Here is a 53,087-nt window from a genome sequence, read left to right as displayed (position 1 = left end):
GCTCGCTCCCACAGAGGAACCGCATTCCAATGTGGGAGCGAGCCTGGTCGCGAAGGCCGCGCCACGATGTACCGGCAAAATCAGCTCTGCTTGTAACCGCGCACCTCGTCCACGCCACGGTTAGCCAACTGGTCAGCCCGCTCGTTACCGTGATGCCCGATGTGCCCACGCACCCATTTCCAGGTGACTTTGTGGCGGTTGACCTGCTCGTCCAGTTCTTTCCACAGATCAGCGTTTTTCACCGGCTCCTTCGCTGCGGTTTTCCAGCCGCGCTTCTTCCAGTTGGCCATCCACTCGTTGATGCCCTTCATCACGTATTGCGAGTCGGTCACCAGCAGTACTTCACACGGCCGCTTCAAAGCTTCGAGGCCACGGATGGCGCCGAGCAGTTCCATGCGGTTGTTGGTGGTGTTGGCTTCGCCGCCCCACAGCTCCTTTTCGACGCCCTTGCACACCAGTAAGGCGCCCCAGCCGCCAGGGCCGGGGTTACCCTTGCAGGCACCGTCAGTAAACAGCTCTACGGTGTCGACGCTTTCAACGCTTTCGCTCATGCCACTCTATCCAGAAAAATGCCTGTCCTGCCGATCACGGACCGACAATGACCGAGGCCGGGACAGACCCGGCCACAAATAAAAGAAGGTTTACGGTTCGATGCGGCGGCGGTTGACCTTGGCCATCGGCAGCGGAATCAGCTTGCCCATCGGCTCGCGGCGCTCCTGACGCAACGGCCGCAGCCCGACCACGATCTTGCGCGCGACCAGTAAATAGAAGCCGCCACCCGACAGTTGCCAGTCACCGGCCTTGCGTTCCCAGCCGGCCAGACGGGCCTGCCACTTGGGTGACGCGAGCGGCGGACGATAGCACCCGAAGCGACGTTTCTCCAGCGCGAAACCCAGCAGATTGAGCCAGTCAGCGACCCGCGACGGCGAGATGCAGCGCGCCTGACGCAAGGCGTCGTGGGCGAACACATGCCGCAGACCCCAGGTACTCCAAGGGTTGATGCCGATGATCAGCAAATGCCCGCCGGGGCGCACGCTGCTCGCCGCTTCACGCAGCAAACCGTGGGGCGACAGGCAGAAATCCAGACCGTGCTGCATCACCACCACGTCGGCGGCATGCTCGCTCAGCGGCCAGGCCTGCTCCTCGCAGACGATCTCGACCCCGGGCAACGGCGCACCCAAGCGCACATTGCGCTGCACTTGCGGCGCTGCCGGCGGGGTTTCGGCGGAAGGCCCGTAATGCACCAGATAACCGCCGAAGAAACGGCCCAGCTCGTCTTCGAGCATGCGCCGCTCTTCATCGAGCAGAAATTGCCCGAGCGGACCGGACAGCCATTCTCGGGCTGCACCGATCAGGGCCAGCCAGTCAGGATCAGCCTGTGCGAACGCTTTATCACTCATCGCATTCTCCAAAGCGCCAGGAACTACTAAGATGCGCCAATGTTTTCCGCTTGGCGAATTCCGACGATGATACAGATCAGTGCCCTGCCCGCGTTCACCGATAACTACATCTGGTTGTTACAGGATCACCGCACCCAGCGCTGCGCCGTGGTCGACCCGGGCGACGCCGCGCCGGTGCAGGCATGGCTTGAAGCGCATCCGGGCTGGGCATTGAGCGATATCCTGATCACCCACCACCATCATGATCACGTCGGCGGCGTCGAGCGCCTGAAAGCGGCAACCGGCGCCACAGTTTACGGCCCGGCCAGCGAAAGCATCCCGGGACGCGACGTGGCGCTCAAGGACAACGACAGCGTCAGCGTGCTCGGCTGGGACTTCGCAGTCTACGCAGTGCCCGGTCACACCCTTGGACACATTGCCTATTACCACCACGGCCTGCTGTTCTGCGGTGACACCCTGTTCGCAGCCGGCTGCGGTCGACTGTTCGAAGGCACGCCGGAGCAGATGCACCATTCGCTCAGCCGTCTCGCCGCGTTACCCGAAGATACGCTGGTCTACTGCACCCATGAATACACCCTGAGCAATCTGAAGTTTGCCGCCGCCGTCGAGCCGGGCAACCCGGACATCGCCGCCCGTCTGGAAAAAGTCACCCGGCAACGGCAAAACGGCGTCATGACCCTGCCCTCGACCTTGGCCCTGGAAAAGCTCACCAATCCATTTTTGCGCACCACTGAAACATTGGTTACACAAAAAGTGGACGAACGGGCAGGCGCTCAAAACCGGGCGCCGAGTGAGGTATTTGCGGCCCTGCGGGCCTGGAAAGATAAGTTCTAAGTGCCCCGCCACTTGGTACAAAAATTCTGAATGGTTGACCTAGGGGGGTGCGCTTTCTAGAATCGCCCGACATTTTTGCCCGGAACTTACTTCCAGCCAATGTCGTCATCCATACGTAAGTCCGTCAATTCAGACGCATTGACCCGCCTGGCGCAAGCCATCGCGGTGGCTGTGTCCGCCACGCTGGCGGGCTGTTCCAGCCATGCTCCGCAGACTGAAGCGACCCATACGCCGAACATTGCTGCGCGAGCCAAGCAGAAGCCGATCTGGCTGACTGAAAAGCCCAGCCCACAGGTTCCCCAGGACATCTGGGAACGCATGCGTCAGGGCTTTCAGCTGCAGGAAGGTCTTGGCGTAAACCCGCGCATTGAGCAACAGCGCCTGTGGTTCGCCAGCAATCCCTCTTTCCTCGAGAACGCCGGCGAACGCGGCAGTCTCTATATTCACTACATCGTCGAACGCCTCGAAGAACGCAACATGCCGCTGGAACTGGCCCTGTTGCCAGTGATTGAAAGCGCCTACAACCCGATGGCCTATTCCCGGGCCGATGCAGTCGGGCTGTGGCAATTCATTCCGTCCACCGGGCGTTACTTCAACCTGCGTCAGACGCGCTTCTACGATGGCCGTCGCGACATCACCGCCTCGACCACGGCAGCGATGGATTACCTGACCCGCCTGCATGACATGTTCAACGGTGACTGGCTGCTGGCACTGGCGGCTTACAACGCTGGTGAAGGCACCGTCAGCCGTGCGATCGAGCGTAACGAAAAGCTCGGCCTGCCCACCGACTACTGGAACCTGCCGCTGCCGGCCGAAACCCAGGCTTACGTGCCGAAGCTGCTGGCGCTGTCGCAAGTGGTGCTGGCGCCGGAAGCCTACGGCGTGAACCTCAACCCGATCGCCAACGAACCGTACTTCCAGGTCGTCGAAATCAACCAGCGCATGGACCTGTCCAAAGTCGCAGCGGTTGCCAATATCGACGAAGACGAACTGTTCCAGCTCAACCCGGCGTTCAAGCAACGCACCACCATCGATGGCCCTCAGCATCTGCTGGTGCCGACGTCGAAGGCGCAATTGCTGACCGCCAGTTTGCAGACCATGCGTCCGGAAGAGTTGATCAGCCCGCGTTCGCTGAAACCAGTCTTCGAAGGCGCCGATCCGTCGGAAGTGGCGCAGCTCAAGCGTGCCTATCGAGTGAAGCGTGGCGACAACCTCGGCTCCATCGCCAAGGCCAACAAGGTCGAAGTCAAGGATCTGCAACGCTGGAACAAGCTGACCGGCAAGAACCTCAAGGTCGGCCAGACCCTGGTCATGCAGGACACCACCAAGCGCGCTCCGGCTCGCAAGTCCGGGCGCGTCAACACCGTGATTGCGGCCAACAGCAAGAGCAAAGGCAAGGACGACAGCGCGCAGCAAACCCAGTACAAGGTCAAACGCGGCGACACGCTGTACGTCGTGGCGAAGCGCTTCAACGTTGAGATGCAGCATCTCAAGCGCTGGAACCCGGGTGCGGGTAAAGCGTTGAAGCCGGGGCAGATGCTCACGGTTTATCAGCCGCACTGACAAAAGAGCCCCTGAGATTTCAGGGGCTTTTTTTGGTCCGGATTTTGTGGCGTGCTTTAGATCGATCCCCCTCACCCCAGCCCTCTCCCCCACGGGGGGCGAGGGGGAAAGGGAGCCGATCTCCGTGCTGTTGAAAATCCGAGTTCGACTCGGTATCGCAAGTCGGTGCAATTCGTCCAAACACCACGATCAGTCCCCTCTCCCTCCGGGAGAGGGTTAGGGTGAGGGGCTTTTCAAAACGTGAGTTCGACTCGACAGTTCAGGTCGGTGTAGCTCGCAAACACCGCAATCAGCCCCCTCTCCCTCCGGGAGAGGGTTAGGTGAGGGTCTTTTCAAAACGTGAGTTCGACTCGACAGTTCAGGTCGGTGTAGCTCTCGCAAACACCGCAATCAGTCCCCTCTCCCCCTGGGAGAGGGTTAGGGTGAGGGGCTCTTCGCGCAAACGATTAACCGCACATTAACCCGCATCTTTTTCCTGTCCAGACAAGCTGTTACTGTACGGCCCACAAAGCCCAAGCCGCTGGATCGGATCTGACTTGAAGCGTGCCCTCCTCCTGCTCCTGATCAGCCTGGCCTTGAGCTCAACCGCAAGCGCGACGATTACCGAAAGCCACGGTTATGCGCAGTTCGGCACGCTCAAGTACCCGGCCAGATTTACCCACTTCGACTGGGTCAACCCGCAAGCGCCCAAGGGCGGTACGTTGCGGGTGATGGCGTTCGGCACCTTCGATACGGTCAACCCGTACACGTTCAAGGGCACCAGCCCGGTCACCACAGCGAATTTTCTCCAGTACGGCATCAACGAGCTGAACGAGCCGCTGATGGTCGGCACCGGCCAGTATTCGCCGTCCGGTGACGAACCGGCGTCGAGCTATGGCTTGATCGCGCAGTCGGTGGAGTACAGCGAAGATCGCAGCTGGGTGGTGTTCAATCTGCGCCCGGAAGCGCGTTTCCACGATGGCACGCCGATCACCGCCTACGACGTCGCCTTCTCCTACCGCACGCTGCTCAAGGACGGCCACCCGCTGTACCGCACCGCCCTGCAGGAAGTGCTGCGCGTCGACATTCTCAACAAGCAACGCATTCGCTTCGTGCTCAAACGCTCGGGCAACCCGCTGCTGATCCTGCGCCTCGGCGAATTGCCAGTGCTGCCGCAGCATTACTGGAAGGGCCGCGACTTCAAGGCAACCACCTTCGAACCGCCACTGGGCAGCGGCCCGTATCGCATTACTTCGGTGACGCCGGGCCGGCAACTGATCTTCGAGCGGGTCAAGGATTACTGGGGCAAGGACCTGCCGGTCAATCGCGGCAAGTACAACTTCGATCGCATGGAAGTCGAGTTCTACCGTGACAGCGATGTGGCGTTCGAAGCGTTCAAGGCTGGCGAGTTCGACATTTACATCGAGCATCAGGCGAAGAACTGGGTCAACGGCTACAACTTCCCGGCGATACGCCGTGGCGACGTGATCAAGGCGCAGATCCCGCATCAGATCCCGACCCAGAGTCAGGGCCTGTTCATGAACACCCGCCGCGCCACGTTCGCCGACGTGAAAACCCGCGAAGCGCTGGGCCTGATGTTCGACTTCGAATGGACCAATCGCGCGCTGTTCAGCGATGCCTACAAACGCACGACCAGTTACTACCCCAACAGTGAATTCACCACCTCCGGCCTGCCGGTCGGGCATGAATGGCTGATGCTCAAGCCGTACAAGGAGCAACTGCCGGCCAAGCTGTTCACCGAGCCGTTCACCCTGCCGAAAACCGACGGTCGCGGCATCCCCCGGGAAACCATGCGCAAGGCATTGGCATTGCTCGCCGAAGCCGGCTGGAAGCTCAACGGTCAGCGCCTGCAAAACGCTGCCGGCCAACCGCTGCGGTTTGAGCTGCTGCTGGTCAATCCGAACCTGGAGCGCCTCTACCAGCCGTACATCGAGAACCTCAACAGCATCGGCATCGACGCGCGCCTGCGCACCGTGGATCGGGCGCAGTACAAACAGCGCCTTGATCAATTTGATTTCGACATGATCTCGATGACGCTCAACCAGACCCTCAGCCCAGGGCTTGAGCAGTGGCAGTACTTCCACTCCAGCCAGGTGAACGTCAAGGGCAGCAAGAATTACGCGGGTATCGCCAATCCGGTGGTCGATCACCTGCTCGAACAATTGCTTGCCGCGCGCACCCGCGACGAGCAGGTCGCCGCCGGCAAGGCGCTCGACCGCGTGCTGCTCTGGCAGCACTACAGCATTCCCAACTGGTACCTCAATTATCACCGTCTGGCCTACCGCAACCGGTTGGCCCACGTCACCACGCCGCCCTACACCCTGGGCCTGAGCGCATGGTGGCTGAAGTCTTCGGAGAAAGATCAATGAAACCGATCCGCGCCCTGCTCGTCCAGGCCAGCGGCTTGCTGTTCGCCGGGCTGGCCTTGGCCGCCCCGCAACACGCCGTGACCCTGTACAACGAGCCGCCGAAATACCCGGCCGATTTCAAGCATTTCGATTATGTGAACCCCGACGCGCCCAAGGGCGGCATTTTCCGTCAGGCCGGTTTCGGCGGCTTCGACAGCCTCAACCCGTTCATCAGCAAAGGCGTGCCGGCCGATGACGTCGGGCAGATCTACGACACCTTGACCAAACACAGCCTCGACGAACCGTTCACCGAATACGGCCTGATCGCCCGGCAGATCGAAAGAGCGCCGGACAACAGCTGGGTGCGTTTTTACCTGCGCCCTGAAGCACGCTTCCACGACGGCCATCCGGTGCGCGCCGAGGACGTGGTGTTCAGCTTCAATACGCTGACCAAAGAAGGTTCACCGCTGTTTCGCGGCTACTACAGCGACGTTTCTGAAGTGATCGCCGAAGATCCGCTGAAAGTGCTGTTCAAGTTCAAGCACACCAATAACCGCGAACTGCCGCTGATCCTCGGCCAGTTACCGGTGCTGCCCAAACACTGGTGGGCCGACCGCGATTTCACCAAGGGCAACCTGGAAATCCCGCTGGGCAGCGGCCCCTACAAGGTCGCCGAAGTGAAGGCCGGACGCTCGGTGCGTTACGAGCGGGTCAAGGATTACTGGGGCAAGGACCTGCCGGTCAACCGTGGTTTCTACAACTTCGACACGATGACCACCGATTACTACCGCGACAACACCGTCGCCCTCGAAGCGCTGAAGGCCGGGCAGTTCGATTACTGGCTGGAAATGACCGCGAAGAATTGGGCCAATGCCTACAACATCCCGGCGGTCACCGAAGGTCGCTTGATCAAGGAACAGATCGCCAACAGCAACCCAACCGGCATGCAGGGCTTCGTCTTCAATCTGCGCCGCCCGGTGTTTCAGGATGTGCGGGTGCGTCAGGCGCTCGGCCTGCTGTTCGATTTCGAATGGACCAACAAACAGCTGTTCAACAGTGCCTACTTCCGCACCCGCAGCTATTTCGAGAACTCGGAAATGGCCGCCACCGGCCTGCCTGATGCCGATCAGCGGGCGATCCTCGAGCCGTTTCGCAGCAAGCTGCCGGCGCAGGTGTTCAGCGAAGCGTTCGAGAATCCGAAGACCGACGCCAGTGGCATGATCCGCGCGCAGCAGCGCGAGGCTTATCAACTGCTGCAAGAGGCTGGCTGGAAGATCGTCGACGACAAAATGGTCGACGCCACGGGCAAACCGGTGGTGATCGAGTTCCTGCTCGCACAGACCGAGTTCGAACGTGTGCTGCTGCCGTTCAAGCGCAACCTCAGCGACCTTGGCATTGATCTGGTGATCCGCCGCGTCGACGTCTCGCAATACATCAACCGCGTGCGTTCGCGGGATTTCGACATGATGGTCGGCAGCTTCCCGCAGTCCAACTCGCCGGGTAACGAACAGCGCGAATTCTGGATGAGCGCCGCCGCCGACAAACCGAGCAGCCGCAACACCATCGGCCTGAAGGATCCGATCGTCGATCAACTGGTCGAGAACCTGATCAACGCCGACTCGCGTAAAAGCCTGGTGGCCCACGCCCGGGCGCTGGATCGCGTGCTGCAATGGGGTTACTACGTGATCCCTAACTGGCACATCAAGACCTGGCGCGTGGCGTACTGGAACCACATCGGTCACCCGAAAGTTTCGCCCAAGTACGACATCGGGATTAACACCTGGTGGGTCAAGCCCGATGCGAAACCGGCGATAGAAGTCGAAACCAAACTGCAAGCCGACCCTGTGGGCACGGAGTAATCAGATGCTGGCGTATATTTTTCGGCGACTGCTGCTGATCATCCCGACCCTGTTCGGCATTCTGCTGATCAACTTCGTGATCATCCAGGCCGCGCCCGGTGGCCCGGTGGAACAGATGATCGCCAAGCTCGAAGGCTTCGAAGGCGCCACCAGCCGCATTGCCGGCGGCGGGGCCGAGGTGTCGGTGGCCGGCTCGTCCTATCGCGGCGCGCAGGGTCTGGACCCGGCGCTGATCAAGGAAATCGAGCACATGTACGGGTTCGACAAATCGGCCCCGGAACGCCTGTGGATCATGGTCAAGAACTACGCGCAGCTGGATTTCGGCGACAGTTTCTTCCGCGATGCCAAGGTCATCGACCTGATCAAGGAAAAGATGCCGGTGTCGATCTCGCTGGGGCTGTGGAGCACGCTGATCATGTACCTGGTGTCGATCCCGCTGGGGATCGCCAAAGCCACGCGGCACGGCAGCCATTTCGACGTCTGGACCAGTTCGGCGATCATCGTCGGCTATGCGATCCCGGCGTTCCTGTTTGCGATCCTGCTGATTGTGGTGTTTGCCGGCGGCAGTTATCTCGACTGGTTCCCGCTAAGGGGCCTGACCTCAAACAACTTCGATGAACTGAGCTTCGGCGGCAAGATCCTCGATTACTTCTGGCACCTGGCGTTGCCGGTGACTGCATTGGTGATCGGCAACTTCGCGACCATGACCCTGCTGACCAAAAACAGCTTCCTCGACGAGATCAACAAGCAATACGTGGTCACCGCCAAGGCCAAAGGCCTGACGCGCCATCGTGTGTTGTATGGCCACGTGTTCCGCAACGCCATGCTGCTGGTGATTGCCGGGTTCCCGTCGGCGTTCATCGGCATCTTCTTCACCGGCTCACTGCTGGTGGAAGTGATCTTCTCCCTCGACGGCCTCGGTCTGATGAGTTTTGAAGCGGCGATCAACCGCGATTATCCGGTGGTGTTCGGCACCCTGTTCATCTTCACCCTGCTCGGGCTGGTGGTGAAACTGATCGGCGACCTGACCTACACCTTTGTCGATCCGCGCATCGACTTCGAAAGCCGGGAGCATTGAGATGAACCTGTCCCCTCTCAACCGCCGCCGCTTCGAACTGTTCAAGGCCAACAAACGCGGCTGGTGGTCGCTGTGGCTGTTTCTGGTGCTGTTCGGCCTGAGCCTCGGCGCCGAGCTGATCGCCAACGACAAGCCGCTGGTGGTGCATTACGACAACAATTGGTACTTCCCGGCGATCAAGCGTTACCCGGAAACCACCTTCGGCGGCGAATTCCCGCTGGAGGCCAACTACAAGAGCCCGTACATCCGCGAACTGCTCAAGGCCAAGGATGCGTGGGTGTTGTGGGCGCCGATTCCCTACAGCTACCAGAGCATCAACTACGACCTGAAAGTCCCGGCCCCGGCGCCCCCCTCGGCGGACAACCTGCTGGGCACCGACGATCAGGGCCGCGATGTGCTGGCGCGGGTGATCTACGGTTTCCGCATCTCGGTGCTGTTCGCACTGACGCTGACCGTGCTGAGTTCGATCATCGGCGTGATTGCCGGTGCGTTGCAGGGCTTCTATGGCGGCTGGGTCGATCTGGCCGGGCAGCGTTTTCTGGAGATCTGGTCAGGGCTGCCGGTGCTTTATCTGCTGATCATCCTCGCCAGTTTCGTCCAGCCGAATTTCTGGTGGCTGCTGGGGATCATGCTGCTGTTCTCGTGGATGAGCCTGGTCGACGTGGTGCGCGCCGAGTTCCTCCGTGGCCGCAACCTTGAGTACGTGCGCGCGGCGCGGGCGCTGGGCATGCAGAACGGTGCGATCATGTTCCGCCACATCCTGCCCAACGCCATGGTCTCGACCATGACCTTCATGCCGTTCATCCTCACCGGCGCCATCGGCACCCTCACCGCGCTGGACTTCCTCGGTTTCGGCTTGCCGGCCGGCAGTCCGTCGCTGGGTGAGCTGGTCGCCCAGGGCAAATCCAACCTGCAAGCGCCGTGGCTGGGCATGAGTGCCTTTGCCGTGCTGGCGTTGATGCTGAGTTTGCTGGTGTTTATCGGCGAGTCCGCTCGCGATGCCTTCGACCCGAGGAAGTGAAATGAATCAGGACAATCTGATCGAAGTGCGTGACCTCGCCGTCGAGTTCGGTTTCGGCGAGCGCGTGCACCGGGTCGTCGAAGGCGTGAGTTTCGACATCAAGCGCGGCGAAACCCTGGCGCTGGTGGGTGAATCCGGCTCCGGCAAATCGGTGACCGCGCACTCGATCCTGCGCCTGCTGCCCTACCCGATGGCCCGCCATCCGGCCGGCAGCATCAACTACGCCGGGCAAAACCTGCTGGGCCTGAGTGAAAAGACCATCCGTCACATTCGCGGCAACCGCATCGCGATGATCTTTCAGGAGCCGATGACGTCGCTGAATCCGCTGCATTCGATCGAGAAGCAGATCAACGAAGTCCTCGGCATCCACAAGGGTCTGACCGGCAAAGTCGCGACCAAGCGTACGCTGGAGCTGCTGGAGATGGTCGGCATCCCGGAACCGCACAAGCGCCTCAAGGCCCTGCCCCACGAACTTTCCGGCGGTCAGCGCCAACGGGTGATGATCGCCATGGCCCTGGCCAACGAGCCGGAATTGCTGATTGCCGACGAACCGACCACGGCTCTGGACGTGACCGTTCAGCTGAAAATCCTCGATTTGCTCAAGGAATTACAGGCCAGATTGGGCATGTCGCTGTTACTGATCAGTCACGATTTGAACCTGGTGCGAAGAATTGCGCATCGCGTATGTGTCATGCAGCGCGGTTGCATCGTCGAACAGGCATCGTGCGCAGAGCTGTTCCGTTCGCCGCAGCATCCGTACACTCGGGAATTGCTCGGCGCGGAGCCCAGCGGAGGCCCGGCGAGCAATAAAATCGGCGCGCCGCTGCTGGAAGTCGAGGACCTGAAAGTCTGGTTCCCGATCAAGAAAGGCCTGCTCAAGCGCACGGTGGATCACGTCAAGGCAGTGGACGGCATCAATTTCAGCCTGCCTCAGGGCCAGACCCTGGGGATCGTGGGGGAAAGCGGTTCCGGCAAATCCACGCTGGGTCTTGCGATTTTGCGGCTGATTGGCAGCAAAGGCGCGATCCGCTTTGAAGGCAAGCAGCTAGACTGCCTGACGCAGAACGAGGTTCGCCCGTTGCGTCGGGAGATGCAGGTGGTGTTTCAGGACCCGTTTGGCAGCCTGAGCCCGCGCATGTGCGTCAGCGACATCGTCGGCGAAGGCCTGCGGATTCACAAGATGGGTACCGCGGCCGAACAGGAAGCGGCAATTATTGCGGCATTGAAGGAGGTAGGTCTGGATCCGGAAACCCGGCACCGCTACCCCCACGAATTTTCCGGTGGGCAACGGCAGCGAATCGCCATTGCCCGGGCTTTGGTGCTGAAACCGGCGCTGATCCTGCTGGACGAGCCGACTTCGGCGCTCGACCGGACGGTGCAGCGGCAAGTGGTGGAGCTGTTGCGTTCACTGCAAGCCAAGTACAACCTGACGTATTTGTTCATCAGCCATGACCTGGCTGTCGTCAAAGCGCTGAGCCACCAGCTGATGGTGGTCAAGCATGGCCAAGTGGTCGAACAGGGAGACGCGCAAAGTATTTTTGCCGCCCCCCAACATCCGTATACACAGCAGTTGCTGGAAGCCGCTTTTTTGGCACCAGCCACTGCGCAATAACCTGAAAGAGGAGCAACACATGGGTTTTCTCGCCGGTAAGCGCGTACTGATCGTCGGTGTCGCCAGCAAGCTGTCCATCGCATCCGGCATCGCTGCCGCCATGCATCGCGAGGGCGCTGAGCTTGCCTTCACTTATCAGAACGACAAACTGAAAGGTCGTGTTGAAGAATTCGCTCAAGGCTGGGGTTCGAGCCCTGAGCTGTGCTTCCCGTGCGACGTGGCCAGCGATGAAGAAATCGCCAAGGTCTTCGAAGCACTGAGCAAGAAGTGGGACGGCCTGGACTGCATCGTCCACTCCGTTGGCTTCGCCCCGGGCGACCAACTGGACGGCGACTTCACCGAAGCCACCACCCGTGAAGGTTTCCGCATCGCGCACGACATCAGCGCCTACAGCTTCGTGGCCCTGGCCAAGGCTGGCCGCGAAATGATGAAAGGCCGCAACGGCAGCCTGCTGACCCTGTCGTACCTGGGCGCCGAGCGCACCATGCCGAACTACAACGTCATGGGCATGGCCAAGGCTTCGCTGGAAGCTGGCGTGCGTTACCTGGCCGGCTCCCTGGGCCCGGACGGCACCCGTGTCAACTGCGTATCGGCTGGCCCGATCCGTACCCTGGCAGCCTCCGGCATCAAGAACTTCCGCAAGATGCTGGCCGCCAACGAAGCGCAAACCCCGCTGCGTCGCAACGTCACCATCGAAGAAGTCGGCAACGCCGGCGCCTTCCTGTGCTCCGACCTGGCGTCGGGCATCAGCGGTGAAATCATGTACGTGGACGGCGGCTTCAACACCACCGCCATGGGCAACATCGAAGAGTGATCTTCGCCTAGCCGATAAAAAACCCGTCTTTTCAGACGGGTTTTTTATGCCTGCAAGAAATCGCTGCTGCACTACATATGTACCGCCAGCCCCACTGCCCTGCATTCGACAATCGGCGCTCACTGCCTATCAGTTGCCGTAGAGAATGCACATGAACCGGATATCTTCGCCCCCCCGCCCCGAGCGGACGCTGGTCCAGAACCTGATCACCGAATTGACCGCCGTGCCCGTGGTCGACGACACCAATCCACCGCGCACACTGCAAGTCCCTCGTTCGTGCCTGCTGCACGAGTGGATGGAGCTTTACTGGACCGCCCTTGAACGCCCGGAATTTCTCGACTGGGCCAGCACCTTCGACATTGACATCGATACCTTGCGCCTCAAAGGCGACACCCTGGAAGTACAAACCTCGTCAAACGGCACCTCCGGACAACGCACGTTCAAGCTGGAAGACGACTCCGGCTGGTGGCAAATGGCACCCATGCTGTTGATGATTTCCCAGCGTATCGACCCTGCCGGATTCGGCTTGCCGTACATCGGCGGCAAGTCCGCCAATCCGCGCTACCAGTTTCCCCGTGAAGTGGTGCTGGCCTTCTATGGCTACCCGGAACCGCAAAACGCGATTCAGGCTCAAGTGATCGTTGCCGAGTTGAAGCTCAAGGGCCTCGCTGCCTTCGATGAAAACGCTAACACCACCTCGGCCGTGGTCAATGAACGCCATGCGCAGCTCCAGGACTACCAGCGCCTGGCGGCGACAATCGATGACGCGCTGCTGACCAACGAACCAGACGAAAAAAACTTTGACCCATCAAGCCTTGCCGACACCCTCGTGCCGCTCACGTCCGGCTCCTGGCTGGCCACGCTTGGCACCAGCCCCCTCAAGTTCGAGCAGATCATCAGCCGCTACGAACTCCCGCTTCCACACAATATCAAGGATGCCCAGGCGCTCGCTCAGCAGTTGCGAACGCATACCTGGCCGCCGCTGCCGTATGTCAGCGAATATGTGCAAACCAACGAGCACATCTGGCGCTATCGCAAGGGGTTCGCTGAAATCGAGGACTGTCGGCACATCATCCGGCGCCTCGAAGCCCTGAGCTGGAACAAGGCGCCGAGCACTAAAATCGATCTTGAGGAACACAACGATGCCGATCCAGAGTCGCCACTGGGTAAATTGATCGCAGAGGGCCAGACCGAACTGAACACATTCAGGCTCAACCCGGCCTTTCAGGCCATTCTGACCGCACACAAGCTCTCTGCCGAAACCTGGCTACTCGTGACCGAGAGTGGACACACAGGAGCACCTGGCGCCAACGGCTGGGTCACACTGACCGCGGAGGTGGAAAAACACCCGTCCCTGAAAAACCAGCGTGATCGCCTCAAAGCCATGGTGCGCAAAGCCGGCGGCGCGTTGCGCAGCAACGGCAAGGTCAGCCTTGAGCAAATGCTGCGCTTCTACGACATCGCGACGCCGAAAAATGTCGAGGCTGCCCGCACCATCGCACTCAACGAGAAATCACTACTACACATGCGCCCCGGGCATATGAATCATTGGTACTTGCTGGGTCAGCCCGGCAAACAGACCGAGCGTTTCACGGCCGCGCAACGCCAGCTCATCATTGCCACGACCCAAACGTATTTGCCCGCGAACGCGGAGCCGCTAATCGATTATCTCAGTGAAGGTGTCGACACCGATCTACCGCTGACCACCCTCAAGGCAAAGGCCGACTACCTGATCAGCCGGATCCTGATCACTCCGCGCGCCCATGCTTTAGGCAACCAGTTGCTGAAAAAGCTTGCCCCGCCCGCCCAGAACAAGGGACTGCTGGCGAGCAATCGCGAGCGCCTGTTGCTCGCCGCGTTGATACTCGACCTGGACCCGCTGGCGGGCGAACATCTGGACCGGATCATCGGCCAACCCTTGAACGACAGTTTTTTATGGGGGGAACGCTGTGACGAGGCGCGACGGTTCATCGATCATCAATTCGATCTGGCCAGGGTCAGGAGCAAGACCCTGGCGACTCACCTTTTATTGTCAGGCATCGCCCCGGAATTCCTGATCCGTGACATTCCCGCGACCGTCAACTACATGAGTTCCAGCCATTGGGTCAGGCTGAAACAACTCGTTCTTTATATTGAAAACTCAACGCCCGGTGTGGCGCGCCTGATGACCTTCGAGCAACTGCACAGGCTGATGAAAGGACCGCACACAAGCAGTCTTCGCACGTTCCTGCGCAACAACGCTTGCGCTTCAGCCGCCCTCGACTGGGCGGTGGCCAGGGGGGTGATCGCGCGCGATCCCGAACACCCGAGCACGACCTATGATGAGCCTGCGCTGAAACAGGCCAAGGTGGTTTTCCGCAACCACGAGCGACAACTGCGCCGGCTGCAGCGCCGCGCATTTCACGGGCAATTCCCCACGCCCGCCACCGTTGCCCTGGCGGATCTGCGCAAAATCTTTACCGAAGATTTTCACCTGGAGGAAAAGGTTCTATACGATCCCGCCGATCCTTCGAACGGACACTCTACACAGCCTCATCACTCGCTGACCGAGCTGCATTTGTCGGGCCGGTTGTCAGCCGATCTGCACGGCTGGAGTTCGAGCAGCGAGCACGTGAAGCTGGAGTCCATGACAGCGCAATTTGCCAGACTCAACCCTGTCGCGACGTTATTCCAGGCGGCATTGAGCTCCCGCTTGAAGCGCATGAAGGAGGCCTGTGTTTCGATGATCAAAGAGGCCTTCACCCAGTTGCCACTGGCGCAGCGGCTCGACATCGAAGACAACTCGCTGGAATTGCTGGCCCTGCACATCCCGGCTAGCGAAAAAGAAACCGCCAACGACGTCGCCCCTTTCGCCATCATCGCGCTCCTGCGAGGCTCGACGCCCAGAGTATTCGAGATCTTTACCCGCTTGGGCATCGTCACCTTGCGACGCGATATCGACCTGGCACGGCTGACCCCTTCAGCTCCGGGCGAAGCGGCACGATCGCTGCCCTTCGATGCCGAAGCCTACCGCCACGGAACCAGCGCGAAGGCCAGTGCCACGTGCCGCGCCAGGATCAAGCGTCTCGACATTGAAGGCGCGCCGCTGGTGCAAAAGGCGTCTGCGGCCGTTCCCGATACCTTTGCTTCCCACAAGGTCAACGCCATCGCCAGGACCGCTGTCCGGTACCTGTTCGACGCCCATGAATCGCAAGTCCTGCAAGACGCGCTGGTCGCCCCCGAACTCAAGGATGCCGAAGCCAGCCACAAGAAATGGCTGAAATTCTACGCCGACCTGAGTCCTCCCGAGTGACGGACTCGCCATTGCTTGCAGGCCTGCTCCCAAAAGAACTTGTGGTGAGCCGGGATTTTGAGAGCAACCAAGGAACCTGTGGGAGTGAGCCTGCTCGCGATAGCGATGGGTCAGCCGATGACGATGTTGAATGTGCGGACGCCATCGCTGGCAAGCCAGCACCCACAGGTTTCTCGGGTGTTCACAAAGTCCCGGTTCACTGCAGATCCCAGTGGGAGCTGGCTTGCCAGCGATGAGGTCCGAATCAACAACGCTTCAAGGCCTGCTTGTGCACGTACATCGCGCTGTCGGCATCCGCCAGCAGCCGATCCACGGTCTCATGGCGCTCAGCGTCGTATTCGATCTGGCCGACGCTGAAGCGAATCGCGTAGCCACGGTGCAACGTGGCATTGCGCTCTTCGAGAATATCCTTGAGGCGCGCCATGATCGTGGTGGTTTCGACATGGCTGGAGCCGGTCAGCAACGCGACAAACTCATCACCGCCCAAACGCCCGACCACATCACTCTCGCGAAAGGCGATGCGCAGCACGTCGGCAAAGGTCTTCAGCGCGCTGTCGCCCTCGGCATGGCCATACAGGTCGTTGATCTGTTTGAAGTCATTGAGGTCGAAAAACAGCAAGGTCGCCGGCCGCTTTATCCGCGCGCAGGCGTCCAGCGCATGCTGTGCCAGTTGCTTGAAACCACGGCGATTGGACAGCAAGGTCAACTCATCCATGCTCGCGATCTGCACAGCGGCCAGTTCTTGCTCGGCCATTTCCGCCAGATCCCGCAACAACGCGCGCTCTTCCTCGTCGAGGTCGCGGGGCTTGGTGTCGATCAGGCACAGCGTGCCCATTTTGTTGCCATTGGGCACGGTCAGCGGGTAACCGGCATAGAAGCGAATGTTCGGCGCCCCCGTCACCAGCGGGTTGTCATGGAAGCGCACATCCTCGCGGGCGTCCGGCACCAACAGCAGACCATCGTTAAGAATCGCGTGGCCGCAGAACGAGATATCCCTCGACGTTTCATTGATATCAAGCCCCACACACGACTTGAACCACTGCCGATTGCTGTCGACCAGCGTCACCAGTGCAATCGGCACATTGAACAAGCGTTTCGCCAAGCGTGTCAGTCGGTCGAAACGCTCTTCAGGGGCGGAATCGAGCAGTTCGAGACCTTGCAGCGCTTGAACCCGCGCGGTTTCATTCGCAGGTTTTCCTGGAACCAGCATCAGCACACTCCATTGGCAACAATGCTGTTAAGCGTAGCGCTAATTCGCCGAGGGGTTCTCATCAGATCCCCGCCACCGGGCACGGCCCGCCCGCGTCGGCCCAGAGCTTGAATTGCGTGACAAAAATATCGTGCGGCACCGGCACCGGCGCACGCCCTGCCCCGGGATTCCAGCCCCACAGCACCAGTTTGTCTTCGCTGACGTGTTTGATCAGCGCGGCGAAATCGCGATCGCCGTTGCTCGAACGATCCTTGATCATTGCGCAGAGTTTGTCCGGCGGCAGGCCGATCCAGGCCATTTTGTGCGCCGCCGGCGGCAGGCTCCAGTGCGGCGCGCCCGGCGGTGCATTCGGGCCGTAACTGGCCGGCGGATTGTTTTCTGCGTGACAGGTTGCACAGGGCAAACCGGCCGCACCCTTGCCGTCCATGCCGCGCACCACGTTCATCGCATGGGGGATGCCGGCGTCGAACTGCAACGGCGCATCACCGGGAATGTGGCAATTCTGGCAGCGCGGACTCTGGAAGACTTTCTGTACCGTGGTGAAGGCTTTCAAGGCTTCCTGATCATCGGCGAACAGATCCGAGGCATAACCGCCCAGCCCCAGTAGAACCACCGTGCCCAACACTAGATGTCGCTTCATCTCACACCCCCGACAGTTGCAGCGGCAACTCGCGCAGGCGTTGCCCGGTCAGGGCGAACACCGCGTTGGCCACGGCTGGTGCGGTTGGCGGCACACCGGCCTCGCCGATGCCGCCGGGTTTGTCGCTGCTGGGCACGATGTGCACTTCCACCACCGGCATCTCGTTGAGCCGCAGCACCTGATAGTCGTGATAGTTGGACTGCACGACCGCGCCGTCCTTGAGCGTCAGTTTGCTGTGCAGGGCCATGCCCAGGCCGAAGGTGATGCACGACTCCATCTGCGCGGCGATGCTCTGCGGGTTCACCGCGATCCCGCAGTCCACAGCGCAAACGACGCGATGCACGCGAATCGCCAGATTGTCCTGCGACACTTCCGCCACCTGCGCCACATAACTGCCGAACGACTCGTGCACCGCAACGCCCAGCGCATGGCCGTCCGGCAATGGCGCTTTCCAGTTGGCTTTTTCCACCGCCAGATTGAGCACGCCCAAATGCCGAGGATGATCCTTGAGCAAGGTCCGTCGGTACTCCACCGGATCCTTGCCCGCCGCCGTGGCCATTTCATCGATCAGCGATTCCATGACAAAACCGGTATGGCTATGGCCCACCGAGCGCAGCCACAGCACGTTGATTCCGGTCTGCGGCGAATGCAGATCAACCTGGTGGTTGGCCAGGCCTTTGACGTAAGGGCTGTCTGAAACGCCTTCGACCGAAGTCGGGTCGATGCCGTTCTTGACCATCGTCGCCTCCATCAACGTGCCGGTCATGATCGACTGCCCGACCAGCACGTGCTGCCAGCTCGACGGCAAACCATCCGCACCCAGACCGATCTTCGCCTGATGCAGGAACATTGAGCGGTAGTAACCGCCGCGAATGTCATCCTCACGAGACCATACGGTTTTCACCGGCATGGCGGCGGCTTTCGCCACTTGCACCGCTTCGGCGACGAAGTCAGACGTCGGATTTGCCCGGCGCCCAAAACCGCCACCCAGGAATTCGGTGTGAATCTCGACCTGCTCGGGCTTCAGGCCAGTGATCTTGCCCGCGACCATTTGGTCCAGCGTCTGGAATTGTGTGCCGGTCCAGATCTCGCACTTTTCCGCGCTGATTTTCACCGTGCAATTGAGCGGTTCCATCGGCGCGTGGGCCAGATAGGGAACGCTGTACTCAACATCGATCTTCTTCGCCGCTTTGCCGAAACTGCCCTTGGCATCTCCAGCCTGACTGGCCGACGTGCCTTGCGTTGCGGCCAGTTTGCGGAAGCTCGCCAGCAGTTTCTCGCTGCTCAGGTCTGCATGCGGGCCAAGATCCCAATCAACCTTCAGCGCATCCCTCCCCAGTTTCGCCGCCCAGTAATGCTCGGCAATCACTGCGACGCCCGTCGGTACCTGCACCACTTTGTGCACACCGGGCACCGCCAGCGCTTCAGCGCCTTCGAAAGATTTAACAGTGGCACCGAATACCGGTGAGCGCGCGACCATTGCGGTCATCAGGCCTTCAAACTGCACGTCCATGCCGAACTTGGCGCGGCCGGTGATTTTCTCCGGGGTGTCGAGGCGTTTGGTCGGTTTGCCGATGACCTTCCAGTCCTTGGCTTCCTTGAAAGTGATCGACTTCGGATCCGGCACTGGCAGTTGCCCGGCGGCATCCGCCAGCTCGCCGTAAGTCGCCCGTTTATCGCCAGCGATCACCACACCCGATTCGGTGCGAATCGCCGACGGCGCCACTTCAAAGCGTTTCGCCGCCGCCTCCACCAGCATCTGCCGCGCCGTCGCGCCCGCCAGCCGATAACGGTCGAACTCCATCCACGTTGACGTCGAGCCGCCGGTAATCTGCATGCCGCCAAACGCGGGCATGCCGTAATCCGCCGCCGACGCCGGTGAATGTTCAACGCGGATTTTCGACCAATCGGCGTCCAGCTCCTCGGCAATCAACATGGTCAGGCCGGTCCAGATGCCCTGGCCCATCTCCGAATGCCCGAGCAGCACGGTGACGCTGTTGTCCGCCGCAATCCGCAAGAATGCATTCGGCGCAAACACCTTGCCTTCATTCTCCGCCGCATAGGCAAACTTGTGGCCGCCGGGGACGACAAATGCCACCACCAAACCGCCGCCCAACACGGCGCTGCCCTTGAGAAAACCCCGACGCGATACAGGACTGTTCATCGTCTACCTCCCACAAAAGCCATCAGCCGATTTCCGACGCACGCTTCACAGCGGCGCGGATCCGTGGATAGGTGCCGCAACGGCAGATGTTGCCGGAGAGCGCCTGATCGATATCGCTGTCGGTGGGTTTGGGGATTTTCGCCAGGAGCGCCGCCGCAGACATGATCTGCCCCGACTGGCAGTAACCGCACTGCACCACGTCGAGTTCGGCCCAGGCTTGTTGCACCGGGTGCGAGCCGTCGGTGGACAGGCCTTCGATGGTGAGGATTTTCTGCCCATGGGCCACGGCGGTCGCGGGCGTGATGCAGGCGCGCAACGGCGCCCCGTCAACGTGTACGGTGCAGGCCCCGCACTGGGCCATGCCGCAGCCGAATTTGGTACCGGTCAGGTGCGCGACATCGCGCAGAACCCAGAGCAACGGCATGTCCGCGGGGACATCAAGCTCTTGATCCTTGCCATTGATATTCAAGGTCAGCATCGGGGGACTTCCTCAGACTCACGGTGTTCTGAAGGGGCGCCGCTGTGGCCAGCAAAGCCTGTGCGCGCCTCGGCTTATCCCTTTCAGCAAAGCCTAATTTGCGCTTCAAGCCAGACGTTGCGACCACCGGTCATGCAGATGTCGACTTTAATCCTACAGTTGATAACGGCTCTCACCGAGCCATCGCAGTGGAAAACTCGCCATGAATCAAACCGGTCCGCGCTGACTGCGCGGGTTACCCATCACATTGTTCTGGAGTAGCGAACATGGGATTTGTCACCAGCAAAGACGGCGTCGAAATCTTCTACAAGGACTGGGGCCCGAAAGACGCGCCGGTGATTCACTTCCACCACGGCTGGCCGCTCAGTTCGGACGATTGGGATGCGCAGATGCTGTTCTTTCTCGGCAAGGGCTTTCGGGTGGTTGCCCATGATCGGCGTGGGCATGGGCGTTCGAGTCAGGTCTGGGATGGCCACGATATGGATCATTACGCCGACGATACGCTGGCAGTGGTTAATCATCTGGGCCTGAAGAACGTGGTGCATGTCGGCCACTCGACCGGTGGCGGTGAGGTGATTCATTACATCGCCCGGCATGGTCAGGCCAACGTCGCCAAAGGTGTGTTGATCAGTGCCGTGCCACCGTTGATGGTGCAGACCGAGAGCAATCCGGGTGGTCTGCCGAAGTCGGTGTTCGATGATTTTCAGGCGCAACTGGCGGCGAACCGGGCTCAGTTCTATCGCGATATCCCGACAGGGCCGTTTTATGGCTACAACCGGCCGGGGGCCACACCTTCGGAGGGGATCATTGCCAACTGGTGGCGTCAGGGCATGATCGGTGGCGCGAAGGCGCATTACGACGGGATCGTCGCGTTTTCGCAGACGGATTTCACTGAAGACCTGAAGAAGGTCACCGTGCCGGTGCTGGTGATGCATGGCGAGGATGACCAGATTGTGCCGTATGCGAACTCTGGGCCGTTGTCGGCGAAGTTGCTGCCCAATGGCTCGCTGAAGTCGTATCCGGGGTTTCCGCACGGGATGCCGACGACGGAGGCGGAGACGATCAACGCGGATCTGTTAGCCTTTATTCGCGGCTGAACAATGTAGAAGCTGCGGAACGCTGCGATCCTTTGATTTTGCGCCTTGAAAATCAACGTCAAAAGATCGCAGCGTTCCGCAGCTCCTACACAGGCAGATTGTGGGCTGCAATTAATCTTCGGTTCGGCCAGTGTTTTCACGATCACGCTCGTAGTGGTGAGCCAATGGCAGCGCCGGTAGCCACGACTCGCGGCGAATGGTCCAGAGTTCATAAGTGGGTTTGAACAGGTTCGGTTCATCCAGCGAACCGACATTGACTTCGACTTCATCTGCCGAACGTGTGAACACCGGCGAGCCGCAGCGCGGGCAGAAAAAGCGCCCGTTGTAATCACGGGTTTCTCCAGTAACATTCAACGCCTCCTCGGGGAATATTGCCGACGTGCCGAACAGCGCACCGTGGCGTTTGCGACAGTCGAGGCAGTGACAAATGCCGACGCGGTAGGGTTGACCGGTCACTTTGAAACGGACATCGCCGCACAGGCAACCGCCAGTCAATCGATTCATGTAGTACCTCCTCTTCAGGGCTTGAAACTATAGATCCTCCAGATCGGCAGCCCTCACCCTAACTCTCTCCGGGAGGTAGAGGGATTTGGTGGCCCCCTCCGCTACCGCGATTCTGAATCCAGCGACAGCATGCCACGGCGTCCATACTATGGTTTTTCAATACGGCGGACACCGACATGCCCTCCCCCGAATCCACCCTGTTACAGAGCTGGCATCACAACGCTGATGCCTGGATCGAAGTGATCCGCAGCGGCGCCATCGAAAGCCGCCAGCAGGTCACCGATCAGGCCATTCTGTGGGCGATCATGGGCCGTCAGCCGCAACGTGTGCTGGATCTTGGCTGCGGCGAAGGCTGGTTGTTGCGGGCGCTGGCAGATCGGGGGATTGAAGCTGTCGGTGTGGATGGCGATCCGCGGCTGGTCGAAGCGGCGCGTCTGGCGGGGACGGCGCAGGTGCATGTCGCGAGCTATGCAGCACTGGTCGAAGCACTGGTCGACATTGGCTGCGACTACGATGTGATCTGCGCCAATTTCTCATTGCTGCATCAGGACATCATCCCGCTGCTTGCCGCGATGAACGCCATGCTCAATCCGGGCGGTGCATTGGTGATCCAGACACTGCACCCCTGGACCGTGGCGGGGGGCGATTATCAGGATGGTTGGCGGGAGGAAAATTTCGCCGGTTTCACAGGTCAATGGCAACCGATGCCCTGGTATTTTCGAACGCTGTCGAGCTGGCTGAATGCGCTGGACATGGCCGGGTTTCAGCTGACGATTTTGCAAGAGCCACAACACCCACAAAGCCCGGTGCCGCAGTCTCTGCTGATGGTGGCTGAGCGCCGCTAACTGCGGGCATAACATGCACCTTGCAGGAGTGAGCCTGCTCGCGAAAGCAAGCTGTCAGTCAATATCGGCAGACTGACTCACCGCTTTTGACCAGTTCAGTCTCGCTCCCAGTGAGGAATATGATTGTGCTCGCCCACCACAACGCTTCGGTGCCGCCTCCGGGGATATCGCCGATATATCAATGGTGCTCCGTGGTGTTCACGGCAACGGGACAGTGACAGATCCCCACTCAATAAGGCCCCTCTCTTCGAAACGGACATTTCCGCACACCTGTCGGAGACAGGATCAATGTGCCTATTTATCATCAATTTCAATGAAATCAAGGCAAAAGAAAGTTCTTTGTGTCTGATCACTGTGCTTCCATCGTTTTTACGTTTCCAGATAAAGCTTTGAATCGATCCTCGGTTTCTTTGCATACAACAGTATCAGCGCCCCCTTTACATTGAACTTCAACTTCTCTTGCCAACAAGACAAGATTATTTTTTAAACGATCCAGTTTATGCGATGTACTTTCATTTGTGCCTTCCGCCAATGCGACTCTAAGCCCGTCCATGAACGAGCAGGAGTCATGAAACCGGTAGAAATCCAACAGTGCACGATTGACAGAATAGGCATTGGCATCCTTCGACTCCAGACTGGTATAAATCTCCTCAGCTTTTCCCTCTCGAAGTTCTACTATTTTTTTGTCTACGCTAGTTATCAACATCTGCTTGTATATCGTTTCGTTAACCAGGGATCGCTCGGCATTGGACAGCAGCGCCAGGGCAGACAGAATGGTTTTTCCGGTCTGAGCGGTTGCCACGGTGGAAGCACCGGCAAATAAATTTGTGAACGTCCCCGCCGTGATATTGAAGGCTGCATCGTTGCCGTATATCGTTTTTCGATGCTCGACACAAAGCGTCTCGGACGCCAGCATCAACGCGGAAATGCCGCTATTTCTCGCAGCACCGCATGTATCTGTCCAAGAACTATCAAGCGGGCTGACAAAGCACTGCTCAGGGATCAATTCGGTGGTAACCAACAACCCTTTGATATCCACATAATTATTCAAGACATCTTTATCTACAGACTTTACAGCATATCCATCGTACTGCTTTACGTCGTTGAACCAGCTGCACCCTGACACCAAGAGCGCGTAAACCATCGGCAGCAGTAGCACTTTCATTCTTGTATACCTCGACAGTAGGTTAGGTGACGCGTACAGCCAGCTTCAACGCTCAAATGAGGATAACGACCTTCTGTTTGTAACAGTGTCCTTTATGACTTCAGCAACAACGGCGGATCCTTTCCCTGCCTCTTGCGCACTCACTAATGCCGCACAATATCTCCTAGCATGCGCGGCATTCTTCTCTGCGACCGGAGTATCCGAAAACCAGAAATATTTCTCCAGACCGTAAAGCAAGTTACCTTTTTGTTGGACAGAGCATTGTTCCGGATGATTGCAGTTAGCAAGGCTACGAAGATGAGCGGCTAGAATTCCCCCCCCTGAAATAGTCAGGGCGTAGGAAGAGCTGAAAGGGTAATAGGTGAAAGATGTCTGTTCGGGAATAGTTGCTTCAACCACGTCGGCATAAGCCAGGAGTTGCGGTTTTAACTCGGCATGCTTGGCTTTCCAAAAGGCAAAAAAATGACCAACTGCCCGAAACATCGCCCCGGTACGCCGGAGCAGTGCAGGTGCGGAGGAAAGCCTTTCGTTTTCTGACTGTTGATCATTAACGGAATAACCACTGCCGTCCGCCGGCGTGTGGTACTCAGCACAGTAGGGAAGTGGTTTTCTTTCCAGTAAAAAACGATCCGACACGACATCGATCGCACCGTTTTCACCCTGTTCAAATACCAGAGTCCTGAAATAAAGTGGTGCGTCTGCCAAACTTCCGGTGTTCAACTCCTTGAGAATAGTTTGATTCAATTGGTGCTCATACCAGCCTCCTTCGTGGGTATGAGCGGTGATGATGAAGCCCAGTGAATGCTTGTTGGAGTTGAGGGCGACAAACTTGTCTGCCTTTGCCTTGTCCCACTCTGCAAACTTCCAGTCCTTGAAAGCATGATGTCCCGCCAGAAAAAACCTTGAAGACTCAGGCAACTTCGATACAAGCCGTATGACAGTGTCGATTTGCTCGGTCGAAATGCCCGCATCCACGCCTGCTACCGGACCGGAAAAATTGATATAAGGGCGCTTAGGGTAGTCAGATGTATCCAGCAACACCGCATAAATATTTTTTTGCGTGGCGTCGGCTGCTGGTAATTTCACTAACTGAACAATGTAAGACTCCCATGGTCGGAATGCTATTCGATAGGCAACGCAAAGCCTGTTATTTTCCAGACAAAAACTGTCGCTTTGGGGATTTTTACTTCCAAAGGCCTTTCCCTTCAGTGCATTTATATACTCGTTAACGACCAACTCTTTCGGCATCCGATCGTGACTTGGTTTACCCTTCGTATAGCTTCTGCCTACGTTGCATACGTTGGACCAATAGTCTTCCCTGTACAGGCCTTTTCTACCGGGATAAAAGTTACCGACAAGATAGCCATCGTGATTACCTGGTGTGAATAACCAGGAGGTCGACGATGGGTGCCCTCTGCCTTGGCGCATCACCTCGTTAAAGAGTGCCCACTCGGTCTGGCAAGACACATCCATTCCGTCCCCCAGATGCAACGCCAAAGGGTACTGACTGCCTTGTTGTAGAGCCCTGAGCAGAAGGTCTCCGGCACCTATGACTTGTTGACCGGTGCGAATCGTTACGGGAACAAATTCGTCTCCAGCAAGAGACCAGTATCGACTGGCGGTGCCCCTGCTTTCGTGAAATTGGGTGTCAGCCAACAGCATGATGGGAAGGGTCAAGGGTTGCGTTGGTCTGTTTTGAACGACAGGATCGGATTTCTCAGGCCATTCTTGAGGCAGTTGATTCGTGCAACCGCCGAGTATCAGTATGGCTAATAAGCAAGAGCGTAATCCTACGGAGCTTTGCATGAGCGAACCGTCCCTGGCTGGATGTAATTGTTCCAAGGCTAGATCGCGAAATCGTCGGTGTCCAAAATTCCCAATCTTTTTTGCCATTAATTTGCCATTGCCGCACAAAGCTTCCAGGAATCACCATTCCTGCAGGGTTTCGTCACCACAGAATGTGGACACACGGCCAATCATTGTGGGGCTGGACTGCCAGCTTCCACAGGTTTCCAGGTGTTTGCCGAATCTTCGGTCGGAACACTCCTACAGGATCGTGCGCTGACCAGAGCGCGGAAGAAGTATTGCGACAGCAGGCGCATCACATAACCGATTGTCAGCAGAGTCGGACCCCACTACACCAGCTTCGGCAACTTCGGCAACTTCGGCACCGGATTCTATGGCGAACCGCGCAGCCTGCCACTGACCGCGCGGTGGGACTTCTGAGATCGCGCGCGACTCACGGCTGTTTCAGATAGGTGCCGCGCAAAGCGTCGTACTCGCCATACGCTTCCACCCAGACAGCACCGTCGAGCAGACGCGCGCGGTAAAGCGGTTCAGTGATTTTTTTCTGCGCGATCAGCAGATTGCCTGCCAGCAATGGCCATTGGTCACTCACCTGAGTGGCCGGTTTGTCCGGCTGCGTTGCCGCCATTTGCAGGGAAGCTATTTCGTTTCCTTGCGGGTCGCGCATGATCTTCAACATCAGCCACGCCGAACGCTGATCATCGGTCGCCATGACGTAACGCCCTTCGCGCTGATCTGCCGCCACCGCGGCGAGTTTCTGCGGCGCTATATGGAACGCGGTCGGCCGCGCGTCAAAGGAATATGAGCGGTCACCGCTGTGCCACGTCCCGCCCTGAAAGCCGTTCTCATCGGGTTCACCGGCGATGAACCAGTTGCCCGTGATCGCGCCCTCGTCACTGATCTCATGCAGGGCAACAGCGCCATCGTCGTAAGGTTCGCCCACCAGGCGAATGGGTTTGCCATTGCCGCCGGTGTAGCGCACTTGGCCGACGTAGACGGCGCCCTGCATTTGCCACCACAACTCGAATGCAATCTTGTCGTCGAGTTTGCCGCGCAACATCACGGGCGCCTCACCCTCAGGTCCTACGAAACGCCGTTGCTCGACCCACTGACTGCCGCGCAAATCGCGCTGGGTGATTTCGGTATAGCCTTTGGGCATGAATGGATTAGCTTCGGACGGCGCTTGCGCCACTTCGGTGGTTTCCGCCACGCGCACCGGCCGGTTGTCCTGCACCTGCCAGCCCGCACGCTGGCGCCAGCAGCAACCGCTTTTTGATTGGGTGACCAGGCGTTTGCCGGCTGTATCGACCTCAAACATGCCCAGGTTCGGCTCACGGGTCAGTGCGGAGAATTCCTTGTTCGGCATCAGCACGGGATTGCTCGAATCAGCCAGGTAAACGTCGTACGAGGCGGCGGCATAACCACCGTCATTACCATTACGCACGGCCAGATCCTGCTGATCGTCGAAATTGAAGTCGCCGAATACCAACAGACGCTGATTGTCGCAATGCAAGCTCTGCTCCGCGCCGTCAGTCGTGAGCAGTTCGGCAGCGTCTGCGGTGGCAATCTTTTGCAGCACCTCGCCGCTGGCTTTGTCGCGCAGGATGATCTGTGCCGCCACCGGATCGAAACTGTCTGTTGGCGCTTGCTCGACCTGCACGTCGATGAGGTATTTCTGCGCCGGATCCTGCAACTGGCAGCTCAGCGGAGCCGCGCTGGCCGATGCCGTCGCGAACAGGCAGACAAAAAACAGTGAACGTGGGGCAACCATGATGCGGGGCGTCCTTGCGGCAAAATCAGGGGCGGCAAGTCTATCGACAATTGAATGGCCACGCACTTGTCGATCTACGGCACCGGCAATCGACCAAGGACTGACTACGCTGTAAATCCAGCTGTCTAACCTGCCGAGGATGACTGCCATGCAACGCTTTCAGAAACTCACCCCTTGCCTGTGGTTCGACGATCAGGCCGAAGCCGCTGCGAAGTTCTATTGCTCGATCTTCGATCACGCGAAAATCACCGGCCTGACTCACTACAGCAAGGTCGGTCAGGAATTTCATGGCAAGCCGGAGGGTGCGGTGATGACCGTCAGTTTCGAACTCGATGGCCTGACCTTTACCGGCCTTAACGGTGGGCCGATGTTCACGTTCAGCGAGGCGATTTCGTTTCAGGTCAATTGCCAGAATCAGGAAGAAGTCGACCATTTCTGGGGCAACCTGTCCGAGGGTGGCCCAGTCGAAGCCCAACAATGTGGCTGGCTCAAGGACAAGTTTGGCGTGTCGTGGCAGATCGTGCCGGTGGCGTTCATGCACATGATGCTGGATGCCGACACAAGCAAATCGCAGCGCGCCATGCAGGCGATGTTCCAGATGAAAAAGCTCGACATTGCCGAACTGGAACGGGCGTTTGCCGGCCAGAACTAATACACTGGTGCCCTGGCCTGCCGGGAATAACAACGATGAAACACGCTGCCGCCAAGCAACCTGAAAAAGCCCCGCGTTTCTGGCGCGACGCGGCGCTGCCATTCATTGAAGCACGGGCCATCGCCGATGGCCGCGAGGTCTGCTATGCGCGGCATTCCCACGCGCATTTTTCCATCGGCGCGATCACCGCCGGGCGCAGCACCTATGTGCATGAGCAGGCGCAGTTCGAGGTCGCGGCGGGCACCGTGGTGCTGATGAATCCCGGCGATGTACATGCGTGTAATCCGATCGATGACCAGCCTTGGTCGTACGTGATGCTCTACGTGGAAACGCCATGGCTAACGGATTTGCAGCATCAGTTGGGCTTTGCCGGTGATCTTGAGTTTCGGCGTTTTTCCACCACACACCTTGATGACACTGCGCTGTTCAACGAACTGAACGGGCTGTATCAAACGTTGGTCGACCCGCAACAGGATGTGCTGCGCAAGCAGAGCGCGGCGGTGGAGTTTTTCAGCGACCTGCAACTGCGTTTGAACCCCGCCGGCCCCTCTCTGCGCGAGCCGAATTTCAAACTGGAACGCGTTGCCGATTTCATTCGCGAACACTGCACCGAAGTGCTGAACCTCGACGACATCTGCGCCGCCGCGCAGCTGTCACCGTCGTACCTGATCCGTGCCTTCAAACAGCACTACGGCATGACGCCCCACGCGTTTCTGGTCAACCAGCGCATCCAGTTCGCCCGTGAGCGTCTGCGTAGCGGCGAGTTGATCGCGGACGTGGCACTGGAAGCAGGGTTTGCCGATCAGGCGCATTTTCAGCGAGCGTTCAAACAGCATCTCGCCGCGACACCCGGCCAATATCGCGGCTGACACCTCATCTGAAACTCAACACTGCCCCCTGTGGGAGCGAGCCTGCTCGCGAAAGCGGTGTATCAGTCACCGGGATATTGACTGTGCCACTGCATTCGCGAGCAGGCTCGCTCCCACAAAGTCAAATGCCAGCATCATCGGCTGATGACCTTCGAATTGAGATATTGACATATCGGTAAATTCCGATATCTTCGCGGCATGGACCTACTCGAAATCTTCAAAGCCCTCTCGAACCGTACACGCCTGGAAATCCTCAAAGGCTTGAAGGATCCCGAGAAACACTTTCCTCCCCAGGATGAGGGTGACGTGCACACGGTGGGCGTTTGCGTCAGCAGTATTCAGGAAGGCGTCGGGCTGTCGCAGTCGACGGTTTCCGATTATCTGGCGACGCTGCAACGCGCCGGCCTGGTCGAAGTCAGGCGTATCGGCCAGTGGACTTACTACAAACGCAACGAAGCAGCGATCAGCGCGCTGGCCGAGATCATCGGCAGCGAGCTGTAATTTTTTGCCCCAAGATATCGAGAATTCCCGATATCCCTTTTTGCCGAAACGAGGAAATGCAATGAAAGCCATGATCCTTACATCATTTGGTGGCGCGGATTCGTTCGAACTTTGCGACGTACCCAAGCCAGTGCCACACGCAGGAGAAGTGCTGGTGCGGGTTCATGCCACCTCCATCAATCCGCTGGATTATCAGGTTCGCCGCGGCGACTACGCCGATCTGGTACCACTTCCAGCCATCACCGGGCATGACGTCTCCGGCGTTGTCGAAGCCGTCGGGCCGGGGGTGAAGGCGTTCGTGCCGGGTGACGAAGTCTGGTACACCCCGCAAATTTTTGGCGGTCCAGGCAGTTATGCCGAGTACCACGTCGCGGCCGAAAATATTATTGGCAAGAAGCCGCCCGCGCTGAGTCACCTTGAAGCGGCCAGCCTGAGCCTGGTTGGCGGAACGGCGTGGGAAGCGCTGGTCGTGCGGGCGGCGCTCAGAGTCGGCGAGAGCATTCTGGTCCACGGCGGCGCGGGCGGTGTCGGGCACATTGCGATTCAGTTGGCCAAAGCCATCGGCGCGAAGGTGTTCACCACCGTGCGTGAAGGCAATTTCGAGTTCGCACAACGAATGGGCGCCGATGTGCTGATTGATTACGAAAAAGAGGATTACGTTGACGCGATCCTGCGCGAAACCGACGGCCGCGGTGTCGATGTGGTGTTCGACACCATCGGCGGCAACACCTTGGCACGTAGCGCCGACGCCCTCGCACAACTGGGCCGCGTGGTGTCGATTGTCGACATCGCCCAACCACAGAACCTGATTCAGGCTTGGGGCAAGAACGCCAGTTATCACTTCGTGTTCACCCGGCAGAACCGCGGCAAACTCGATGAGTTGAGCGCATTGATCGCGAACGGGCAGTTGCGCCCGCACATTGGCGCGGTCTATGCGCTGGCCGACATCGGCCTCGCCCATGCCTTGCTGGAGACGCCCAACAATGGTGTTCAAGGGAAGATCGCGATTGCTGTCGCGCCATCTTCCGAACTCGCCAATCGCTGAACTCAGCGCAAGGAGAACACCATGATTTATGAGATCGCTTTACTGCCCGTTCACATAGGGAAAACCGAAGCCTTCCGCCAAGCATTTGCCGAGGTCGAGCCACTGCTCAGGCGCGCCAAGGGTTACGGCGGGCACTTGCTTGCGCAGGGAATTGAAACGCCGGAGGTGTTCAATTTGATTGTGCGCTGGCAATCACTTGAGGATCACACGCCGGGGTTTGAAGCGAGTGAGGACCATCGGTTGTTCATGCTGGGGCTGGAGGAATATTTTGCCGAAGAGCCGAAGGTGTATCACATTGAGGGCGGCGCTTTTGCGCAGCCGTTCAACTAGTCTCTGGCAGTGACGCCGATCAATGTGGGAGCGAGGCTGCTCGCGAAAGCGGTGGTTCAGCCGGCATATCCAGTGGCTGACACACAGCATTCGCGAGCAGGCTCGCTCCCACAGGGTCATGTGAACAACAGGTAGATCGCGCTGAGCGCCAACAACCCCGCCATGCTCCGATTGAACCAGCGCATCCCCGCCGCGTTGCTCAGATACCCACGCAGAAACGTCCCGGCATACGCCCAGCAGCCGACCGACAGATAACAGATCACCAGATACACCGCCGCAAACTGCCACACCAGCCGTGCGTCGCCATCGGCGACAAACGCGCCCATGCCAGCGACGCAGGCCAGCCAGGCTTTCGGGTTGAGCCATTGCATCACTGCGCCATACAGCATCGACGGCGCCCGCCCTGACTCACGCGTATTCAATTGCCCATCATCGGTGGCCAGTTTCCAGGCCATGAACAACAGAAACGCCACGCCGGCCAGTTGCACCACCCGGGTCATGAACGGCCAGAGTTTCAGCACCTCGTGCAAACCCAGCCCCATCAGCACCAGCAGCAACACAAACCCTAACGTGGCCCCGGCGACATGCCGTTGACTGGCGCGAAAGCCGAACTGCGCCCCGACACTCAACGCCACGATATTCACCGGCCCCGGCGTGATGGATGCCGCCAGCGCGAACGCCGCCATCGAAACAATCAGACTCATCGCACACCTGCTTCAAATCGAGGAACAAGGTGCTCACGGTAGCGAGCACCCTGTCCTCGGTATTGAAGAAAATGCCCCTGACGACACAAATCCCCTGTGGGAGCGAGCCTGCTCGCGAATGCGTCAGTTCAGTCAACGCGACTTTGAATGACCCACCGCTTTCGCGAGCAGGCTCGCTCCCACATTAAAATCTACGCTCAGTCCAGACGCGGCACGGTGAAGCGGAACTCGCTGCCCTGCCCTGGTTCGCTCTCGGCGAAGATCCGCCCGCCATGGGCTTCGACGATGCCTTGAGTGATGTACAAGCCCAGACCGGTACCGGTCGGGTTGCCCTCTTTCACCGTCCAGTAGCGGTCGAACACGTGCGGCAGATGCTCCTTGGGAATCCCCTCGCCGCTGTCGCGTACGGTGAAGACGATTTCATCGCCGACAGACGTGGCATGTACGCCGACCGTGCCCAGGCGCGGGGTGAACTTGATCGCGTTGCCGACCAGATTGGACAGCACCTGGAACAGCCGCTCGGGGTCGGCATGGATACGCAGATCGGGTTCGGCGGCGAAGGAAATGCTGATGTCCTTGTCCAGCGCCAGCGGCGCGAGCAGCGCCTGCGCCTCCTCGAACATCTGCCCGACGTCGAGTTTCTGCGGGGTGATGGAGTAGCGCCCGGCGTCGATTTTCGAGGTGTCGAGCAAGTCCTCCAGCAGCGTGTTCATGCGTCCCGCAGCCTGTTGCATGGTGTCGATGGCCGTAGAAATGCGCCGCGAAGTGTGCGGGCCGTCCGAGCTGAAGGCCTTCTGCATCATGCCGCAAAGCATCGAGATCACCGTCATCGGGTTGCGCAGATCGTGGGAAACCACTGCCACCAGTTCGTCGCGGGCACGCACCGCCTCCTGCTCACGGCGCACCTGCCGGGCCAGATCGTTTTCCAGCGCCGAACGGCGCAGATCGTTGGCCGCGAACAGATCGCCATGGCTCCACTTGGTGGAGATCCCGGCCATCTCGACTTTCCAGATTTCGAACGAGGTACGCGGGCGCAAACGCAGGCCGGCGTCGGAGTTTTCCAGGTCCAGCGGCTTGCGTGGATCGCCGCTCCAATTGATGTTCTCCTTGACCTCCGGACGGAACCAGAACACGCCGTTGTCCACCGGTTTCGGCAGGTTCATGGCAAGCACACCGCTGGCCACCTGCTGATACTGCGCGGCCGGCGGGTAGACACTGGCCAGGTGATGACTGGCAAACACAGGCTCGCCGCTGTCCTGCAGCCATTTGTGCAAGGCGCGAATGTCGTCCGGCTCCGGGCAGTTGCCGTAGCGATGCAATTGTTTGTCTTCAATGATTGCAATGCCGCCGGCATTGGTCAGCGCCATCAGGGCCTGCGGCTGATTGGCCAGGCCATCGAAGACATTTTGCGGCGAGTCGATCATTGCCTGATTGAGCAGCGCCAAAGCTTCGACTTTCTCTTCGCGCTGACGGCTGATTTCCAGCGCTTCCATGGCGCTGATCTGCAGCGACAGCACCTGGCCGATGGTCTGACACGCCGCGCGCAACTCGTGCGGCACGTGCAGTGGCTGGCGATTGCCGCAACTGATCAGGCCCCACAGTTTGTCGCCCTTGAGCAGGGAAATGCTCATCGACGACAACACGCCCATGTTCTTCATGTACTGACAGTGGATCGGCGACACGCTGCGCAGCGTGGCGAAACTCAGGTCCAGCGGCGTGTTCGTGTCCGGGCGCAACTTCGGCACCAGCGGCACCGGTTGGTAATCGGCATTGGGGATGATCCGCAGCCAATTGGTGCGATACAGCTCGCGCGCCTGTTCGGGGATGTCCGACGCCGGGAAGAACAAGCCGTTGAACACTTCCATCGACGGGTCGGAGGCTTCGGCGATGACCTGACCGTGGCCCTCCTCCTCGAAACGGTAGATCAGCACCCGGTCGTAACCGGTCATGGCCTGGATTTCCTTGACGCTGATGTCATACAGCGCCTGCAACGTGGTGGCCGCTTGCAGACGCTGGAGCATGCGCCCCAGATGCGTTTGATTGCCGGCGACGTTGCGCGGCTGGAAATTTTCCACGTGGATTTCCAGCTCCAGGATCAGTACACCTTGATGCCGGTGCAGCAAACCCTCGAACGCGGTGCCGTTGAGTCTGAAGTGCAGCGGTGGCGCGTCGGCGAGCGCCGGGTGCAACAACGCTTCGCGTACTTGTGTCGCTTCTGCGTCGCCGAGCAGGCGCTCCAGTGGCTGGCCGATCAGGCTCTGCGGCTCCCGGGCCAGCAGGGTTTCGACGTTGGCGCTGACCTGAATGATCGCCAATGCAGGCTCGCTCAGGGTCAGCAGCAAACCGTGGGGCTGGATCGCACCGGGGAAACGAATCGGCTCGTCGGCACAGTTGGCCAGCAGTTCTTCAAAGGCGTCTTTGTCTTGCGGGTTCATGCCAGTACCTCCCGGCTTTCGAGCCAGCGCTCGAAACAGCTGAATGTGGTTTGTGCTGCCGTGACGACAGCGGCGCGCTCAATGGCGCTCATCGGCCGACTGCCGAGGTATTCGATAAAGTCGCGCCAGCGCCGGCCCGTGGCGGCGCCGTAAATATCGAGAAAGGCCGCGCCGTTATCGGCTTCCAGGCCTAATCGTGAAGAGATTTCGCGGCGCAGGATTTGCCCGCCCAGCGTTGCGCCCTCGAGCACGTAGAGCACGCCAAGGCAGGCTGCACTTGAGTCGATGATCGGTAACGGCTGGCACTGCGGCAGGTTTTGCAGCGTGTCAGCAGATACGCCCAGCGCGTGCAGATCAGCGCGCAAGGTTGGCGCTTTGAGACGAGGCGCCAGCTCAAAATCGGCAGGCATTACACCGCTGCGCAGTAGAGCGTTTTCCAGCGGCAGATAGAAGCCGTAATAAGCCTGCATCAAGCGCACAAAAGCCTGGGTATCGAGGGTATCGGAGAAAAAAGGAAGGCGTTTTTCCAGTGCGATGTGCAGTTCGGCAGTGCCGGCTCGCAGATCTTGCAGCACCGGTGGCACATAAACTTCACGGGCCTTTGCTTGCATGTAGATCGCTCTTGGTGGGGCCGCCTGGGGCCAAACGGGGTGAGTGCAACGTCGGCGAAATTTTACACGGCTATCGCGGTTTCTGACCGGCCGGATAGTTATTTCTGACGAAACCATCACCCTCTGATTGATTCAGAGTGAAGGCATCTGCAAAAAGTTCGACCGCGTTGCCCAATCGCGGCGGGCGCTGTACCGCGACAGCGTTGCGCGACTATATGGGTCGGGGCGCCTGGGGCCTGTGCTAAAAATATCGCTCTCGTTTCTGGAGTGCCGTCATGGATCTCGCCACGCTCAGCCTGTTCCTCCCGGCCTGCTTCGCCCTGAACATGGCCCCCGGGCCGAACAACCTGCTGTCAGTCAGCAACGCCACGCGCTATGGCTTTCGCCGCGCCTGCACGGCGGGTATCGGGCGAATTGTAGCGTTCGCCGGCATGATCGCACTGGCCGGTGCCGGCCTGTCGGTAGTGTTGCAGACTTCGGAATGGCTGTTCCATGCGATCAAGATCGTCGGTGGGGCGTATCTGTTGTACCTGGCCTGGCAGTTGTGGCGAGCCAGTCCCGAGGCCGAGCAGTCAGTCACGGGCGCGACCGCTGGCTTCTTTGCGTTGGCGCGGCAGGAGTTTCTGGTGGCGGCGGGCAATCCGAAGGCGATCCTTCTGTTCACCGCGTTTCTGCCACAGTTTGTCGACCCGGCGCGTCCGGTGGCGGCGCAATTCGCCGTACTCGGCGTGCTGTTCCTTTTACTGGAGTGGATCGCCATCAGCGCCTACGCCTGGATGGGCCTGCACATGCGGCGCTGGTTCGCCGAGCCGCGCGGCAAACGGATCTTCAATCGTTGCTGCGCGGGCCTGCTGTCGGCGGCGGCTTCAGTGCTGTTGATGGCCAAACGCGCTTAAGACTCGGACGGGCCTTTGAGTTCGACCTGATTGCCGTCCGGGTCGAAGCAATACAGCGACAGCCCTTTGCCTTCGGCGCCGAAACGTGACTCGGCTTTGGCCACGCTCAAACCGAAGGATTGCAAGTGTGCGCTTAGCGCTTCTTCATCGAACGGCTCGATGCGCAGACAGAAGTGGTCGACGTTACGCCGTTCGTTGCCGGCCGCCCCGCCGCCCTTGCGGCCGAGTTCGCCTTGCAGGTCAACGAGGTCGATCATTGAAGTGCCGGCGCGCAGGTGCACCAGGCCCAGCGGTTCGTTGCGCTTGACCACTTCGGCGCCGAACACCTGGCCGTAGAAGTCGATGCTGCGTTGCAGATCGGCGACGCGCAGGACGATGTGATCGATATGTTGAATGGAAAATGGATGCATCGGACACACCTCAACAAACGGTAGGAGCTGCCGAAGGCTGCGATCTTTTGATCTTGTTCTTTAGAGGCAAAGTCAAAAGATCGCAGCCTGCGGCAGCTCCTACACGGTAGTTCAGAGGGATTGAAAATTCACTGTCGATTTTTCGGTGGAGCCATCGACAAACTGGTTTTACTCTCAGCCCATGAACATACAAACCGCTGTCCTGCCGCCCCACGCCGAAATGGTTCGCGCCATGCTCGAACGCGACACTGCCTATGAAGGCGTGTTCTTCACGGCGGTGAAAACCACCGGGATTTTCTGCCGCCCCAGTTGCACGGCGCGCAAGCCGAAACCGGAGAACGTCGAGTTCTTCGCCCACGCCGACGACTGCCTGTCGGCGGGCTATCGCGCCTGCCTGCGCTGCAAACCACTGGACGCCGCAGCCATCGCCCCGGACTGGGTGCAACGCCTGCTCAACGCCGTGGAAGCAGATCCGGAGGTGCGCTGGAGCGACGCACAATTGCTCGCTGAGGGCATCGAGCCGCTGAAGCTGCGGCGCTGGTTCAAACAGCATTTCGGCATGACCTTCCATGCGTGGCTGCGCACGCGTCGGCTGGGCATGGCGCTGGGCGGGATCAGGCAAGGCACCTCGATTGATCACGCTGCGTTCGATTCCGGTTATGAATCGCTCAGCGGTTTTCGGGATGCCTTCCAGAAGTCCTTCCACATCACTCCGGGCCGCGCCGAACACAGCGAGCCGTTGCTGTTTACCCGGCTGACCACGCCGCTGGGGCCGATGATCGCCATGGCCGAGCGGCGTGGTCTGGTGTTGCTGGAGTTTCTTGATCGCCCGGCGCTGACCCGCGAAGTCGAGGAACTGCAGGGTCGCTATGGCTACGCGATCGCACCGGGGCACAACGCGCATTTGCAGCAGATCGAAGAGCAACTGGCGGCGTACTTCGCCGGCAAACTCAGTGAGTTCAGCGTGCCGCTGCATTTGCCCGGCAGCGAGTTCGCCCGGCAGGTCTGGTCGGCGTTGCTGCAAATCCCTTACGGCCACACCAGCACCTACGGCGCGATCGCCGCCGGTTTGGGCAAACCCGGCGCCAGTCGCGCAGTGGGTCTGGCCAACGGGCACAACCGATTGTCGATCGTAGTGCCCTGTCACCGGGTGATCGGCGCGGATGGCGCGTTGACCGGCTATGGTGGTGGGCAGCCGCGCAAAGCATTCCTGCTGCGGCTGGAAAACGCCGCCGTGCAGCTCACGCAACCCCTGGCATTCTGACCAACCGAATCAACGGACAAGAAGGATTTTTGATGAACGCGCTCGCTACGCAGTTTCACCAGTTGCACCTTTACGGCTTGTTGATGCTGACCAACGTCGGCGACGCCACCGGCGCGCGACTGGTCGAGCATCTGGGCGGTAAAGCCGTGGCCACCAGCAGCGCGGCAGTCGCCTGGGCCCACGGCTACCCGGACGGCAACGCCCTGCCCCTCGAACGGCTGGTGTCGACGGTGCAAGCCATCGCCCGGGTAATCAGCGTGCCGTTGACCGTGGACGTCGAGGCCGGTTATTCCGACGACCTCGGGCGCGTCGCCGAAGTACTGGATGCGGTGATTGCGGCGGGCGCGGTGGGCATCAATATCGAGGACGGTTCTGCGGATCCCGAGTTGCTCGCGCGCAAGATCGAAGTGGCACGTCAGGTGGCCAACAAGCGCAACGTGCAGCTGTTCATCAATGCGCGCACCGACGTGTACCTGAAAAGCCTGGTGCCGGCCGAAGATCGCGTCGCCGAAACCCTGCGTCGCGCTGCGTTATATCAATCGGCCGGTGCCGATGGCCTGTTCGCCGCGGGCGTCACGGGTGCCTATGAAATCGAGGCAATCTGCACAGGCACGGCGCTGCCGGTCAACGTGCTCGGCTTCGCTTGCCTGCCGTCGCCTGCAGAACTGCAAGCGCTGGGCGTACGGCGCTTGAGCGCCGGCTCCGGCATTGCCGAATTCCTCTATGGCGCGATGGGCGGGCTGGTGAAAAGCTTTCTGGCCAGCGGCAAACTCGATACCCATGACCTCAAGGCGTTTACCTACGGCGAAGTCAACGGCTTGCTGAAATAACATGGCTGAAGATTATCAAGCGGCCAGCGCGTTTCTGGCCGCACTTGATCCGGACTGGCAGCACCATATCGCAGCCATCGGCCCGTGCCTGCATCTACCGCATCCGGCGCGTGATCCGTACGAGTCGCTGGTGCGGGCGATTGCTTATCAGCAACTGCATGCCAAGGCCGGCGATGCGATTGTCGGGCGCTTGGTGGGGTTGTTTCCCGGCCAGACATTTCCTCGTCCCGAGCAGATGCTTGCGACAGGGTTTGATCGTCTGCGCAGTTGCGGATTTTCCGCGGGCAAGATTGCGACGATTCAAGGGATTGCTCAGGCGACACTGGATGGCGTGGTACCGGATTACGCCACGGCCCTGGCGATGGATGACGAGGCGCTGATCGAACGTCTGGTCAGTTTGCGCGGGGTGGGTCGCTGGACGGTGGAGATGTTGCTGATCTACAGCCTGGAGCGCATGGATATTTTGCCGGCGGATGACTTCGGCGTGCGCGAGGGGTATCGACGGTTGAAGGGACTGGAGGTGCAGCCGACGCGCAGGCAGATGGTTGAGATTGGGTTGGCATGGAGTCCTTTTCGGACGGTGGCAGCGTGGTATTTGTGGCGGGTGCCTAAACCGCTGCCCTCACCCTAGCCCTCTCCCAAAGGTAGAGGGGACTGATTGGGGGAGATTGGAGATTTACGCCGACCTGAAATAGCGTCTGTGAATCCGTGATGGCCAAGACTTCTCAAACCCATAATCGACTGCCCTCACCCCAACCCTCTCCCGGAGGGAGAGGGAGCCGACCGAGGTGTCTGGCGTCATACATCGACCTGAAAAACCGAGTCGATTATGGATTCAACGAGGGGAGCTCACGTCGGCGTACCTCTTCAATATCCCGCGGTCAGTCCCCTAACCCTCTGGGAGAGGGTTAGGGTGAGGGGCCTTTGACTGTATCGCACTGTATATCCCGAAGCCGCAGACACACCGAAAGCACAATTCCCCACCCTCGGCGACACATCCCCGATACTCCCCAACGTTGAAATGCCCCGGTCGATCTCATTCAACTCACCGGAGCTGCACCATGTTCACCACCCTTTCAACCGCCGTCAAAACCCTGCACCTGAACCTCGACCGCGCTGGCACCTGGCTCGCCCCTCTGACCCTGCGCCTGTTCATCGCCTGGGAATTCTTCGAGTCCGGGCTGGAAAAATTCAACGGGCAGAACTGGTTCGAAGACATTCAGGAGAAATTCCCCTTCCCGTTCGATCACCTGCCGGCAACGCTGAACTGGGAACTGTCGATGTGGGCCGAGCTGATCTGCGCTGTGGCGATTCTGCTCGGTTTTGGTACACGGATCTCGGCGATCTCGCTGATTGTAGTAACCGTGGTGGCGACCGCCGCCGTGCACTGGCCCGCTGACTGGTCGTCACTGAGCGAACTGGCGCAGGGGTATGCGATTACCAACAAAGGTTTCGGCAACTTCAAGCTGCCGGCGATTTACCTCGCGGCGCTGTTGCCGCTGGTGTTCGCCGGGGCCGGCAAGTTGAGTGTCGATGCGTGGCTGGCGCGGGTGTTCTGGAACCGAAGCACCCGCTGAAGCTCAATGCGCCCGATCAAGTCCGGCGAGCAAGGCGCTGTCGTGGCTATAAATGTCCGGCGCGTAACGTACGCGCCCGTTGCTGTCGACCTGGGCCGTCCAGTAAGTCATCAGGATCGGCACCGGCGCCGACAGACGAAATTCGTGGGTGGTGCCGGTGGCCAGCAGGGTTTCGGTGCGGGCCTTTTCCGCCGGGGTGAGCAGCAGATCACGCAATTGCATTGGGTGCTCGACCCGCACGCAGCCGGAACTGAAGGCACGCGGGCCTTTTTCGAACAGCGCCTTGCTCGGCGTGTCGTGCAGGTACACCGAGAAGGGGTTGGGGAACCGGATGACCATTTGCCCCAGCGGATTACGCGGCCCGGCGTCCTGGCGCAGCATGATGTTGCCGGGGTTGTCCCAATCGATGTCCGCCGCTGCCAGAGGCTGCCCGTTGGCGTCGAGCACTTGCAGGTTCTGCCGGCTCAGAAAGGTCTGGTCCTTGCGGATTTCCGGCAGCTTGTCTTCTTTCCAGATGGTCGGCGGCACCGTCCAGGTCGGGTTCAGGGTCAGGCGCGTCACCCGGGATTTCAGCAGCGGCGTCTGACGCTCAGCGCGGCCCACCTGAGTGCGGGTCTGCCACACCGGCAAACCGCCCTGATACAGCGTCAGCTCAGCGGCGGCGACGTTGACCAGCAAGACATTGGGTTCCATGTCCTGGGCCATCCAGCGGAAACGTTCGAGGTTGACCCGCAGTTGCTCACGGCGGCTCAACGGACTGATGTTGAGTTCGGCAATCGTTCCCGGCCCGACCACACCGTCAGCCTGCAACGAATGGCTGGCCTGGAAACTCTTCACCGCGTCGACCAGCACACCGTCATAAGCAATGCCGGGAGTGCCGATGGCGTCGGTCAGATAGCCTTCGCTGTACAGACGCTGGGCCAGTTCCGGCACACGTTTGTCTTCCATGGCCGGGCGCAACAGCGGCCCGCTGCCCACCGACTGCCATTGCGGCAAGACAGTGAGCCGTTGCGCCGCGTAGAGCTGGCGCAGGTTCTGATACTGCGCCAGACGCGGACGGGCCAGGTCGAACGCGGCGGGAATGTCGTGCATCCCCGGTACGGCGATGGCCAATAATTCCGCCTGACGGTCACGCGGGGTGTCGTCAGCGTGCCACAGCGGCTCGAAGTGTGATTGGAGCAGACGACCGTAGTGCAAATCCTGCAGGGCCTGAAGGTAGTTGCGGCTGATATCGATGTCGGCGCACAACTCGCCATCCTGCGGCACGGTGGTTGCGATCGGGTAACGCTTAGGATTAAGGCCATCGTCGGCCAACAGCTGCAATTGCGCCTGCAATGCCGGCAATCGTGCCGATTCACTGGCCCACACCGGCATCCAGTCCTGCTGCTGGTAGAACGCCTGCAATTGCGTGAGCGCCGGGCCGTTTAGATGTGCGGCAATCGCCGGGCATGACTGCGCCAGGCTGATCAAAACCGCCTGCAACGGACTTTGCGGCTCGACCGGCATTTCTGCCGGGGGCGTTGGTAATGCTTCCAGCGGCGGCAGCGGCTCATCGGCACAAGCGACAAACGGCGCAGCGAGCAAACAAATGCTCAAGTAGCATGCGTACTTTTTGAACAACTGCTTTACTCCAATCCATGGCCGTCCAGATGATGGCCAACCTTACATCAGGTGCGCTGAACAGTCAGGCTCGATCTGCGGGCTTGCGGGTAACGACTGGGAGTCAGGAGCCAAAGTGCCAGATAAGTAGCAATTGAGGACACTTTATAAAATGTTGACGTTTTTGCGCCGACTTCTGTTGACTGCCACCGCTCTCGTCGTGACCAGTCCCGTTTTTGCCGCCGGCAAACCCTCGCCGGTTCTCTACACCAGCCTCGCGCACGCCGCGCCAGAACTCAATCCCCAAGCGCTGAAAGGTGCGTTGAACGCCATGCAATGCGCGGTAAACAACGGTGCGAAACCGTCGCGCCACCTGGCGATCATCGACTATTCGCAGCCGTCCACCGAACGCCGCTTGTGGATCTTCGACCTCAGCAAACAGAAATTGGTGCTGCGCGATCTGGTCGCTCACGGTTCGAATTCCGGGGAAAACTTCGCTACGCAGTTTTCCAATGTCGAAGGCAGCTACCAGTCCAGCCTGGGCCTGTTCCGCACCCAGGAAAGCTACAGCGGCACCCACGGTTATTCGCTGCGCATGGACGGTCTGGAGCCGGGCTTCAATGACATGGCCCGCGATCGCGCGATCGTTATTCACGCCGCCAGTTATGTGAATCCGTTGTGGAGCAAGAAACAGGGGCGCATCGGCCGCAGCCAGGGTTGCCCCGCAGTGCGACCGCAGATTGCCAAACAGGTGATTGATCGTCTGAAGAACGGCCAGTTCATGTTTTCGTGGTACCCGGATCAGCGCTGGCTGAAGTCTTCGCCGTACCTGAACTGCCAGCCGCAGCAGGTGGCGAGCATTCTCAATACCCACGCTAGCTGACCGAACACCAAATCCCCTGTAGGAGCTGCCGAAGGCTGCGATCTTTTGACTTTGACTTTTAGAAGCAAGATCAAAAGATCGCAGCCTTCGGCAGCTCCTACAGGGAGATTCGCAGTCACTTTCATTACAACTTTGTCATTCAGCTGTCGGTTTGCTGTGCGGATCGCTCGGTAGCCTGAAGTTGTCCCGGCGCCAATGCCGATCAACTTTGACCACTGAGTGACTGACCATGAAAAGCCTCCTGCTCGCCTTCACCGCCCTCCTCGCCACCGGCAGCACGTTCGCCGCGAACATGCCCGACACTGCCGTGATTCATGACAAATCCGGCTTCTACGTGAATCTGGATGTCGACAAAGTCCTGTCCAGCACCGATATTTCACAAGCGTGTGGCGTGGTCCCGGCGCAATTGAAATACCTCGACCATCAGGGCCGCGAACATGTGCTGGACTATCAGGTACAAGGCAGCGGCTGCATCAATGACCATTGAGACTGATCGATGAATATTCTGGTTGTCGAAGACGAACCCAAGGCGGGCAACTACCTGCTCAACGGTTTGCAGGAACTGGGTTACAGCGTCAGCCTCGCCCGCGATGGTGCCGACGGGTTGCACCTGGCGCTGGAACACAGTTTCGATGTGATCGTGCTCGATGTGATGATGCCGAAAATGGATGGCTGGGAAGTCCTGCGTCGCCTGCGCAAGGAAGCCGACACGCCGGTGCTGTTTCTCACCGCCCGCGACGATATCGCTGACCGCGTCAAAGGCCTGGAACTGGGTGCCGACGATTACCTGATCAAGCCGTTTTCCTTCGCCGAACTGGTGGCGCGTCTGCGCACCCTGACGCGGCGCGGGCCGATTCATGAAGACGAACAATTGCAAGTCGCCGACCTGCAGATTGACGCGCTCAAACGCCGCGTGAGCCGCGCCGGGGTGCGCATCACCCTGACCAATAAAGAGTTCGCGTTGCTGCAGTTGTTCGCCAGCCATACCGGGCAAGTGTTGGCGCGCTCGCTGATCGCCTCGCGGGTCTGGGACATGAATTTCGACAGCGACACCAACGTGGTCGATGTTGCCGTGCGCCGCTTGCGGGCAAAGATCGATGATCCGTTCCAGCTCAAGCTGATCCACAGCGTGCGCGGCATCGGCTATCGCTTTGATACGCAGCCATGAACAGCCGCCCGTACTCGCTGACCCTGCGCCTGGCGCTGGTGTTCGCCCTGCTCGCCTTCGCTTCGCTGGCCGGCCTCGGTGCCGCTCTGTACAACGAACTTGAGCAACAGTTGATCCGTCGTGATGACACCGCGCTGGTCAGTCGCGTTGATCAGTTGCGCACTTTCCTCAATGACAGCAACACCCTCGAGCTGATCAAGAACAAACCCGCATTGTTCCAGAACATGCTCGGCAATCGCGAAGCGCTGCTGACCATCGGCGCGCCGGGGCAACCGCCGCTGCTGGTGGTCAACCCGGGCAATCTGCACACGCCAACGTTGCCGCCGGTGCCCATCGACCACGCAATGACGCTCAACGATGTGCAGCATCTGCCGAGTGTCGACGGCGTGCCGTTTTCGGCGGTGGCGGCGAGCATCGATTCCGGCGAACTGGGCAATCTGCAAGTCACCACCGGGCGGTTGATGAGCGAGCGCACGGCGATGCTCGCCAATTACCGCTTGAGCGTTTATGGCCTCGCCTCGCTGGCGGCACTGTTGCTGGCAGTGGTGGGCTGCCTGCTGGTGTATCGCGGTTTGCTGCCGTTGCGGCGACTGGCGAAACACGCTCATGGCATTGGTGTCGGCAACCTTGGGGAGCGCCTGGCCAGCAGCGGTGCGCCGCGCGAATTGCAGCCGATGATCGAGGCGTTCAACGCCATGCTCGACCGCCTCGCCAAGGGCTTTGCGCAGTTGAGTCAGGTGTCGACCGACATGGCTCATGAGCTGCGCACGCCGATCAACAACCTGCTCGGCGAAACCCAGGTGGCGCTGCAGCAGAACCGCAGCATGGAGGCCTATCAACAGTTGCTCGCCTCCAACGTCGAAGAGCTGGAGCGCCTGACACGGATGCTCGACAACATGCTCTTTCTTGCCCGCACCGATCCGGCCAGCGCCTTGAGCCAGCGCCAGGAGCTGGACGCGGCGGATGAGATGCAGCGCATTGCCGATTATTTTGAAGGATTGGCGGCTGATGTCGGGGTATGCATTGAAGCGCGTGGCAACGGTTTGATTTGGGCCGAACCGATGCTGCTGCGCCGCGCACTGGCCAACCTGTGCGCCAATGCGATCAAGTACGGTGCGGCGAATTCGACCGTGCAGGTGGAAGCGATTGCCGAGGCGGATGGCAGCTATCTGCGGGTACGCAACCACGGCACAACCATTGCGCCGGAACATATGGCACGACTGTTCGAACGCTTTTACCGCGTCGATCAGTCACGCGAGCGCTCGGCGCAATCCAACGGTTTGGGCCTGTCGATCGTGGCAACCATCATGCAGTTGCATCAAGGCCGCTACAGCGCCAGCAGCGCCGATGGCATCACCTGCTTCGAACTGTTTTTCCCCGCCCGGCAATCACCTTCATCGACTTTTCCGCCGTCATCGCTGGCAAGCCAGCTCCGACAATGATTGGCGCTGAATCCAGATCTCCGGCCAACCCAAAACCCTGTGGGAGCTGGCTTGCCAGCGATGAGGTCAGCTTGATCAACATCAACTTTCCCTGACCCGCAGCTACCGCGAGCAGGTCGAATCGGCGCGCTGTCGCTCCCACAGCTTGATCTCGGCTCGGCTGATGATAAGGGCTGTCAGCATCAGCGCTGTGGCAACGCCGAAGGTGATGTGCAAGCCGCTGGCAATCGATGTTGCAGGCGCTTGCGTCGGATCCCCCGCCGCCAGCGCAAACACCGCGCCCATTACTGCCGCGCCGGTGATCAACCCAAGGTTGCGCGCCAGCCCGAGCATCGCCGAAACCACGCCACGGTGATCCTGACTGACCCCGGCCATCAATCCGGTATTGTTGGCCGCCTGGAACAACGCGTAACCCACAGCTATCACCATGATCGGCAGTACGTACGCGGGCAGTCCCATACTCATGGGCAGGATTGCCAGCAAGCTGCAACCGCCGGCCATCCCGAACAACGCGCCCGGCACGATCCGTCGCGCGCCGAAGCGATCCACCAAACGTCCCGCCGGTACCCCACTCATTGCGGACAACAACGGTCCGATCGATAACGCCACTCCGACCATTGTGCTGCTGAGACCCAAACCCCGGTGCAGGTAAAACGGCCCCACCACCAGCGTGGTCATCATCACCGTTGTCACCAGCAACGTCAGCGTCAGGCTGCTGCTCAGTCGCGCGTCGCTGAACAGCGACAAACGAATCAGCGGCGACTTGGCCTTCATCTCGACCACGATGAACAATCCTGCGCCGCACAGGCTGGCCAACAGCAACGGCACGGTGAAACCTTCAAGGGTCATTGCCAGCGCATAGGCCGCCAGCGTCAACACCAGCACCACGCTGCCAGAATAATCGAACGCGACTCGCGGCCCGGCGGCCCGATCCGCCGGCAGAAAGCGGTACACCAGCCAAGCATTGAGCAAACCCAGCGGCACGTTGAGGAGAAAAATCGCCTGCCAGCCGACATGCGCCATCAACACCCCGCCCAGCGACGGCCCAAGGGTGGTGCCAGTGGCTGACATCGTCGCCAACAAACCCATCGCACTGCCCGCTCGCGCCTTGGGCACCGCGTCGGCAACCAACGCCACCGTCAAAGCGAACATGATCGCCGCGCCCACACCTTGCACCGCCCGCGCGCCAATCAGCCAACCCAGTCCCGGGGCCAGCGCGCAGGCCAGTGAAGCGCTGGTGAAAATACCAATCCCGATCAACAGCAATCGACGTCGACCAAAACCATCGCCCAGACGCCCGACGCTGACAATCAATGTGGTGATCGCCAGCAGGTAAGCGAGCACGATCCATTGAACCTGTTGAAACGTCGCCTCGAACGCCGCCGCCAGAATCGGCAATCCTGCGTTGGCGATGCTGGTGTCCAGCGACGGCATCAACATCGACAGGGCCAGACTGGTCAGCGCCCATCGGGCCGGAGTGCTCAGGGGTTCTTGGGGCATGGCAGGCTCGCAGTGCAAAGGTAATGCGTCATAGCCTGAGCCTCGACAACATACGGCGCAAGACGCATGCTTTGCACTCAATACCTGCATGGAACGCCATATCATGACCGCACCGGATCTGAACCTGCTGATCACCCTCGACGTGTTACTGCGTGAAGGCAGCGTCGCCCGCGCCGCCAAATGCCTGCGGCTGAGCCCGTCAGCTATGAGCCGCGCCCTCGCCCGTCTGCGCGAAACCACCGGGGATCCGTTGCTGGTGCGAGCGGGTCGTGGCTTGGTGCCAACGCCGCGCGCATTGGAATTACGCGAACGAGTCAGCCATCTGGTGCAAGACGCCGAGGCGGTTTTGCGCCCTGCCGAAGTGCTCGACCCGCGCCGCTTGCAACGCACCTTCACTCTGCGCAACACCGACGGCTTTGTTGAAACCTTCGCCGCCGCCCTGCTCGCGCGCATCGCCGAAGAGGCGCCCGACGTGCGTCTGCGTTTTGTGCAGAAAGCCGACAAGGACAGCACGCCGCTGCGCGAAGGTCGCGTCGATCTGGAAACCGGCGTGGTCGACGACAGCACCGACCCGACGCTGCACAGCCGCATCCTGTTTCAGGATCAGTGGATCGGTGTGGTGCGAGAGGGGCATCCCTTGAGTTCGGGAAAAATCACCAGCAAGCGCTTTGCCGGTGGCCAGCACATTCTGATCTCACGACGCGGGCGCAGCAGCGGCCCGGTGGACGAAGCGTTACTCACGTTCGGACTGACGCGGGACATCGTCACTTCATTCGGCGGATTCTCGGCAGCGCTGACGCTGGTGCGTGAATCAGATCTGATCGCGACTGTCCCGCAGCGCCATACCAGCAAACTGCGCACGGGCCTGCACAGTTTCGCCCTGCCCTTCGCGATGCCGGACATCAGCGTGTCGATGCTCTGGCACCCGCGCATGGACGCCGACCCGGCGCATCGCTGGTTGCGCGATTGTGTGCGACAGGTCTGCGCCTAACGCGCGTCGCCGTTTGCCGGTTTGTAGAAGATGAAATTTCCGGTTCTGGCGGTCTTGCGGTATTCCTTGGCCCAGCTCGGATGAACATTGCGGTCATGGAAATACAACGCGCCGTGGGTGCGATCCTTGAGTTGGCGGTTCAGCGCTTTGCGGGCGATATCCTTGGCCAGCGTGTATTCGGCATCTTCCTCGACCTGATCCGGACGCCCGTCGCACCACCAGGAAAACTGGCAGCTCTTGGTTTCCGAACCCTGTTTGACGACGGCGCAAATATTGTCGGGGAAGCCTTGGTGGCCGAGGCGATTCATCACCACACTGGCCACGGCTTCCATTTCCGGCGTGTCCTTGCCTTTGGCTTCCCAATAGATACTGCGCGCCAGGCAAGTGATCGGATCGTCCAGCGGCGCGGCACCGACCGGGTCGACCGCCTGCACTTCGGTCGGGGTGATGGCTTCGGCTTTCGGGGCCGGGGCGGCGCTGACTTTGTCCGCCGCTTTTTCTTCCAGCACTTGGGCTTTTTCTTCAGCCTGCGCTTTGATCGGGGCCTGATCGGTGGCCCATACAGAGCCTGCCAACAGGGTGAATACGAGACAACCCGCCCAGCCTTTCAATCCCATGTCTGTTCTTCCGGCAGCGCCCGATGCGGGCAAGGTGTTACGTCAGGGAGACACCCGGTTTGCGGGGTCTTCGGTGAGTGTAGACGGCAAATCCGGCGGCAAAGTTGCGCAGAAAAACCGCTGAATGAAGAAAAAAGACATTGCACTCACCGGGGGCCTTTCGCGCATCATGGGCGCACTCAGCTCAAGGGAGATTTCCATGCGCTTCATGCCATCTGTTTTGCGTCTTGCCGCGTTGTCCGTGGGCGTTATGTTTGCCATCCCGGCCCTCGCCGCCGATGAGTTGCAACTGATCGAGTCGATCAACAGCTACCGCAGCCAGCCGCAGCGTTGCGGTTCGCAGGCATCGAATGAATTGCCACCGCTGTCGGCTGATCCACGGCTGCGATTACGCGCCACCGGAGCTGTCGATCTGCAACAAGCCATGGCCAGCGCCAGTTATCCGATGGTCAATGTGCAGGCGATCACGCTCAACGGCCCGCGCGATGCAGCGTCGGCGATGAAGGCGATTCAGGAAAGTTTCTGTCAGGTGGTGCTTGATCCGCAGTTCGTCGATGTCGGTGTCAGCCGCGACGACCGCGACTGGCGCATCGTGCTGGCGCGGCCGCTGCTGTCGGCCAAGCTGGGGGACGCGCAAAGTGAGGGGCAGAAGTTGTTGGGCGAACTCAACGTCGCCCGTAGCCAGGCGCGTCAGTGTGGCGGTCAGGCGTTCGCCGCTGCCGCACCGCTGGCCTGGAACGCGATATTGGGCACGATCGCCCAGGATCACAGCCGCGACATGGCCAACAACAATTACCTCGACCACAAGGACCGCGACGGCCGCACCCCGGGCGATCGCGCAGAACTCGCCGGTTACAGCGGGCAACTGGTCGGCGAAAACATCGCCGCCGGCCAAGACACCGTGCACAAAGTCGTCGAAGGCTGGCTCGCCAGCCCCGGCCACTGCGCCAACCTGATGAACCCGCAATACCAGGAACTCGGCGCCGCCTACGCGACCGACCCGAAAAGCAGCGCGGGGATCTACTGGACCGCGATGTTTGGCGCCCAATAAATCTCCCCCCCGCCCTGCGCAGAACATTACTTTCTATACAAGACCTCGCTTAACTGGCGAATAAACGTTCGGCGAAAAAAAGAACCTCATCGACGGGATCAATCAACTGTTCATTAACAGTGATTGGACGGCACTGAAAGTTAGCCATAACCTGCATCGCCCCCCTTCACCTGGGGTTTTCATTCCTGCGAGGCTGTCATGACAGAGCGTGTCTTGATCGATGGTTACAACCGCCGCGTCGACTATCTGCGCATGTCGGTGACCGACCGTTGCGACTTCCGCTGCGTCTATTGCATGGCCGAAGACATGCAGTTTCTGCCGCGCCAGCAAGTGCTGACCCTGGAAGAAATCTACCAACTGGCGCAGAGCTTTGTGGCGCTCGGTACGCGCAAGATTCGCCTCACCGGTGGCGAGCCGCTGATTCGTCCGGGCGTGGTCAAGTTGTGCGAGCAGATTGCCGCCCTGCCCGGACTGCGCGAACTGTGCATGACCACCAATGGCTCGCAGCTGGGCAAACTCGCGGCGCCGCTGTTCGACGCCGGGGTCAAACGCCTGAACATCAGCCTCGACAGCCTCGACCCACAGCGCTTCCAGCAGATGACCCGCACCGGCGATCTGGCGCAGGTGATCAACGGCATCGATGCTGCGCGCAAGGCTGGTTTCACCCGCACTAAACTCAATGTCGTGGTGATGCAGGGCCGCAACGATGAGGAGATCAACGATCTGGTCAGCTTCGCCATTGACCGCCAGCTCGACGTCTCTTTCATCGAGGAAATGCCGCTGGGGATCATCAGCGAACACAGCCGCGCCGAGTCGTTTTTCTCCAGCGCCCAGGTGCGCGAAAAAATCGCCGAGCGCTATACCCTGATCGACTCGGCCGAATCGACCCAAGGCCCGTCGCGCTACTGGCGGCTGGCCGAGGCGCCGGAGATTCGCCTGGGATTTATCTCGCCACACAGCCACAACTTTTGCGGCACCTGCAACCGCGTACGCCTCACCGTCGAAGGTCGCCTGCTACTGTGTCTGGGTAACGAGCATTCGGTGGATCTGAAAGCGGTGCTGCGCGCCCATCCGGGGCAACCGCAACGGCTGGAGAAAGCCATTATCGAGGCGATGAAACTCAAGCCGTATCGGCATAACTTCGAAGTGAACGACGATGTTCAGGTCGTACGTTTCATGAACATGACGGGCGGCTGATCCCGCCAGTTTCATCGGTTATCGGAACCGCACAGCATGATCATCAGACCCAAGGTCAACCAGTTCGCCATCCTCTTCACCCTCAAGGGTTCGATCGCCAAACGCATCGCCCTGCGCACATTGATGGTCACCCTGCTGGCTTCGGCCATCGTGCTGGTGGAAATCCTCCATCCGAGCAACTTCACCAAGGTCAATGCCACGCCGTTTACCTTGCTCGGGTTGTCGCTGTCGATCTTCATGAGTTTTCGCAACAACGCCTGTTATGACCGCTGGTACGAGGCGCGCAAGGCCTGGGGCGATGTGCTGGTGCACATTCGTTCGGTGATTCGCGAAACCCACGTCATCCGTGAATCCGCTGAGCGCAAGCCTTTGCTGCTTAACTTGTGTGGCTTTGCCCATGCCCTGAATGCGCGGTTGCGCCGGGAAAGCGAAGCGGCGGCCAGCAGTGCCTGGATCACGCCGAAACACGATGCGCGGGTTCCGGATTACAGCGGGCGGATTTTGCAGCAGGTCGGCCAGCAGTGCTCCGACCTGCATCAGAGCGGCGAGTTGAGCGAGTGGCGCTACATGCTGCTGGCCAACCACCTGACCAGCCTGACCCAGGCACAAGCGGTGTGCGAGCGGATCAAGAACACCCCGCTGCCCTTCCCCTACACCCTGCTGCTACACCGAACGATCTACCTCTTCTGCATCCTGCTGCCGTTCGCCATGGCCGAACCGCTGGGCTGGTTGACACCGTTGTTCACTGCGATTGTCAGCTACACGTTTTTTGGCCTGGATGCGATTGCCGATGAACTGGAAGACCCGTTCGGCCGTGATGAAAACGACCTGGCCACCGACTCGCTGGTGCGCACCATCGAGCGTGACATCCTCAGCGAACTGGGCGTGACCGACCTGCCGCCGATGCTGATGCCGGTGGACTATGTGCTGAGCTGATCCGTAGCTGTCCGGACACCCCGAAACCCTGTGGGAGCTGGCTTGCCAGCAATGGTGGCGGGTCAGTTGGCATTGATGTTGGCTGACACGGCCTCATCGCTGGCAAGCCAGCTCCCACAATGATTTGTGGTGATGCTTGATATTGAGTATGTACACAGAACCTGTGGGAGCTGGCTTGCCAGCGATGGTGGCAGGTCAGTTGGCATTGAAGCCACGGCGGCAGGTCGAGTGTCGCCACCAGATCACTGGCCAGCACCCGCCCACGCACATCGTCGAGCGCCAGCAGTTCGCTGTCGGCCAGACGTTGCTGATTGGCCATGCCGAGCAATTGGTCGAGGGCGTCCTCGACCGGCATCAGCGGTGGCTTGCTCATCCGCGTGGCCCGCAGGCTTGCACGGCTTTCAGGTGCGGGACGAAGTTGCACGGGCGATGACGGTTATCCAATTGTTCGGCAAGAATGCCTTCCCACGCCGTGCGGCAAGCGCCGGTCGAGCCCGGCAGGCAGCACACCAGCGTACCGTTCGAAAACCCGGCCAGCGCACGGCTTTGCACGGTGGACGTGCCGATATCCAGAATCGAAATCGCCCGAAACAGTTCACCAAACCCGTCAATCTGCTTATCAAACAAGCAGGCCACCGCTTCCGGCGTGCTGTCGCGACCGGTAAACCCGGTGCCGCCAGTGATCAGCACCACCTGAATGCCTTCGTCGGCGATCCACTGGGCGACCTGAGCGCGGATCTTGTACAGATCGTCCTTGAGCAAGTTGCGCTCGCTCAAGGTGTGCCCGGCTTCCAGCAAACGACTGACCAGCAACTGGCCGGAGGTATCGCTGGCGTAATCGCGAGTATCGCTGACCGTCAGCACGGCAATATTAAGGGGGACAAACAGGGCATCGGCTTTGGCGCTCATGGCAGTTCTCCGGCAGCAGTCAATCAACATTGCCGAGCAGCCTATGTGCCGCATATGAGTACTGTCTAATCACTCTGGCCAACCACATTATCGACCCGCTCTATCGGTGCTCTTCACCTCGCTGAACGCCAGCAGAACCGGGCTTGATAGAGCCGATCGATGGCCTCTTGAACACTTCCGATTGGACGAGTTTGCGTTCAGATGAGATCGTCGCACCCTGCACTTTTCGTGCGCCTCACGCAGGTGCGTCAAGACTCATTCAAATACAATCCGTCGAACAGGTGCCATCGTGGACATCAAACAACTCAAGTTCCTGATCGCGCTGGACGAAACCCGCCACTTCGGCCAGGCCGCCGCCCGCTGCCACATCACCCAACCGACGTTGTCGATGCGCCTGCGCAATCTGGAAGACGAGCTGGATCTGGTGCTGGTCAACCGTGGCCAGCGTTTTGAAGGTTTCACTCAGGCCGGCGAGCGCGTGCTGGCCTGGGCGCGCACCCTGCTCGCGGCCCATGACGGTTTGTTCGCCGAAGCCGCTGCGTGTCGCGGGCAACTGGTGGGTAGCTTGCGGCTGGGTCTGGTGCCGCTGAGCAGCTTCAACCCGGTCAATTACATTCAGGGGTTGTCGGGGACGTATCCGGAGTTGAAATTCAGCCTGTCGTCGCTCAGTTCCGACGAAATCATCGCCAGGCTGGGCAACAATCAGCTTGATCTGGGTGTGTGCTATCTGGATCACGTCAACCCGAACTATTTCGAGTTTTTCGAGATCGGCGAGACCCGCGTCGGCCTGCTCTACGACAACCGCCACTTCCAGTTCGAAGGTTCGAAAATGAGCTGGGAAGACGTCGCCGAACTACCGCTGGGGATGATCACCGCCGGCATGCATTACCGTAAATCCATCGACTTGAGCTTCCGCAGCCGTGGGCTCAGTCCGCAGCCGATCATGGAAAGCGATTCGACCTATCAGCTGTTGCAGGCGATTCACCAAGGCTTCTGCTGCGCGATCATGCCGCTGGACAGTGGCCTGGAAGAGCCGATCGAGCACCTGTCGTTCATGCAGTTGCCGGATGCCAGCGTGCTCGCGCCGCTGGGCCTGGTGATGCGCAAGACCGAGCCGCGTTCGGCGATTGCCGAGAAGTGTTTTGCCGAGGCGCGGAAGTTGTTTGGGG

48 protein-coding genes and 1 pseudogene are annotated in these 53,087 nt (G+C 59.9%); 30 read left to right on the top strand and 19 right to left on the bottom strand.

Annotation, left to right across the window (positions count from 1 at the left end; genetic code table 11):
• Nucleotides 1-80: 80 nt before the first annotated feature.
• Nucleotides 81-551: a ribonuclease HI gene (gene rnhA / locus M9827_RS07020; RefSeq protein ID WP_007910572.1), complete on the bottom strand. Its 471-nt coding sequence runs from the start codon at nucleotides 549-551 to the stop codon at nucleotides 81-83.
• A gap of 90 nt (nucleotides 552-641) precedes the next feature.
• Complete coding sequence (locus M9827_RS07015; RefSeq protein ID WP_007910573.1) at nucleotides 642-1,400, bottom strand: class I SAM-dependent methyltransferase; 759 nt, start codon at nucleotides 1,398-1,400, stop codon at nucleotides 642-644.
• 66 nt (nucleotides 1,401-1,466) lie between these two features.
• Here M9827_RS07015 and gloB point away from each other — a divergent pair, with 66 nt between their 5' ends.
• The 9 genes from gloB to M9827_RS06970 all read left to right on the top strand — a co-directional run bounded on the left by gloB (nucleotide 1,467) and on the right by M9827_RS06970 (nucleotide 15,821).
• Nucleotides 1,467-2,234: a hydroxyacylglutathione hydrolase gene (gene gloB / locus M9827_RS07010; RefSeq protein WP_250604569.1), complete on the top strand. Its 768-nt coding sequence runs from the start codon at nucleotides 1,467-1,469 to the stop codon at nucleotides 2,232-2,234.
• Between the two features lie 99 nt (nucleotides 2,235-2,333).
• Entirely contained in the window at nucleotides 2,334-3,797 is a 1,464-nt protein-coding gene (locus tag M9827_RS07005) for a transglycosylase SLT domain-containing protein (RefSeq protein ID WP_250604567.1), read from the top strand.
• A 536-nt stretch (nucleotides 3,798-4,333) separates the two neighbouring features.
• Nucleotides 4,334-6,166 carry an extracellular solute-binding protein gene (locus M9827_RS07000; protein ID WP_250604565.1) on the top strand — a complete coding sequence of 611 codons (1,833 nt, stop codon included), beginning with the start codon at nucleotides 4,334-4,336 and terminating at the stop codon, nucleotides 6,164-6,166.
• The gene (locus tag M9827_RS06995; RefSeq protein WP_250604563.1) at nucleotides 6,163-8,004 is read left to right on the top strand and encodes an extracellular solute-binding protein; all 1,842 of its coding nucleotides are present in this window, start codon (nucleotides 6,163-6,165) and stop codon (nucleotides 8,002-8,004) included. The genes M9827_RS07000 and M9827_RS06995 overlap by 4 nt, the downstream gene beginning before the upstream one ends.
• Before the next feature lie 4 nt (nucleotides 8,005-8,008).
• Entirely contained in the window at nucleotides 8,009-9,082 is a 1,074-nt protein-coding gene (locus M9827_RS06990) for a microcin C ABC transporter permease YejB (protein ID WP_250604561.1), read from the top strand.
• 1 nt (nucleotide 9,083) lies between these two features.
• Entirely contained in the window at nucleotides 9,084-10,103 is a 1,020-nt protein-coding gene (locus tag M9827_RS06985; protein WP_093430714.1) for an ABC transporter permease, read from the top strand.
• 1 nt (nucleotide 10,104) lies between these two features.
• Entirely contained in the window at nucleotides 10,105-11,715 is a 1,611-nt protein-coding gene (locus tag M9827_RS06980; RefSeq protein WP_250604559.1) for an ABC transporter ATP-binding protein, read from the top strand.
• A 19-nt stretch (nucleotides 11,716-11,734) separates the two neighbouring features.
• Entirely contained in the window at nucleotides 11,735-12,529 is a 795-nt protein-coding gene (gene fabI, locus M9827_RS06975) for an enoyl-ACP reductase FabI (protein ID WP_053119821.1), read from the top strand.
• Between the two features lie 151 nt (nucleotides 12,530-12,680).
• Nucleotides 12,681-15,821 (top strand): hypothetical protein, encoded by a 3,141-nt coding sequence (locus tag M9827_RS06970; RefSeq protein WP_250604557.1) that lies wholly within the window; start codon nucleotides 12,681-12,683, stop codon nucleotides 15,819-15,821.
• A 244-nt stretch (nucleotides 15,822-16,065) separates the two neighbouring features.
• Here the strand turns inward: M9827_RS06970 and M9827_RS06965 are convergent, their stop codons facing one another.
• From M9827_RS06965 to M9827_RS06950, 4 genes are all read right to left on the bottom strand, one after another.
• Nucleotides 16,066-17,031, bottom strand: coding sequence for a GGDEF domain-containing protein (locus M9827_RS06965; protein WP_250604555.1), 966 nt, complete (start codon nucleotides 17,029-17,031; stop codon nucleotides 16,066-16,068).
• Between the two features lie 61 nt (nucleotides 17,032-17,092).
• Nucleotides 17,093-17,671, bottom strand: coding sequence for a hypothetical protein (locus M9827_RS06960; protein ID WP_250604553.1), 579 nt, complete (start codon nucleotides 17,669-17,671; stop codon nucleotides 17,093-17,095).
• A gap of 1 nt (nucleotide 17,672) precedes the next feature.
• On the bottom strand, nucleotides 17,673-19,835 hold the full coding sequence (locus M9827_RS06955) for a xanthine dehydrogenase family protein molybdopterin-binding subunit (protein ID WP_250604551.1): 2,163 nt from the start codon (nucleotides 19,833-19,835) through the stop codon (nucleotides 17,673-17,675).
• A gap of 22 nt (nucleotides 19,836-19,857) precedes the next feature.
• Nucleotides 19,858-20,313: a (2Fe-2S)-binding protein gene (locus tag M9827_RS06950; protein WP_003224136.1), complete on the bottom strand. Its 456-nt coding sequence runs from the start codon at nucleotides 20,311-20,313 to the stop codon at nucleotides 19,858-19,860.
• 266 nt (nucleotides 20,314-20,579) lie between these two features.
• Between M9827_RS06950 and M9827_RS06945 the strand changes: the two genes are divergently transcribed.
• Nucleotides 20,580-21,410: an alpha/beta fold hydrolase gene (locus M9827_RS06945; protein ID WP_250604549.1), complete on the top strand. Its 831-nt coding sequence runs from the start codon at nucleotides 20,580-20,582 to the stop codon at nucleotides 21,408-21,410.
• A 111-nt stretch (nucleotides 21,411-21,521) separates the two neighbouring features.
• On the opposite strand, the gene M9827_RS06940 is transcribed toward M9827_RS06945, so the two are convergent.
• Nucleotides 21,522-21,914, bottom strand: coding sequence for a GFA family protein (locus M9827_RS06940; protein ID WP_250604547.1), 393 nt, complete (start codon nucleotides 21,912-21,914; stop codon nucleotides 21,522-21,524).
• Between the two features lie 176 nt (nucleotides 21,915-22,090).
• On the opposite strand from M9827_RS06940, the gene M9827_RS06935 reads away from it, so the two are divergent.
• A complete protein-coding gene (locus tag M9827_RS06935; RefSeq protein WP_250604545.1) occupies nucleotides 22,091-22,759 on the top strand; it encodes a class I SAM-dependent methyltransferase in 669 nt (222 codons plus the stop codon).
• A 349-nt stretch (nucleotides 22,760-23,108) separates the two neighbouring features.
• Here M9827_RS06935 and M9827_RS06930 read toward each other — a convergent pair whose 3' ends face one another.
• The 3 genes from M9827_RS06930 to M9827_RS06920 form a co-directional block, all read right to left on the bottom strand.
• On the bottom strand, nucleotides 23,109-23,924 hold the full coding sequence (locus M9827_RS06930) for a hypothetical protein (RefSeq protein WP_250604543.1): 816 nt from the start codon (nucleotides 23,922-23,924) through the stop codon (nucleotides 23,109-23,111).
• A 45-nt stretch (nucleotides 23,925-23,969) separates the two neighbouring features.
• Nucleotides 23,970-25,730, bottom strand: a complete 1,761-nt coding sequence (locus M9827_RS06925) for a hypothetical protein (RefSeq protein ID WP_250604541.1) — start codon at nucleotides 25,728-25,730, stop codon at nucleotides 23,970-23,972.
• A gap of 433 nt (nucleotides 25,731-26,163) precedes the next feature.
• On the bottom strand, nucleotides 26,164-27,501 hold the full coding sequence (locus M9827_RS06920; protein ID WP_250604539.1) for an XAC2610-related protein: 1,338 nt from the start codon (nucleotides 27,499-27,501) through the stop codon (nucleotides 26,164-26,166).
• A 148-nt stretch (nucleotides 27,502-27,649) separates the two neighbouring features.
• On the opposite strand from M9827_RS06920, the gene M9827_RS06915 reads away from it, so the two are divergent.
• The 5 genes from M9827_RS06915 to M9827_RS06895 all read left to right on the top strand — a co-directional run bounded on the left by M9827_RS06915 (nucleotide 27,650) and on the right by M9827_RS06895 (nucleotide 30,898).
• The gene (locus M9827_RS06915; RefSeq protein WP_250604537.1) at nucleotides 27,650-28,153 is read left to right on the top strand and encodes a VOC family protein; all 504 of its coding nucleotides are present in this window, start codon (nucleotides 27,650-27,652) and stop codon (nucleotides 28,151-28,153) included.
• A 35-nt stretch (nucleotides 28,154-28,188) separates the two neighbouring features.
• A complete protein-coding gene (locus tag M9827_RS06910; protein WP_250604535.1) occupies nucleotides 28,189-29,022 on the top strand; it encodes a helix-turn-helix transcriptional regulator in 834 nt (277 codons plus the stop codon).
• Between the two features lie 198 nt (nucleotides 29,023-29,220).
• Nucleotides 29,221-29,523, top strand: coding sequence for an ArsR/SmtB family transcription factor (locus tag M9827_RS06905; RefSeq protein ID WP_007910618.1), 303 nt, complete (start codon nucleotides 29,221-29,223; stop codon nucleotides 29,521-29,523).
• Nucleotides 29,524-29,584: 61 nt separating this feature from the next.
• Nucleotides 29,585-30,568 (top strand): zinc-dependent alcohol dehydrogenase family protein, encoded by a 984-nt coding sequence (locus M9827_RS06900; RefSeq protein WP_250604533.1) that lies wholly within the window; start codon nucleotides 29,585-29,587, stop codon nucleotides 30,566-30,568.
• 21 nt (nucleotides 30,569-30,589) lie between these two features.
• Nucleotides 30,590-30,898, top strand: coding sequence for an antibiotic biosynthesis monooxygenase family protein (locus M9827_RS06895; protein WP_250604531.1), 309 nt, complete (start codon nucleotides 30,590-30,592; stop codon nucleotides 30,896-30,898).
• 116 nt (nucleotides 30,899-31,014) lie between these two features.
• Here M9827_RS06895 and M9827_RS06890 read toward each other — a convergent pair whose 3' ends face one another.
• The 3 genes from M9827_RS06890 to M9827_RS06880 all read right to left on the bottom strand — a co-directional run bounded on the left by M9827_RS06890 (nucleotide 31,015) and on the right by M9827_RS06880 (nucleotide 34,648).
• On the bottom strand, nucleotides 31,015-31,602 hold the full coding sequence (locus M9827_RS06890) for a LysE family translocator (RefSeq protein WP_250604529.1): 588 nt from the start codon (nucleotides 31,600-31,602) through the stop codon (nucleotides 31,015-31,017).
• Nucleotides 31,603-31,799: 197 nt separating this feature from the next.
• On the bottom strand, nucleotides 31,800-34,037 hold the full coding sequence (locus tag M9827_RS06885) for an ATP-binding protein (RefSeq protein WP_250604527.1): 2,238 nt from the start codon (nucleotides 34,035-34,037) through the stop codon (nucleotides 31,800-31,802).
• Complete coding sequence (locus M9827_RS06880; RefSeq protein ID WP_250604526.1) at nucleotides 34,034-34,648, bottom strand: biliverdin-producing heme oxygenase; 615 nt, start codon at nucleotides 34,646-34,648, stop codon at nucleotides 34,034-34,036. Before M9827_RS06880 ends, M9827_RS06885 begins: the two co-directional genes overlap by 4 nt.
• Nucleotides 34,649-34,923: 275 nt before the next feature.
• Between M9827_RS06880 and M9827_RS06875 the strand changes: the two genes are divergently transcribed.
• Nucleotides 34,924-35,544 (top strand): LysE family translocator, encoded by a 621-nt coding sequence (locus tag M9827_RS06875; RefSeq protein WP_250604524.1) that lies wholly within the window; start codon nucleotides 34,924-34,926, stop codon nucleotides 35,542-35,544.
• Here the strand turns inward: M9827_RS06875 and M9827_RS06870 are convergent.
• On the bottom strand, nucleotides 35,541-35,954 hold the full coding sequence (locus M9827_RS06870; protein ID WP_250604522.1) for a VOC family protein: 414 nt from the start codon (nucleotides 35,952-35,954) through the stop codon (nucleotides 35,541-35,543). The genes M9827_RS06875 and M9827_RS06870 overlap by 4 nt on opposite strands.
• 181 nt (nucleotides 35,955-36,135) lie before the next feature.
• Between M9827_RS06870 and M9827_RS06865 the strand changes: the two genes are divergently transcribed.
• The 4 genes from M9827_RS06865 to M9827_RS06850 all read left to right on the top strand — a co-directional run bounded on the left by M9827_RS06865 (nucleotide 36,136) and on the right by M9827_RS06850 (nucleotide 39,625).
• Nucleotides 36,136-37,218, top strand: coding sequence for a bifunctional transcriptional activator/DNA repair enzyme AdaA (locus tag M9827_RS06865; RefSeq protein ID WP_250604520.1), 1,083 nt, complete (start codon nucleotides 36,136-36,138; stop codon nucleotides 37,216-37,218).
• Nucleotides 37,219-37,250: 32 nt separating this feature from the next.
• On the top strand, nucleotides 37,251-38,048 hold the full coding sequence (locus M9827_RS06860) for an isocitrate lyase/PEP mutase family protein (RefSeq protein ID WP_250604518.1): 798 nt from the start codon (nucleotides 37,251-37,253) through the stop codon (nucleotides 38,046-38,048).
• Nucleotide 38,049: 1 nt separating this feature from the next.
• Nucleotides 38,050-38,679, top strand: coding sequence for a DNA-3-methyladenine glycosylase family protein (locus M9827_RS06855; RefSeq protein WP_250604516.1), 630 nt, complete (start codon nucleotides 38,050-38,052; stop codon nucleotides 38,677-38,679).
• Between the two features lie 430 nt (nucleotides 38,680-39,109).
• On the top strand, nucleotides 39,110-39,625 hold the full coding sequence (locus tag M9827_RS06850) for an HvfX family Cu-binding RiPP maturation protein (RefSeq protein ID WP_250604514.1): 516 nt from the start codon (nucleotides 39,110-39,112) through the stop codon (nucleotides 39,623-39,625).
• Between the two features lie 3 nt (nucleotides 39,626-39,628).
• On the opposite strand, the gene M9827_RS06845 is transcribed toward M9827_RS06850, so the two are convergent.
• Nucleotides 39,629-41,245 (bottom strand): L,D-transpeptidase family protein, encoded by a 1,617-nt coding sequence (locus tag M9827_RS06845; protein WP_250604512.1) that lies wholly within the window; start codon nucleotides 41,243-41,245, stop codon nucleotides 39,629-39,631.
• Nucleotides 41,246-41,396: 151 nt separating this feature from the next.
• On the opposite strand from M9827_RS06845, the gene M9827_RS06840 reads away from it, so the two are divergent.
• From M9827_RS06840 to M9827_RS06825, 4 genes are all read left to right on the top strand, one after another.
• Nucleotides 41,397-42,107, top strand: coding sequence for a murein L,D-transpeptidase catalytic domain family protein (locus tag M9827_RS06840; protein WP_122607626.1), 711 nt, complete (start codon nucleotides 41,397-41,399; stop codon nucleotides 42,105-42,107).
• 229 nt (nucleotides 42,108-42,336) lie between these two features.
• On the top strand, nucleotides 42,337-42,594 hold the full coding sequence (locus M9827_RS06835) for a DUF2790 domain-containing protein (protein WP_250604510.1): 258 nt from the start codon (nucleotides 42,337-42,339) through the stop codon (nucleotides 42,592-42,594).
• A 9-nt stretch (nucleotides 42,595-42,603) separates the two neighbouring features.
• Nucleotides 42,604-43,275 (top strand): heavy metal response regulator transcription factor, encoded by a 672-nt coding sequence (locus tag M9827_RS06830; protein ID WP_250604495.1) that lies wholly within the window; start codon nucleotides 42,604-42,606, stop codon nucleotides 43,273-43,275.
• Nucleotides 43,272-44,717, top strand: coding sequence for a heavy metal sensor histidine kinase (locus tag M9827_RS06825; RefSeq protein ID WP_250604493.1), 1,446 nt, complete (start codon nucleotides 43,272-43,274; stop codon nucleotides 44,715-44,717). The genes M9827_RS06830 and M9827_RS06825 overlap by 4 nt, the downstream gene beginning before the upstream one ends.
• 102 nt (nucleotides 44,718-44,819) lie before the next feature.
• Here the strand turns inward: M9827_RS06825 and M9827_RS06820 are convergent, their stop codons facing one another.
• Nucleotides 44,820-46,217, bottom strand: a complete 1,398-nt coding sequence (locus M9827_RS06820) for an MFS transporter (protein WP_250604491.1) — start codon at nucleotides 46,215-46,217, stop codon at nucleotides 44,820-44,822.
• A gap of 103 nt (nucleotides 46,218-46,320) precedes the next feature.
• Here M9827_RS06820 and M9827_RS06815 point away from each other — a divergent pair, with 103 nt between their 5' ends.
• Nucleotides 46,321-47,208, top strand: coding sequence for a LysR family transcriptional regulator (locus tag M9827_RS06815; protein ID WP_250604490.1), 888 nt, complete (start codon nucleotides 46,321-46,323; stop codon nucleotides 47,206-47,208).
• On the opposite strand, the gene M9827_RS06810 is transcribed toward M9827_RS06815, so the two are convergent.
• Nucleotides 47,205-47,825, bottom strand: a complete 621-nt coding sequence (locus M9827_RS06810) for a cell wall hydrolase (RefSeq protein ID WP_250604489.1) — start codon at nucleotides 47,823-47,825, stop codon at nucleotides 47,205-47,207. The genes M9827_RS06815 and M9827_RS06810 overlap by 4 nt on opposite strands.
• A gap of 199 nt (nucleotides 47,826-48,024) precedes the next feature.
• On the opposite strand from M9827_RS06810, the gene M9827_RS06805 reads away from it, so the two are divergent.
• From M9827_RS06805 to M9827_RS06795, 3 genes are all read left to right on the top strand, one after another.
• The gene (locus tag M9827_RS06805) at nucleotides 48,025-48,876 is read left to right on the top strand and encodes a CAP domain-containing protein (RefSeq protein WP_250604488.1); all 852 of its coding nucleotides are present in this window, start codon (nucleotides 48,025-48,027) and stop codon (nucleotides 48,874-48,876) included.
• Between the two features lie 198 nt (nucleotides 48,877-49,074).
• Complete coding sequence (moaA, locus tag M9827_RS06800) at nucleotides 49,075-50,073, top strand: GTP 3',8-cyclase MoaA (RefSeq protein ID WP_250604486.1); 999 nt, start codon at nucleotides 49,075-49,077, stop codon at nucleotides 50,071-50,073.
• A gap of 36 nt (nucleotides 50,074-50,109) precedes the next feature.
• On the top strand, nucleotides 50,110-51,009 hold the full coding sequence (locus tag M9827_RS06795; RefSeq protein WP_250604484.1) for a bestrophin family protein: 900 nt from the start codon (nucleotides 50,110-50,112) through the stop codon (nucleotides 51,007-51,009).
• Between the two features lie 211 nt (nucleotides 51,010-51,220).
• On the opposite strand, the pseudogene M9827_RS06790 reads toward M9827_RS06795, so the two are convergent.
• A pseudogene (locus M9827_RS06790) lies at nucleotides 51,221-51,382 on the bottom strand (molybdopterin molybdenumtransferase MoeA); the annotation flags it as partial.
• Entirely contained in the window at nucleotides 51,379-51,918 is a 540-nt protein-coding gene (gene moaB, locus M9827_RS06785) for a molybdenum cofactor biosynthesis protein B (RefSeq protein WP_250604482.1), read from the bottom strand. The gene moaB and the pseudogene M9827_RS06790, both read right to left, overlap by 4 nt.
• Before the next feature lie 289 nt (nucleotides 51,919-52,207).
• Between moaB and M9827_RS06780 the strand changes: the two genes are divergently transcribed.
• A partial coding sequence (locus M9827_RS06780; protein WP_250604480.1) for a LysR family transcriptional regulator occupies nucleotides 52,208-53,087 on the top strand: 880 nt, incomplete at its 3' end.

The organism is Pseudomonas sp. AKS31, from assembly GCF_023634765.1.
Classification (GTDB): Bacteria; Pseudomonadota; Gammaproteobacteria; order Pseudomonadales; family Pseudomonadaceae; genus Aquipseudomonas.
This window is presented reverse-complemented; position numbering and strand designations above follow the sequence as displayed.

Coding starts and splice junctions, on each gene's coding strand:
- rnhA (WP_007910572.1), bottom strand. CDS start 551: ATGAGCGAAAGCGTTGAAAGCGTCGACACCGTAGAGCTGTTTACTGAC.
- M9827_RS07015 (WP_007910573.1), bottom strand. CDS start 1,400: ATGAGTGATAAAGCGTTCGCACAGGCTGATCCTGACTGGCTGGCCCTG.
- gloB (WP_250604569.1), top strand. CDS start 1,467: ATGATACAGATCAGTGCCCTGCCCGCGTTCACCGATAACTACATCTGG.
- M9827_RS07005 (WP_250604567.1), top strand. CDS start 2,334: ATGTCGTCATCCATACGTAAGTCCGTCAATTCAGACGCATTGACCCGC.
- M9827_RS06995 (WP_250604563.1), top strand. CDS start 6,163: ATGAAACCGATCCGCGCCCTGCTCGTCCAGGCCAGCGGCTTGCTGTTC.
- M9827_RS06990 (WP_250604561.1), top strand. CDS start 8,009: ATGCTGGCGTATATTTTTCGGCGACTGCTGCTGATCATCCCGACCCTG.
- M9827_RS06985 (WP_093430714.1), top strand. CDS start 9,084: ATGAACCTGTCCCCTCTCAACCGCCGCCGCTTCGAACTGTTCAAGGCC.
- M9827_RS06980 (WP_250604559.1), top strand. CDS start 10,105: ATGAATCAGGACAATCTGATCGAAGTGCGTGACCTCGCCGTCGAGTTC.
- fabI (WP_053119821.1), top strand. CDS start 11,735: ATGGGTTTTCTCGCCGGTAAGCGCGTACTGATCGTCGGTGTCGCCAGC.
- M9827_RS06970 (WP_250604557.1), top strand. CDS start 12,681: ATGAACCGGATATCTTCGCCCCCCCGCCCCGAGCGGACGCTGGTCCAG.
- M9827_RS06965 (WP_250604555.1), bottom strand. CDS start 17,031: ATGCTGGTTCCAGGAAAACCTGCGAATGAAACCGCGCGGGTTCAAGCG.
- M9827_RS06960 (WP_250604553.1), bottom strand. CDS start 17,671: ATGAAGCGACATCTAGTGTTGGGCACGGTGGTTCTACTGGGGCTGGGC.
- M9827_RS06955 (WP_250604551.1), bottom strand. CDS start 19,835: ATGAACAGTCCTGTATCGCGTCGGGGTTTTCTCAAGGGCAGCGCCGTG.
- M9827_RS06950 (WP_003224136.1), bottom strand. CDS start 20,313: ATGCTGACCTTGAATATCAATGGCAAGGATCAAGAGCTTGATGTCCCC.
- M9827_RS06945 (WP_250604549.1), top strand. CDS start 20,580: ATGGGATTTGTCACCAGCAAAGACGGCGTCGAAATCTTCTACAAGGAC.
- M9827_RS06940 (WP_250604547.1), bottom strand. CDS start 21,914: ATGAATCGATTGACTGGCGGTTGCCTGTGCGGCGATGTCCGTTTCAAA.
- M9827_RS06935 (WP_250604545.1), top strand. CDS start 22,091: ATGCCCTCCCCCGAATCCACCCTGTTACAGAGCTGGCATCACAACGCT.
- M9827_RS06930 (WP_250604543.1), bottom strand. CDS start 23,924: ATGAAAGTGCTACTGCTGCCGATGGTTTACGCGCTCTTGGTGTCAGGG.
- M9827_RS06925 (WP_250604541.1), bottom strand. CDS start 25,730: ATGCAAAGCTCCGTAGGATTACGCTCTTGCTTATTAGCCATACTGATA.
- M9827_RS06920 (WP_250604539.1), bottom strand. CDS start 27,501: ATGGTTGCCCCACGTTCACTGTTTTTTGTCTGCCTGTTCGCGACGGCA.
- M9827_RS06915 (WP_250604537.1), top strand. CDS start 27,650: ATGCAACGCTTTCAGAAACTCACCCCTTGCCTGTGGTTCGACGATCAG.
- M9827_RS06910 (WP_250604535.1), top strand. CDS start 28,189: ATGAAACACGCTGCCGCCAAGCAACCTGAAAAAGCCCCGCGTTTCTGG.
- M9827_RS06905 (WP_007910618.1), top strand. CDS start 29,221: ATGGACCTACTCGAAATCTTCAAAGCCCTCTCGAACCGTACACGCCTG.
- M9827_RS06900 (WP_250604533.1), top strand. CDS start 29,585: ATGAAAGCCATGATCCTTACATCATTTGGTGGCGCGGATTCGTTCGAA.
- M9827_RS06895 (WP_250604531.1), top strand. CDS start 30,590: ATGATTTATGAGATCGCTTTACTGCCCGTTCACATAGGGAAAACCGAA.
- M9827_RS06890 (WP_250604529.1), bottom strand. CDS start 31,602: ATGAGTCTGATTGTTTCGATGGCGGCGTTCGCGCTGGCGGCATCCATC.
- M9827_RS06885 (WP_250604527.1), bottom strand. CDS start 34,037: ATGAACCCGCAAGACAAAGACGCCTTTGAAGAACTGCTGGCCAACTGT.
- M9827_RS06880 (WP_250604526.1), bottom strand. CDS start 34,648: ATGCAAGCAAAGGCCCGTGAAGTTTATGTGCCACCGGTGCTGCAAGAT.
- M9827_RS06875 (WP_250604524.1), top strand. CDS start 34,924: ATGGATCTCGCCACGCTCAGCCTGTTCCTCCCGGCCTGCTTCGCCCTG.
- M9827_RS06870 (WP_250604522.1), bottom strand. CDS start 35,954: ATGCATCCATTTTCCATTCAACATATCGATCACATCGTCCTGCGCGTC.
- M9827_RS06865 (WP_250604520.1), top strand. CDS start 36,136: ATGAACATACAAACCGCTGTCCTGCCGCCCCACGCCGAAATGGTTCGC.
- M9827_RS06860 (WP_250604518.1), top strand. CDS start 37,251: ATGAACGCGCTCGCTACGCAGTTTCACCAGTTGCACCTTTACGGCTTG.
- M9827_RS06855 (WP_250604516.1), top strand. CDS start 38,050: ATGGCTGAAGATTATCAAGCGGCCAGCGCGTTTCTGGCCGCACTTGAT.
- M9827_RS06850 (WP_250604514.1), top strand. CDS start 39,110: ATGTTCACCACCCTTTCAACCGCCGTCAAAACCCTGCACCTGAACCTC.
- M9827_RS06840 (WP_122607626.1), top strand. CDS start 41,397: ATGTTGACGTTTTTGCGCCGACTTCTGTTGACTGCCACCGCTCTCGTC.
- M9827_RS06835 (WP_250604510.1), top strand. CDS start 42,337: ATGAAAAGCCTCCTGCTCGCCTTCACCGCCCTCCTCGCCACCGGCAGC.
- M9827_RS06830 (WP_250604495.1), top strand. CDS start 42,604: ATGAATATTCTGGTTGTCGAAGACGAACCCAAGGCGGGCAACTACCTG.
- M9827_RS06825 (WP_250604493.1), top strand. CDS start 43,272: ATGAACAGCCGCCCGTACTCGCTGACCCTGCGCCTGGCGCTGGTGTTC.
- M9827_RS06820 (WP_250604491.1), bottom strand. CDS start 46,217: ATGCCCCAAGAACCCCTGAGCACTCCGGCCCGATGGGCGCTGACCAGT.
- M9827_RS06815 (WP_250604490.1), top strand. CDS start 46,321: ATGACCGCACCGGATCTGAACCTGCTGATCACCCTCGACGTGTTACTG.
- M9827_RS06810 (WP_250604489.1), bottom strand. CDS start 47,825: ATGGGATTGAAAGGCTGGGCGGGTTGTCTCGTATTCACCCTGTTGGCA.
- M9827_RS06805 (WP_250604488.1), top strand. CDS start 48,025: ATGCGCTTCATGCCATCTGTTTTGCGTCTTGCCGCGTTGTCCGTGGGC.
- moaA (WP_250604486.1), top strand. CDS start 49,075: ATGACAGAGCGTGTCTTGATCGATGGTTACAACCGCCGCGTCGACTAT.
- M9827_RS06795 (WP_250604484.1), top strand. CDS start 50,110: ATGATCATCAGACCCAAGGTCAACCAGTTCGCCATCCTCTTCACCCTC.
- moaB (WP_250604482.1), bottom strand. CDS start 51,918: ATGAGCGCCAAAGCCGATGCCCTGTTTGTCCCCCTTAATATTGCCGTG.